Here is a 45,700-nt window from a genome sequence, read left to right as displayed (position 1 = left end):
AAGCCCAATAGCGCCGATGGTACTGCCACTGGTGGGAGAGTAGGTCGTCGCCTTTCTTTATAATGAAAACCTCATACATTATGTATGAGGTTTTTTGTTTTATCTAGGTTTAGATATTATCAGTAGTATTACGCATGAGGGATAGTAATGGAAAGCCCACAGCGAATAATTATGAGCGAGGACTTGCAATGGGTAGCCCGACAGCATTTAAATGCTGACATGCCATAAAAAATCATCAAAAAATACAGTGATTAATTTTTACTTAGGCGCTAAGTAAATTTCCTTCTCCTTTGGTGGGTAGGATATCTTTTTTTGAAAGATATATATTTACTTCTTTAGCTGCTTCTCTTCCTTCTGAAATAGCCCATACAATTAATGATTGTCCTCTGCGCATATCACCTGCTGTGAAAACATTAGAAATGTTTGTTTGGTAGGTATGAGAGGCAGTTTTATAATTTGAATGAGCATCTGTTTCTATTCCTAATTGATTTGCAAGAGTATTTTCTGGTCCTGTAAAGCCTAGAGCTAATAAAACTAAATCACAAGGCCATGTTTTTTCTGTGCCTTCAATTTCTATTAGTTTTGGACGTTCACCCGGAGTCATTTTCCATTCTACATTTATTGTTTTTAAAGCTATTAATTGCCCCACATCATTTGTTATAAATTCTTTAGTGTTGATGAGCCAATTTCTGTCACAACCTTCTTCATGTGAAGTGGTTGTTTTTAATTGTAAAGGCCAATAAGGCCAAGGTGTATTTTTGCTTCTTATTTGTGGCGGCTTGGGCATAATTTCAAAGTTTGTAACCGATTTTGCTCCTTGACGTATGGATGTACCAATACAATCTGATCCTGTATCGCCTCCGCCAATTACGATTACATGTTTGTGTTTAGCTGTATCAAGTTTTTTAGAAGGATTATCAAATAACTGCTTTGTTTGTTGCGTTAAAAAATCTATGGCTTGTAGAACACCTTTACTTTCGATTCCTTTAATAGGCAGACTTCTTGGTACAGTTGCACCGCCACATAAAACAATAGCATCGAAATACTTTAGATTATCTATTGGATAATCAATACCTACATTTGTATTTGTTTTAAAAATAATACCTTCATCTTCTAGAATTTTTAATCTTCTATCAATAATATTTTTATCAAGTTTAAAATTAGGAATACCATACCGTAATAGTCCACCTATTTTATCTTCTCTTTCAAAAACAGTAACTGTATGTCCAGCTCTGTTAAGTTGTTGAGCAGTTGCTAATCCTGCAGGACCTGATCCTATGACAGCAACGGTTTTATTTGTTCTAATTTTTGGTGGTTTTGGTACAATCCAACCTTCAGAAAAACCTTTCTCAACAATATGTTTTTCAATACTTTCTATAGAAACAGGATCATCAATTAAACCCAACACACATGATTTTTCACAAGGAGCAGGACAAAGTCTCCCTGTAAATTCAGGAAAATTATTAGTAGCATGTAAAATTTCGAGTGCTTTTTTCCATTCTCCTTTATACACCATATCATTAAAATCTGGAATTAAATTCCCCAATGGGCATCCACTATGACAAAATGGAACACCACAACTCATACAACGCGCTCCTTGATTTTTTAGAGATTCTTCATGTAAAGGAACGGTAAACTCTTCATAGTTTTCTATACGGTCCTTTACTGATAATGTTGCTTCGTTTTCTCTTTTATGTAATTGGAAACCTCCTGTTTGTCCCATAGCTTAAAATGTTAATTGTTGTACTTGATTTTTATTATTTAAAATTTCTAAAGCCTTTTTATAATCAGTTGGAAAGACTTTTACAAAATTTTGAGATTCTTCCTTCCAATTATTTAGAAATTTTTGAGCTAAAGAACTTTGTGTATAAGTAAAGTGTTTTTGAACAAGATTTTCAAGTTCTTTTAAATCATCATTATTTAACTTAACAAGCTCTACCATTTCTAGGTTACACAAGTCTTTAGTAAAGTTTTTATTTTTATCATATACATAAGCAATTCCACCACTCATACCTGCAGCAAAATTTTTACCTGTTTTACCTAATACGACTATTTTTCCTCCTGTCATGTATTCGCAAGCATGATCACCAACGCCCTCTACTACAGCAACTGCACCAGAATTACGAACAGCAAATCGCTCGCCAGCAATACCATTAATATAAGCTTCGCCAGTTACAGCTCCATAAAGAGATACATTACCCGTAATGATATTTTCTTTAGCAATAAAGTCTGCTTTTAAAGGTTTTTTGACAATTATTTTTCCTCCAGATAGTCCTTTTCCTAAATAATCATTGGTTTCTCCTTCAATTGTTAAGGTTAATCCTTTGGTAGCGAAAGCACCAAAACTTTGACCCGCAGAGCCTTTGAAATTTAATTTAATAGTGTCTTCTAAAAGACCTTTTGATCCATATAACTTAGAAATTTCGTTGGATATTATAGCACCTACAGCTCTATCAGTATTTTTTATTTTATAACTAAAACTGCTTGATCTTCTATTTTGAATGGCATTTTGAGCATCAGAACAAATTTTCATATCCAATACATTTACCAACTGATGATCTTGTGTTTCTGTATTGTGTAATATTTTATCATCTCCTGCTATTTGATGTAATATAGTAGACAAGTCTATAGATTTAGCTTTGTAATGTTCTATAGCTTTATTTGCACTAATTTTGTGAACCTGACCAACCATTTCTCTAACTGTTCTAAAACCTAGTTGTGCCATAATTTCACGGAGTTCTTCTGCAACGAAATACATGAAATTGATAACATTTTCAGGAGTACCTTTAAAGTTTTTACGCAATTCAGGATCTTGTGTAGCAATACCTACAGGACATGTGTTTAAATGGCAAGCACGCATCATAATACAACCTGATGCCACAAGCGGAGCAGTAGCGAAACCAAATTCTTCTGCTCCTAATAAAGCGGCTATTGCCACATCTCTTCCTGTTTTTAATTGTCCGTCACACTCCAAAACAACTCTACTTCTTAAATTATTAAGAACTAATGTTTGTTGTGCTTCTGCAAGCCCTAGTTCCCATGGTAAACCGGCGTGTTTTAAAGAGGTGAGAGGAGAAGCACCTGTACCGCCATCAAAACCAGAAATAAGAATAACATCTGCTTTGGCTTTAGCAACTCCCGCAGCTATGGTGCCCACACCTACTTTTGATACCAATTTAACATTGATACGAGCTTTGCGATTGGCATTTTTTAAATCGAAAATAAGTTGCGCTAAATCTTCAATGGAATAAATATCATGATGTGGCGGCGGAGAAATCAATCCAACGTATGGAGTGGAGTTTCTAACTTCAGCAATCCACGGTAGTACTTTTTCACCTGGTAAATGTCCACCTTCACCGGGTTTAGCACCTTGTGCCATTTTAATTTGTATTTCTTCAGCATTGGTTAAATAATTACTGGTTACTCCAAACCTCCCGGATGCTACTTGTTTAATAGCGCTATTTTTTGAATCTCCATTTGGTAATCTTTTAAATCGGTTAGCATCTTCACCACCTTCACCGGAATTACTTTTACCACCAATACGATTCATTGCAATTGCTAAATTTTCATGTGCTTCTTTACTAATTGAACCGTATGACATAGCTCCTGTTTTAAAACGCTTTACAATTTCTGTCCAAGGCTCAACTTCATCAATAGAAATAGGATCGAGATTGTTAAATTCAAATAAACCACGGATGGTCATTAAATTTTTGCTTTGTTCATTGATGAGTTTTGAATATGTATTATAAGTTTCTTTACTTTTTGAATTAACTGCTTGCTGTAGCTTTGCAATGCTATTTGGATTGAACATATGTTTTTCTCCATTTCTTCTCCATCTATAATCGCCTCCTATTGATAAAGGCATTGTTCCTTCTACTTTTATAGTTTGAAAAGCGCTGTTATGACGTTTAAAAATATCTTTTTCAATAACGTATAACCCAATTCCGCCTATACGAGAAGGTGTGTTTGGAAAATATTTTTCGGTGAATGATTTTTTTAATCCTAAAATTTCAAATATTTGAGAAGCTCTGTAAGAATGAAGTGTTGAAATTCCAATTTTATTCATAATCTTTAGAATTCCTTTGCCTATAGCTGTGTTAAAGTTTTGAATGGCTTCTTCTTCATTTATATTTTTAATATTTCCTTCTCTAACCTCCTTTCTAATTATTTCATTTACTAAATAAGGATTGATAGCACTGGCACCATATCCAAACAATGTTGCAAAATGATGTGGTTCTCTTGCTTCTGCAGTTTCTATAATAATTCCGAATTTAGAACGCTTCCCTTTTTTATTTAATGAATGATGTAAGTATGAACAAGCTAATAATGCCGGAATAGGAGCGTATTGCTTTTCAACTCCTCTGTCAGAAAGTATGATAATATTTGTATTGTTGTCTACCGCTTCTTCAGCTTTTATTAACATCTCATCTAAAGCTTTTTCTAAACCATTTACTCCTTTTTCAAATTCATAGAGAATAGGAATTGAAATTGCTTTAAAATCAGGATGATTTATATTTTTGATTTTATCAAGATCTTTATTTGAAATTACCGGATTTTGAATTCTTAATTTTTTAGCTTGTTCTGGAATGATATCAAAAATGTTTCTGTCTTCTCCAATAGCCAAACTTATATCTGTAATTATTTTTTCTCTAATTCCGTCTAAAGGTGGGTTGGTAACTTGTGCAAATAATTGCTTAAAATAATTATAGAGTAATTGAGGGTTGTTTGATAAAACTGCCAAAGGAGTATCTGTACCCATAGAACCAATTGCTTCTTTAGCTTTAACAGCCATGGGTGTAATGATAGATGTTATATCTTCTGAGGTATAGCCAAAAGCATTTAATCGTGTAATATAATCTGTTTTTTCAGTAGGAGCAGGATTCTTAGTGTATGGAACTTCAGCTAAGGGTAATGTGTTTTTTTGTACCCAATCTTTATAAGGATACTTTGATATAATTTTATTTTTTACTTCTTGATCTTCAATTATTCTACCTTCAATCATATCCACCAAGAAAATTTTACCAGGTTCTAATCTTCCATGTTTAACTACGTTTTCAGGAGCTACTTCTACCACACCAATTTCTGATGACATGATAACATAACCATCTTTTGTAACAGTATATCTTGAAGGACGCAAACCATTTCTATCTAACAAAGCTCCTATGTAATTACCATCTGTAAAAGGAATAGAGGCAGGTCCGTCCCAAGGTTCCATGATACAAGAATGATATTCATAAAAAGCTTTTTTATCTTCAGGCATGGTATGGTCTTTTTCCCAAGCTTCTGGTACCATAACCATTAACACTTCGGGTAATGATCTTCCTGTTAATAATAATAATTCTACAACCATATCCATAGAAGCTGAATCTGATTTTCCTTTTAATATAATGGGGAATAGTTTTTTTAGTGTATCCTCATCAAACAAATCCGTTTTTATTAACTCTTCTCTAGCTTTCATTCTGCTTATATTGCCTTTGAGGGTGTTGATTTCCCCGTTATGACACATGTAACGAAAGGGTTGGGCTAAATCCCAAGAAGGAAAAGTATTGGTAGAAAAACGTTGATGTACCAAAGCCAAACGTGTAACCACATCTTGCTGATGTAGATCAGAATAATATCTTCCGATATCTTCAGGTACTAAAAGACCTTTGTATATAATAGTAGTTGTAGAGAAGCTTGAAAAATAAAAATAACTTCTTTCAGATAATTTTGATTTTTCAATATGATGTTCAGTTATTTTTCTTGCTGCATAAAGTTTTGCGTTGAATTGTAAATCAGTTAAAGAGTCATCCTTTTTAGTAACAAATACCTGATATATACTAGGTTCAGATTTTGCTGCAATTTTACCTAAGTAAGAGGTGTTTACAGGAACTCTTCTCCAACCTAAAATTAATAAGTCTTGTTTTGTGAGTTCCTCTTCTAGTGTTTGTTTACAATATTCAAGCTGATTTCTACTTTTGGGTAAAAAAACCATTCCTACTGCATATTCAGATGGTTTTGGTAAATGAAATGAGCAAATTCGTTGAAAGTAATCATGTGGAATATCAATTAAAATACCTGCGCCATCTCCTGTTTTTCCATCAGCACTAACTGCGCCCCTATGTTCTAATTTTTCTAAAATTTCTAGAGCATTATGGATAATGTTATGCGATTTTTTTCCGTGTAGATTGCATATAAAACCTGCACCGCAATTTGCAGTTTCGAATTCTTTTAAGTAGAGACCTTGAGATTCCATCTATATTTAATTATTATTAATAAATAGATGAATAAGTTATTTAATTTTTATTAAAAATTAAAATATATTAAAATTAATGCATTAAAATTGATTTTTAGATGTATTTATTTAAAATATGATAAATTTAAAAATAAGAAATTGGAGATATGGTATTTTTCTTAATAGAAAGAAGCTGATTTTTAAGTGAATAAAGTTTGGAATTGAGTTAAAGAATAGTGATTAAATAGTCATTTTTAGTCAAATGAAATAGTAAAAAAATAAAGATGTGATTAAATATTATATTTAAATCGATAAAAAACCGAAGCTTATGCCTCGGCTTTTTGTTCATTTATCTATTTCTTTTTGATCTTCCTACTTGCTCAGGACTCACATTATAATCTCTTTTGTAGTCATTGTATTTTTTTACTTTTCTTTTTGCAGGTTTTTTACGCTTAATAATTTTTGCTTTTTTACCAATTTTAGCATTTGGAATCGTTTTGTAATAAAAGTAGTTGTTATCTTCTTTGAATTGACGGTAGTTGTTTCTAAAATCTCTTTTATAGAAATAAGCATCATCATACTCAAAAATTCCTCCAATATTTATATCAATATTTACATCTAACCCATCGTTGTAATAGTAATCATCATAATGTCTACCAGGTTTTACATATCCATTAAAGTTTGGATATCCCCAACGATCATAAACAATCTTTAAATTTCCTACTCTTGATAGATTTCCGAAACGATATTGCATAAATACATTACCAATTCTTTTTACATTACCTCTCGCATCATAATTGATAAAAACATTTCCTACTCTTCTAATTCTGCCTCTGTAATCTCTTTCAATACGTAATCCGTTGTTTACTCGAATTCCATTATAATCATAATAACGATTATTTCTTGCATGGATATTGAAATCAAAATCGCCGTTTAAAAATACATGGAATTGAACTCCACGTTCTACAAAGGTTACCGCGTCATTATAACGATAGTTAACCCCAATTTTGCTTGATGGTGTTTTGATAGTTGTTGCATTAACTGCTGTTATACTTACCAAACCTAATAATAATAGTATCCCTTTTTTCATAATTGCTAGTTTTAGGGTTATGCTTACTCTATATGCTTTTCAGCTTCCGCATTTGGTATGTAGTTTTCAAACAACGTGCCAAAAAAATATTAGTTATATACAATTTGTTTTAACTAATTGAAAAATAGTTATTTATGTTTGTTTTATTTTTTTAAACGTCGTTTTTTTAGTTGGTGGAGTAAAAATTTTTATATTTATACGACTGACCATGAAACGCATTTTTAATGATAGAAGCTATAGAGAAAAATCTACAGAGAGGAATTAAACTTTTAGAGAGCATTAATGATGAACAGTATAGTGATTGTACAATTCCGCCTTATTATTCTAGTATAGGAAACAATATGCGGCACGTATTAGATATATTTTCTTGTATTTTTCAAGGATTTGAAAGTGGTACTGTTGATTTTTCTGATAGAAATAGAAATGAATTAGCTCAAATTAAAACTGAACATGGAATAGCCTATTTTAATTCTATCATTGAAAAACTTCGTTCAATGAAACATTATGATTTTGATCAAATTATAACTGTTTGTGATGATTTGGGTACGGGTACTTTGTATGCAAATTATACTTTAGGAAGTGCTTTAATACAAGCACATAGTCATGCTATTCATCATTTTGCAAGTATAGGTTTTTTAGTATATCAATTAGGAGTGGAATTACCAGATTCAGATTTTGGGTACAATCCTACAACACCCAAAATATTGAAATAGAACAGAAAAATTATCTATTAATATATACCCAACCTTTTTTTAGAGAGGTGAAGTTGGTAGAGTTTCCTAGTTTTAAAGTATAAAAATATGTTCCAACAGGTAATTTACTTTCACTATCAAGAGTAATTCTTCCTGTTGAAATACCATTCCAATCATTTTTATAGTTTTCTTTTTTGTAGACTATATTTCCCCAACGATTAAAAATAGTAAGCACATTTTTTTCAAATCTTTCAACTTCTTCAATTACCAGAGTTTCATTTAAATTATCTCCATTAGGAGAAATTAAATAATTTTCATTTTTAGTTAAATCATTATTTATTGAAGATCCAATAGTTATTATTGTGTAATTATTAGGAATGAATGGGGCAGAGGTAATTTTACCTTGATTGAGATTACCTTGTGTATTGCTGTTTCCTAAATCTACCCATTGATTTTCAATTTTACTCCAACCTACTACTCTGAGTAAATCTAAATTTGTAGAAATAGAGGTAATGCTACTAAAGGAATCCCACGTAAGAGTAACTTGTGTAGCAGAATTACCATCTAGATCCCAAAACTCACGATTGCTAATATTTTCAATAGAAAGTTGTTTTTGAGAGGTTAAAAATTGATTTACAAAGGTTGATGGGGTTTCTGGATTTTCGTAAAAATAGGCACCTCGATAGTATTGATTGTTTTGTTGATTAGGAATAATCATAGGTCGTAAACGATCATCATCACCAATAGGAAAGATAAATTCTTCATTACCAAAAACGGATGCATATCCGTCTACATGCCTAAAATCATCTTCTCCTACATAAAAATCATGATTAATAAAATCTAACGAAATAGAATTATTGTTTTTAGGGGTGATTACTTTACCGTTAAAAAAAGTGAGTTCATTGGTTACACCTAATGAAACAAAGAGTTGTAAATTATTAGTTACATCTATTTCTAAATCATTGAAAACTGGTTTGTTAGTTCCTGAAACAGAAATTATTTCATTATCATGATAAAACCCTACCGAACCTAAGTTATTATTAAATGTACCATTATTTACCAAGTTAGTATGAAAACCTACTTGAGCATTATTATGCATTTGAATGTTCCCAAAGTTTTGGAAGGCTTGTTGGGAATAAATTTTTATACTTATAAAAAATAAAAATAATATAATTAACAGGTTCTTCATAAACCTATAATCCTAAATAAATAAAAGTATTAACTACTAAAAAAGGTTGATAGCGTTCAAACGATTGACTATTACCTCCACTATTAACTGTTACAGCATGACTATGATTGCCATTTGTTGATGTATTAGTTGAGCCTGCTATATCTTGAGTATAAACACTTACATTTGAATCACTATTATTTAGCATTCTTCCTGTTGCTATTACACCGGTGAAATTATGGTTATGATTACCTGTAGTAGAAGTATTTCCAAAAAAATTAACATTGGGTAAATTATTTTGAATAAGTACAGTAGATGCTTGACCACCAACATCACCTATTGATTGTGATGAATCAGGATGTTTTAAAACTCTATTATTGGCATTAGGAAGATTTGTTGAAAAACCTAATGATGAGGCTGCTGCTTGTGCTGAAGGAGATAAAGAACTTATGGGTCTACCATCTAATATATACCATCCACTATGATCAGCATTTTGAACCCCATGTTTAATATCTCCAGAACTTGAAGAAGTCCCAGAAGATGTTTTATTATTGTTTATTTGTTGCCAATTGCTACTATTACTCTGTATCCATAAAACTGATTCTTTAGGTACTAAATTTTTGTTAGTATTGTCAACTCCTACAAAAGAACTAATTGAAGTATCAACATTAAAAGGATTTTTTATAATATAAATTCTACCCTCACAAGTGTTTGCATTAGGCAATGTTATGGTGTGAGCACCTCCTAACATTATACTGTAATGGTCTTCTGTAAGTGTTAAATTTCCTGTGGTAGTTAAGATTGATTTAGATATTGAACCTTTTACTTGAAAGGTTGAATTTGCCATTTGGGTATTACTTGTACCCGTTGAGGCATCATTATAAGTATCATCTTTTGCTACAGGTGTTGGATTTATATTTATACCAAATCTAGTCTTTGCATTAATTCCATATTGATGGCCTTGCACTCGAAAGAACTCAGTTTGCATATCACCATCCCAAAAATGTCTTTTAAAAACTATAGGTTCTGTGTTATCATCTCCTACAATAAACTCTAGTCTACCATCGTTATTTGGACCAGCAGAACCAAATTCAAATAAATCATTAGTAGACATATTACCCCTTAATCTAAAAGCACCGTTTGTGGTGGTAAAAAACATGGGTTTGTATGCACCAGAAGCTGAAGCAAATTGTAAAGCTGCTGTTGTTCCATTACCATTTAAATGGACTAAAGGTTGATCAGGATTATTATAATCAGGGTTACCAGTTGTTAGTCCTAAAGTTTGTCTTCTTCCAAATTCAAGCATTGGCAAATTGTTAGATCTTATTTGCATTCTAACATCATTTGTTGTGCCCAAAAAGTTGGCAGCTGTTGCATTAGAATTTCCGGTAATTAACCAATTGTTGGCAGCTACATTATTTATCCAATTTGTTCCGGTAGCGGTTGAAGAAAGTATTTGTCCGTTAATTCCTACATCACCATCACTATCGGCATATGTACCTGTTATGCTAATATTACTAGAGTTAAGTGTAGAATTAGTATTGTTAAAATTTAAAGCAGTGTTATTTTCTGTGGGTGTACCATCAGTATTTGCAAAAAAAACAGAGCCTGTTGTTCCTGTATGAGAACTATTATTATTTATTTTTCTCCATTCAGAACCTTCCCAAATTTCAATTGTAGTCGGATTTGGGTATACATCAAAAAACATATCGCCAATTAAAGCATCTGCATTTAAAGGTTTTGTACCTGTAAAAACTCGGGTGTTTTTAACGGTTGTAAGAGTTCCTTTATTAGTTACTACATTAACTTCTTGTGCATTGGCTTTATAGGATAAAGCCAATGCTGAAGTTAATACTAAAATCTTTAATATGATATTAATGTTTTTAATCATTAATTATTATTTGATATACTGAATTTCTACTATATCACCAGCATACATTGGTAAATCTGTTGCACTATATGTTATAGTTACCGTGTCTGCAGTTACATTAAAATCTGTACCAAATCTTAGTTTTACACCATTTCTGTATACAAATAATTTAGCAGCTGTAGTAGCAGCGTTTAAGGTAGGTAAACCAGTAACAGTAATTGGAACATCAGCAGAAGCATTAGTACCTTGTGTATGTTCAACTCTAATTCCGTCTACTTTAAGTAAATCTGAAAGTTGCATTTTTTGTATTGCTCCGGTTGCTTCATCTCTTAATAAAACTGTAAAACCAGTACCTGTTCCTCCATGATTTTCACGATCTACAGAATTTGTAGAAGCTGTAGCAGCATCAGTTACTAATTGTAAACCATCTAAAGCAAATTCAGTTCCAGTACCAGCTGCAATATATGTGTTGCTAGTTAAAGTACCTCCTAATTGCCAAGTAGTTATAACCCCTCCATTAGGTGTAGTATTTGTTAAAGATGTTAAACCATTAGCTGCTTGTAAATACTTAATAGTTCCTTTATTATCTACTAATTTAACAGCTGTTCCTGTAGAACCTAAGGTAGCATTACCTTGTTGAGTGATATCACCCGTTGTTGTTTGAGCATTTATTGTTCCTACAGCTAATAAACCGAAAGCAATTAATGCAATTTTAAATTTGTTTGTAATTGTGTTCATAATCAGATATTTGTATTTATATTTATTTGGGGTTGTTTATTTATTGTTAATAATATTGTACTATTCTAATTTCATCTCCTTGGTAACATGTTGCCTCTGGCTCAATTTCTATAGTATTGGTGTTAATAATGGTAAAATCAATTCGAACACCATTTCTATACACATTTACCTTATCGGTTGATCGTAGATTTAGCCCGTTAAAAACTAATTGACCATCATTTGCTGTTAGCTCGGTAACTTCTTCTCGTAGTAAATTTGTAGAGGTTATTTTTTTTAAGACACCAGTAGCTTTATCAACAGTTATTATATCATCTTGCGTAATATCTCCATTTTGTAACCCTTGAATAGACAATGTATTTGTAGTATCTGTTGTAATTGTAGTGGGCATAATTAAAACTCCTCCTAATTGAATAGTATTATTTGCAGCTACAAAAACACCATTGTTAGCATTTACTGTTGTATTAGAGCTTATCCATGTTGTGCCATCATAAGCATAAATTATTGCAGTTGTTTGATCTACATATAAATCACCTGCAATTGGGTTTGGAGCAGAACTAGCTGTTGGGCTACCATTTCCTCTTCTAGGGTTGGTATCAATAGGAATCCATTGTGTACCATCCCAAATACTTACACTATTATTAGTTGAATTATTAATCCAAAAATCTCCTTGGTAATTATTAGTAGGAGCTGTAGGTGTTGTGGTTACATTAATACCTCGGGAAGCTGTTGAGTCACATAGACTTATCCATGAAGTTCCGTTGTAAGTATATACACAGCTATTATCAATATTGTAAACTAAAGCACCTGGTAAAGGTTGTATAGACTTCATTTGAGTATCAGACATTCTACTAATGACTAATACTTTATCAGAACTTTCAAGTTCAAGAATTGAATTGTTATGTATGATAGAAGGATTATCCCCAATTTTTACTTGGGAATATATAGGGATTACAGATATTATAAAAGTCAAAAAGATTAAAAACCTTTCCATTTTTGGGGATTGTTTCACTTTTTAGACTCGGGGGTAAATCTGACCGCAAATGTAGAAAAATTAATTAATTAAAAAATATTTTTTTATTTTTTTTCTTTACCCTGAATATTTTTTTATCTTTTTTATGTAGCTTTTTAACCATCTCATTTCGTTTATAAAAACTCTTGGTTTAACTAAAGTAATGTTGTTATAATAGTGATTAGTGGTCGCTATTTTAAATAAAGATTTCCAATGTTGCCTAATTGTTTTTAAGGCTTTGAAATAAGAATAATTTTCTGCATCGTAAATATGAGTAGGTTCAGAAATAACACCATTTATTTCAAGTACTTTAAAGTCGGTTCCGTTTTCTAATGCTGAAAAAGTATTGTATTTTACATCTACTCGTCCGTAATACCAACCATCAATTGAATTGCTTAAATTATCAAAAGTTTGGATTAGTTTTTCAGAAATTAAATGATTTCCGTTGATAAACTGTGTGCCTTTAGAATGATTTCCTATAGCAGTTAATTTGATTTTTTGTTCCTTCTTTAGAATTTCGTTTAATTTATGCTGATGAATCTCTTCAAATAAATCTATATATAATTTTGCCCTTTCATCGGCTAAAATGAGTTCTTTTAAAGTCGATTTTCCATCTCCAATCACACTTAAAAACCGTTTTAAAGTTAAAGAACTGATATGTCCTTTGTTGGTTCTAGGATTTTTATGATAGAACACTCCGCATTCATTTTCATAATCTAAAAATTCTTGTAGGATAATATTGACAGGATATTTTTCGAGATATTGTTTCAGTTCCGTTTCAGAATGAATTTTCTTCACTAACAAACCTCTGAAACCTACATCAGGTTTTGCAATTAATGGGTATAGGATTTTTTCTTTTTGCAACTGATTAAGTATGTCTTGAAAAGAATTTTTTTCAGTCACTAAAACCGATTTCGGTCTGTGTTTCTCAGGCACTAATTGAATGGTTTCATACTTACTTTCAGTACCATTTCCTGAACTTTTCAAAGCAGGATTTGCTGCTGTAAAAAAAGTGGTGTTTCCAGCTCTAAAAGCTAAATAAAAAGCATAGGGTAGGTTAGGGACATAAAACATAGATGATGGCCAATGCTCCCAGTTTAAAACTTTGTTTATAGAAGTTTTGCTTAGCATTTATTTGTCAAATAAAATATCTAAAAATGATTGAAAGGTCTTAAATCCGTAATAAACTGTAAATATCAATAAGACAAATCCTATAACTACTAATCCGTATCCGATAAACAATTTCGGACTTTCAGTGTATACTTTTAAAGCTTTGAAACCAATACTCAATACTAATGGAGATACAACGAGTAACCCTAGTAGAATCATTAATTTTTTCAACGGTTTTTCGTAGTTTTTCTGCATTATTTTTATTGATTAAAATTTTTGATGGCTTCACGAACGCTACCGTATTTTTTTAATAATTGGGTAGCTATTTTTTGGTCGATATTCAATTCAGAAATTAACATTTTCTCGCCTCTTTCTACTAATTTATTATTAGAAAGTTGCATGTCAACCATTTTGTTACCTTTAACTTTTCCTAACTGAATCATGGTAGCTGTAGAAATCATGTTTAATACCAATTTTTGGGCAGTTCCAGCTTTCATTCGTGAACTTCCAGTTACAAATTCTGGCCCCACAATAACTTCTACTGGGAATTGAGCAGTTAAAGCTAACGGACTTCCATTATTACAGGTAATACAGCCTGTTATTATATTATTTATATTACATTTTTCTAAAGCTGAAATTACATAGGGAGTTGTACCTGAAGCAGCAATACCAACTACTACATCTTTATCGGAAACCTGATATTGTTGTAGATCTTTCCATCCTTGATAAGTTGAGTCTTCAGCAAACTCCACAGCTTTTCTAATAGCGGTATCTCCACCAGCAATTAAACCGATTACTAAATCATGAGAAACACCAAAAGTAGGAGGGCACTCAGAAGCATCAACAATACCTAAACGACCACTAGTACCTGCACCTAGGTAAAATAATCGTCCGCCATTTTTTAGTTTTTCTACAATTTGTTCTGTTAACTTTTCAATTTGAGGAATGGCTCTTTCTATAGCCAAAGGAACTGTTTTATCTTCATTATTAATGTTTGTTAATAATTCGGAAACGCTCATCTTTTCCAGATGATTATAGTTTGATGATTGTTCGGTTGTTTTGGTAAAACTCATGTATCAAAAGTACGGATAAAAATTTTTGAATATAAATGTGACCTATTAAAAAGTATGGTGTCTCATTAAATGAATACTTCTAACAAGGGAAAAAGAAGTGAAGAAAAGAAAGAGAAATAAAAAAAGCGAGTAATTTTACTCGCTTTTTTACTATAAATTATTGTAATTAAATTTTATCTAATATGCTATTTAATATTGTATTTGGTCTCATAGCAGCATTGGCTAACTCATCTTTTGGTTCATAATATCCTCCTATATTTACAGGCTTACCTTGAATTTCATTAAGTTGACTAACTATACTTGTTTCATGAGTCTTCATTTCTTGAGCAATAGGAGTAAATTCCGCTTTTAATTCAGCGTTTTTATCTTGATTTGCTAATTCTTGTGCCCAATACATGGCTAAATAAAAATGACTTCCACGGTTGTCTAATTCTCCAGCTTTACGAGAAGGCCCTTTTTTATTGTCTAATAACTTTTCAATAGCGTCATCTAGTGTTTCAGCTAAAATTAATGCTTTAGAATTATTATTTGTTTCTCCTAAATGTTCTAAAGAAACTGCTAGAGCTAAAAATTCTCCTAAAGAATCCCAACGTAAGTGATTTTCTTCTACAAATTGCTGTACGTGCTTTGGAGCTGAACCACCTGCACCTGTTTCAAATAATCCTCCTCCATTCATTAATGGTACAATTGATAACATTTTAGCTGACGTGCCTAATTCTAAAATTGGAAATAAATCTGTTAGATAATCACGTAAAACATTACCTGTTACTGAAATGGTATCTTGTCCTTGTTTTACTCTTTTTAAAGTAAACAGGGTAGCTTCGGCAACCGACATAATATGGATTTCTAACCCTTTAGTGTCATGGTTTGGTAAGTATTTTTCCACTTTTTTAATTAACTCAGCATCGTGAGCTCTGTTTTTATCTAACCAGAAAACTGCTGGAGTTTGTGTTGCTTTAGCACGAGATACTGCTAATTTAACCCAATCTTGAATTGGAGCGTCTTTGGTTTGACACATTCTCCAAATATCTCCTTCTTCAACCGAATGCTCAATCAAGGTGTTTCCTTCTGCATCTACTACAGAAACCTTTCCATTAGCAGCAATTTCAAAAGTTTTGTCATGAGAACCATATTCTTCAGCTTTTTGAGCCATTAAACCTACGTTTGGAACTGTACCCATTGTAGTTGGATCAAATGCACCATTTTCTTTACAGAAATTGATTGTAGCTTGGTATAATGCAGCATAAGAACTATCAGGAATAACCGCTTTAGTGTCTTGTTGTTTTCCTTCTTTGTTCCACATTTGTCCTGAAGTACGAATCATTGCTGGCATAGAAGCATCAATAATTACATCAGAAGGAACGTGTAAGTTGGTAATTCCTTTATCAGAATTTACCATGGCAACATCTGGGTTTTTAGCATAGATAGCATCGATATCTGCTAAAATTTCAGCTTTCTTTTCTGCAGAAACTTCTTCAAGATTGCTTAATAAGTTTCCGAATCCGTTATTTACATCTACTCCAATTTCTTTGAAAGTATCAGCATACTTTTCAAATAAATCTTTAAAGAAAACACGAACGGCATGACCAAAAATAATTGGATCAGAAACTTTCATCATAGTTGCTTTCATATGTAATGAAAACAATACTCCTTTATCATTAGCATCTTTAACTTGCTCCTCTAAGAAAGCTAATAATGCTTTTTTATTCATTACAGAAGCGTCGATAACTTCATCTGCCAATAAAGAAACTTTTTCTTTTAAAACAGTTTTATTACCATTAGCGTCTGTATGTACTATTTGAACGTTCGTAGCTGCAGGAACAGTTACCGATTTTTCACTATGCGCAAAATCGTTAGCATTCATTGTAGCTACGTGAGTTTTAGAGTCAGCACTCCAAGCACCCATTGAGTGTGGGTTTTTTTTAGCGTAGTTTTTTACTGCTTTAGGAGCACGACGATCTGAGTTTCCTTCACGTAATACAGGATTTACAGCAGATCCTTTTACTTTGTTATAACGAGCTAAAATAGTTTTTTCTTCATCTGTAGTTGCTTCTTCTGGATAATCTGGTAAAGTATACCCTAACGCTTGCAATTCTTTAATAGCAGCTTTTAACTGCGGAACAGAAGCACTGATATTTGGCAACTTAATAATGTTGGCTTCTGGTTTAGTAGCTAAGTCACCTAAAAATGCTAACGCATCTTCAACACGTTGTTCTTCTGTTAAATAATCAGAAAAATTAGCAAGAATTCTACCTGCTAAAGAAATATCTTTTGTAACAATTTCTATGTTAGATGATTTTGTAAATGCTTTTACAATTGGCAAAAATGAACGAGTAGCTAACGCCGGAGCCTCATCCGTTTTTGTGTACATGATTTTAGCTTTTGTACTCATATATGGGTTTGTTGTTTTAATTTGAAGTGCAGCAAATTTAAGGATTACAATTTAATTTTTAAATGCTAAATTGTTATTAATAAGGGTGTTTTTTTGAATTTTTGATAAAAAAGAGTTGGTTGTGGTAGGTTGCATAGGTAAAATAAAAGCCATATTAAATAACGTATATTTAATATGGCTTCTTTGAAATAGCATAAAGAAAACTTATAATATTTCTACTTTTGAATAGAATTTTTTCTATTCTTTCTAAATAATTAAATGAAATTCCTTTAATTTATTTCAACAATTTGTGTTTTTAATTAATTATTAAATTAGTTAAAAAACACTTAACTGTTTTTCAAAATAGTCTTTACTTCAGTAAAATTAACTAATTATTAGTTATTACTTTAATAAAACATAAAAACCGAATATTAATAGTATTTTGAATAAACAGTAAAATATAAAGAACGTAACTTTTAAAAACTTTTGCTGATAGTAAATTTAATAAGTTTATTGTTAATAAGCAATTATTTTAACAAAATAATAATTAACAGTGTGATTTTATTAGTTATTAACAATTGTAAATAAAAAAACGATGCAATTTGCATCGTTTTTTATAATAATTTAAAAGTGTAAGAACTTTAGTCTCTTCTTTCTTTGATTCTTGCTTTTTTACCAGTAAGACCTCTAAAGTAAAAGATACGTGCTCTACGAACTTTACCTTTTTTATTTACTTCAATTTTTTGAATAGTTGGTAAGTTGATTGGGAAAATACGCTCCACACCAACAGTTCCAGACATTTTTCTAATTGTAAAAGTTTCTGAAGCACCAGAACCTCTTTTTTGAATAACTACTCCTTTAAAAAACTGGGTACGAGTTTTGTTCCCTTCTTTAATTTCATAGTAAACAGTAATTGTATCACCAGGAGTAAATTGTGGTAATTCATTTTTTGTTACAAATTCGTCTTGTACAAACTTAACTAAATCCATTGTTAAAAATATTATGGTTTAAACAAAGCAACATTCACGATTTTCGTCAGAGGTTGATTTTGCGACTGCAAATGTAGTAATTAATTTTATATAAGTAAATTAAATTTTTTAGTTTTTAAAGTGGTAGTTTTCACAGTAATACACCCAAAATTTACGAACTTCGTTATCGTTTATTTTAATAATAATTGGTTCTAACTCTACAACAGATGAAAAATAATCACTTAGTAAAGGCTCTTGTTTGTTCCTTTTCTCTTTGTTTTTAAAACGTTTATCAGAATCAATAAACAAAGCATTTTTACCGTTTAATGTTGATAAGTTGTCACCCAGATAATCAAAATGTAAGGCATGTTTACCGATAATGTTTTGAGCATACACTTTATCATCCATAAAAAAGTTTAAACAAGCAGAGGTTTTATATCCATCATCAGAAAATACAAATGTATCAGGATATTTTTTTTGCAACTGTTGAGTTTCTTGGGCTAATTCTTTCCAACCAATCCAAGTATCATCACTTTTAATAGGAACTACATAAAACAATATTTGCAGACTTAATAATAAATGAATAACCACAGAGATAATTATCTGAGTTCGTAACATTTTTTTATTGACAAACATGGATGCTATAATTACTCCGGTAATATAAGAAGGCATCATCCAATTTAATTTCACCCAATACACTGGTGTTAAAGAGAAAAAGCCAACAAATGTAGGAATGAAAAAAGCTAATAAAAATAATGTTTTAGCACTTGGTAATTTGAACTTTACGATTGCTCTTCTTATGTATTTAAAAGTAAAGGTTATAAAAACTATAAATAGAACAGGTAGTAAGAGAAATATTTGATGACCAATAGCTCCGAAAAAGTAATTAGGAGAAATTTTAAACTTTGAAATATCACCGGTTCTACTGGATGATTGGAATAAAAATGAAGCAAAATCATGCTGATAGTTCCAATACCAAACTGGAAAAGTAACCAAAGCTGAAATAATTAATGATATCCATAGCCATGGTGATAGTAGTAACTTTCTATATTGGTTAGAAAAAGCTAAAAATGCAAGTAAGCCAATTTGTAAAAGTAGTGCAGTATACTTGCTGTCAAAAGCAAGCCCCATGGTTATCCCTCCAATAATCCAAAACCATTTTTTTTCTTCAAAAATAGCTTTGTATAAACAGATGATGCTTAATGTCCAAAACAACATTAGAGGAACATCAGGTGTTGAATTAAATGAGAGTATTGAAATAAATAAGGTTGAAGCTAATAAAACAGTAGCTATTTGTAATTTAGAATTCGATAAAAAGTACGATGCTAGTTTATAAAAACTCATTAATGTTAATGAAGTAACTACAAAATCGGCAAATTTTACCACAAATACCGATTTACCGAAAACCTCTGTAAATAAACGTAAAATGTATCCAATCATTCCCGGATGATCAAAATACGAAAGTGATAAGTTTTCTCCGTAAAAATGATAATAAGCATCCTGAGGCATTAGCCCCATAAATGGAAGTAATACCAATCTAAAAAGCTGAAATCCTAAAACAATGCTAATTGCCGGATGTTTTTTTATAAATTCTTGCAGTTTATTCATCTAATAAATCGGGTCTAATTTCTTTAGTGCGTTTGTAAGCTTGTTCGCTTCGCCATTCTTCAATTTTAGGGAAATTTCCTGATAATAATACTTCTGGGACTTTCATTCCTTCGTACTCAGCAGGTCTTGTGTATACCGGAGGCGATAATAAATTATCTTGAAAAGAATCGGTTAGGGCAGAAGTTTCATCGCCTAAAACACCCGGAATTAAACGAATAACAGCATCACATAATACTGCTGCTGCTAATTCTCCTCCTGTTAATACATAATCGCCAATAGATATTTCTTTAGTTACAAATTTATCACGAACACGTTGATCCACTCCTTTGTAGTGACCTGTTAAAATGATAATATTTTCTTTTAATGATAGTTGATTAGCAGTAGATTGATTCAAGGTTTTAGCATCTGGAGTCATATAAATGATTTCATCATATTCTCTTTCTGACTGTAGTTTTTCAATGCATTTAGCAATAGGTTCAATCATTAAAACCATACCTGCGCCACCACCAAACTGGTAATCGTCAATTTGACGATAATTACCAAAACCATATTCACGTAAATTATGAAAATGTACTTCTGCAAGTCCTTTGTCAATGGCACGCTTCATCATTGAATTTTCAAACGGACTCTTAATTAAATCGGGTTCAACCGTAATAATATCTATTCGCATGCCGCAAATGTAGCAGTTTTATTGTTTATTGTTATGGTAATAGTTTAAAACGTGTTCAGGAATTTCGATTCCTTTTTCTAATTTTTCATCAGAAATAGGGAATTCTGCTATTTGTTTGATAGGAACAATACCTGCCCAAATGGGTAAATCGTAATCTTTGGGTTCATCATTTACGCCTTCATCTCTAATTTTTGCAGATGCTGTTTCAATAGTGAATTCAACTACTAAAGTTCGGTCTAATTCTTTTTGATGCATCGGTCGTAGCGAATCCCAACGATTTGGAACCATATTATTAATGATTTGTTCTAGAATAGCTGTTTTTTTAGTATCGTCTTCTATTTTAGAAACTTTTCCGAACAGAGTAACGGATCTGTAATTTACCGAATGATGCAAACCCGAACGAGCCAAAACCAACGCGTCTAAATGCATAATGGTGATAGATGTTTTTTCGGCTTCTAAAATAGCTTGTAGCATTCTATTTCCTGTTGATCCATGGAGATAGATTTTATCCTCTTTTCTTGCATAAGCCATTGGAATTGAAATAGGGTAACCATCATAAATATATCCCACATATCCTAAAAATCCAGCATCAATAATCTTGTTGATAGTTTCAATATCGTAGGTTGCTCTGTTTGCACCACGTTTTACTCTGTTTAGTTTATCAATTTCGTATTGTTTCATAACTATCGTTTTTCTGATGGTATATTCTTATACTTTTGTCTAAGTCCTTCAAATTTCTCTAAATCCTTAGGATTAAAAACTCGTTTTTCTGAAGCAGGATATTTACCTAATTTTTCAGAAGGTCTCACAGGACGTTTTTCAAAACCACCACCACAGCTAGGACAAATATTGTTAAACACTTTTGTAGCACAGTTTTTACAATATGTACATTCAAAAGAGCAAATCATTGCCTCAACTGAATTATAAGGTAAATCTTTACCACAATGCTCACAATTTGGTCTAATTTCTAACATTTTATAAAGATAAATCAATAAGTTAAAACCCAACTGCTGTATCATCACCACGATGATCTGCACCACCTTCTAATTTTCCGTTAGGTAACACTAAAATGGCGTCAACTTTTCCGATTACAGGAGAGTTGGTTTCATCTAATTCGTAACCCAATTCTTTTAGCTTATTTTTCACTTTAGGTGAAAATCCGTTAGGTTCCATTTTTATCACATCTGGCAACCATTGATGGTGAAAACGAGGTTGATTTACCGCTTCTTGCATTCCCATTTTATATTCATGAACATTTAAAATTGTTTGCAATACAGAAGTAATAATGGTAGAACCTCCAGGAGTACCTACAACCATATATAATTTTCCGTTTTTTTCAACAATAGTAGGCGTCATAGAACTTAACATACGCTTTTCAGGTTCTATTTTATTCGCTTCAGCACCAATTAAACCAAACATGTTTGGTACACCTGGTTTACTACTAAAATCGTCCATTTCATTGTTTAAAAAGAAACCAAGTTCAGAACAATAAAGTTTAGAACCGTATGCTCCGTTTAAAGTGGTGGTGACGGAAACTGCATTTCCAAATTGGTCAACAATAGAGTAGTGGGTGGTTTCATCACTTTCTACCATTTCAATGTTTCCATGAGAAATATCCTCAGAAGAAGTAGGTTTTTCAAAAGAAAAATCACTCATTCTACGATTTGAATATTGTTTGCTGATAAGTGTATCTAAAGGAATATTCACAAAATCAGGATCACCTAAAAAGTGACTTCTATCTGCGTACGCTCTTCGTTCGGCTTCTGTAATAACTTGTATTGATTTTACTGAATTATGTCCGTATTGGTCTAGATCATATGATTCAATAGTATTCATAATTTGCGCTAAACACACTCCTCCGCTTGATGGTGGCGACATAGAAATAATGCGTAAATCATCGTATTCAAATACAATAGGAGTTCGCCATTTAGCTTCATATTTAGCTAGATCTTCTTCGGTAATAATTCCGCCATTATTTTGAATAAATTCTGCTAGTTTTTTTGCTGTTTCACCTTTATAAAATTCATCACGACCCTTTTTTTGAATTCGAGTAAGAGTTTCCGCTAAAGCGGGATATTTTATGGTGTCGTTTTCTTTCCAAAGTTTATCAAAAAGGATGGAATCTTTATTGGCTTTTAAAAATTTAGGTTGGTATTCTCTGATTCGTTTTTCTTGTTTTTTTGTAACAATAACTCCGCGATTTGCCAAATCGATAACCGGTTGTAAGATTTCTTCAATAGGTAATGAACCAAATTTTTTATGCGTTTCAAAAACTCCAGCAACGGTACCAGGAACACCAACTGCCATAGCGCCTAATACACTTTTACCTTCAACTACATTGCCTAAAGAATCAAGATACATGTCTTTATGAGAAGCCAAAGGAGCCTTTTCACGGTAATCTAAAGCACCGATTTCACCATCATTTTTTCTGTACACCATAAATCCGCCACCACCTAAGTTACCTGCATACGGATACGCCACAGCCAAAGCCAATTCAGTTGCTACCATGGCATCAAAAGCATTTCCGCCTTTTTTTAAAATGTCAGAACCAATTTTGGAAGCTTCTTTACGTGCAGAAACTACCATTGCTTTTTCGGTAATAACTCCAATTTCAGGTTTCTTTTTACAATAAATTAATAGAAAGCTTAAGCTGATTATAAAAATTGAGCGGATTTTCATATTTAATCTGTTTTAAGTTTGCTAAGTTCTGATTTTACATACGCTAATAACTCAGCAAAAAAAGCAAAGAAATCTTCTTCTAATTCTTTGTTGAGTAATTGTAAATCTTCGGTAGCTAAGTGCATTTGCGATTTACCTTTGGTGCGACGATTCATTCCGTTTAAAACTTGTTGAATTCCATCTGTAAACTGATAATTATACAACCAATTGTATTCAATCATATACGGAAGTAAGTCTTGTGTTTTTTGCGGAAGAATTTCTTTATTTTCTAATAGAAGTCTATAAACACTGTTAACATAAATATCTAACGGAATTTGAGAATATTTTTCCCAGTTTTTAGCTAAAAAATGATCGTAAAAAATATCGATGATTACTCCATCATAATGTCCGTAACGTTCATGTAAACGACGCTTACTTTTTCTTACAATTTCGTGAGTATCGGTAAACGTATCAATTTTGCGGTGCAGTATTATTCCTTGTTGAATTTCCTCGGAAAAGTGTGAGAATTTATTCCCGCGAACATGATCTGCAAAAAAATTACCCAACATAATTTGGGTATTGTTACCAGACAAGTATAAGTGTGCGAGGAAATTCATTGGTTAAATGTAAATAAAAAACCACAACTAAAAGCTGTGGTTTGATTCATTTTAATTTTTACTCGGAATATTCTTCAAAATTTCTAATAAGAACTTCCAGAACTTTTGCATTGACGAGATTTGTGCTCGTTCATCTGGAGAGTGTGCTCCACGAATATTTGGTCCGAAAGAAATCATATCCATTTTTGGGTAATTCTGACCTAAAATACCACATTCTAAACCTGCGTGACAAGCAGCAACGTGTGGCTTTTCGTTATTCATATCTTCATATAAATTGGTTAATACTTTTAAAATATCAGAATTTACATTAGGTAACCAACCAGGGTAAGAACCTGAGAAATCAACGTCAAAACCTGCTAATTCAAACACAGAACGAAGTGAATTTGCTAAATCCCATTTATTAGTTTCTGATGAAGAACGTGTTAAACAACCAATTTTAATATTCCCGTCTTTCACTATAACACGGGCAATATTGTTTGAAGTTTCTACTAAATCTTCAATATCCGGACTCATACGATATACACCATTTAATGCTCCGTAAATTGTTTTTATCAATCCTATTTGAACACCTAAATCCATTACCGTTTTAGGAGTTTCAACTTCTTTTAATTCGATAGTTAAGTTTGGTTCTAACGAAGCAAATTCTTCTTTTATGTTGTTGATAAGCTCGTTTAATTCAAATAAGAAAGGTTCTTTTGAAACGGTGTCTATAACCACTGTAGCAAAACTTTCACGCGGAATTGCATTGCGTAAACTTCCGCCGTTAATTTCAGCAATACGTAAACCAAAATTTGTGAATCCGTCAAATAACAAACGGTTCATGATTTTGTTGGCGTTTCCTAAGCCTTTGTGAATATCCATTCCAGAGTGACCACCGTTTAAACCAGTTACAGAAAGTTCGTAAGCAGTTGTGTTGTCTGGAGTTTCTTCTAAAGAATACGTTCTGGTTGCAGTGATATCAACCCCACCAGCACATCCAATACCAATTTCATCATCTTCTTCGGTGTCTAAATTCAATAAGATTTCTCCTTCTAAAAGTCCGCCTTCTAATCCCATTGCACCAGTCATTCCTGTTTCTTCATCAATAGTAAACAAAGCTTCAATAGCAGGATGCGCAATATCAGTAGAAGCTAAAACGGCCATGATTGACGCCACACCTAAACCGTTGTCGGCACCTAATGTAGTTCCTTCAGCTTTTACCCAATCACCATCAACAAACATTTTAATTCCTTCAGTGTCAAAATCAAAATTAGTATCCGCATTTTTTTGGTGTACCATGTCTAAGTGACTTTGCATTACTACCATTTTACGGTTTTCCATTCCTGAAGTTGCCGGTTTTTTGATAATAACGTTACCAACTTTGTCAACAACAGTTTCAAGATTTAGGCTTTTTCCAAAATCGACCATAAACTGAATAACGCGTTCTTCTTTTTTAGACGGACGAGGAACCGCGTTTAAATCAGCAAAGTGATTCCAAACTGCTTTCGGTTCCAGGTTTCTTATTTCTGAATTCATTGAATTGATGTTTAATTTTTGATGATTCAAAGGTACGTTTTTTAAGGTTTTTAGAGCAAAGAATAAAGAACAAAGAATTGATGAAGTTTAGAAATCTTTTCTCTTTTCTCTTGATTCTTTTTTCTTATTAAAATTGTAATTTCGCCGTATGGATTTTTCTTCAAAACTTTTAGAAAACGCAGTAAATGAAGTGAGCAGATTACCGGGTATTGGTAAACGAACTGCATTGCGTTTGGTGTTACATTTACTAAAACAACCTACTGAAAATACAAAGTATTTGACTGAAGCTTTATCGTTGTTACGAAATGAAGTAAAATCATGCAAAAAGTGTCATAATATTTCGGATACTGAGTTGTGTGATATTTGTGCCAACCCGAATAGAAATGCTGAAGTTGTTTGTGTGGTTGAAGATATTAGAGATGTAATGGCGATTGAAAACACAGGTCAGTTTAGAGGGTTGTACCATGTGTTGAGAGGGAAAATTTCTCCGATTGAAGGTGTTGGTCCACAAAATTTACAAATAGAAAGTTTGGTAGAAAAAGTAAAAGAAGGAGAGGTAAAAGAATTGATTTTTGCCTTGAGTTCTACTATGGAAGGAGATACGACCAACTTTTATATTTACAAACAGATTGAGCAATATAAAATAACTACATCAACCATTGCACGAGGAATCTCGGTAGGAGATGAGTTAGAATACGCAGATGAGGTGACGTTAGGTAGGAGTATTGTGAATAGAATTCCTTTTGAGCAGTCTATTAAGGGCTAATAAAAAAAGCGAAGTTTAAACTTCGCTTTTTTAAAATATATAGTAAGGTTATTCTTCTAATTTTTCATCTTCCTCCATCAACTTCTTTTCAAACTTATCCCAACTTTTTTTAGCGCGTACTTTTTTATATAGGCGGATGCTCATCATTAATAGCACAGAAACCAATACAATTCCAACAACACCCCAAACCCAATTGATAGCACTTTTTAAAACCACTAAAAACACCACTGCAAAAAGAATAATAGTGGCAACTTCGTTCCATATTCTAAGTTTTAATGCAGAATATTTTACTTCATCTCGTTGTAATTGTTTGTAAATAACATGACACGCTCCGTGGTAAAAGTATAAAGCTAATACAAAGGCAAGTTTTACGTGCATCCATGGCATTTCTAAATACATCGGATTTTTATAAAGCATCCAAAAAGCAAAGAAACTGGCTAAAATTGCCGATGGCCATGTAATAATGTACCACAAACGTTTTTCCATCAATTTATACTGTGTTTGAAGAATTTCCTTAGCAGGTTCTTCTTTTTTTTCAGCTTCAGTATGATAAATAAACAAACGTACCATATAGAATAAACCAGCAAACCAGGTAACTACAAAGATGATGTGTAAAGCTTTTACGTATAAAAAATCCATTTTCGGTATTTTAATTTTGTCTCCTTGAGCGCAGTCGAAAGGTCTCGACTCCGCTCGACTTGACATTTAATTATTTTTTATCAAACTCATTAATCCAGCCTGCTAATACATCCACCCACTCATCATTATCATTGATGCATGGTACCATGTGGAATTCCTCTCCACCAGCTTCTAAAAATTCGTGTTTTCCTTCCATGGCTATTTCCTCTAAGGTTTCTAAACAATCGGAAACAAAAGCAGGAGTAACTACCGCTAGTTTTTTTACACCTTCTTGTTCTGCTTTTTTTACCAAAGTTCTGTCGGTGTAAGGCTGTAACCAAGGGTCAACTCCTAAACGTGATTGAAACGAAGTTGATACTTGGTTTTCTTTCAAACCAAGTTCATTCATCACATTTTTAGTAGTTTGATAACATTGATGGCGATAACAAAACTCGTGTGCTTTAGATGGCGTATTACAACAACTTCCATCTCCCGAAGATTCGGGATTACAATGCGATTTGGTAATGTCTGATTTACGAATATGACGCTCTGGAACTCCGTGATATGAGAATAAAATTTCATCAAACTCTTTATCAACTAAATAATCTTTAATAGAATTAGACAACGCTTTGATGTATTCTGGTTTGTTGTAAAACGCAGGAACATCGGTTATTTTCATATCCGCAAAATGTTTTTGCCTTAATTCTTCAGCTAACACCAAAATAGTTTCGGTGGTTGCCATGGCAAACTGTGGATACAACGGAATTAACAAAACGTCTTTTACACCTTTGTCATACAATTCTTGTAACCCTGTTTTGATAGATGGTTTTCCGTAGCGCATAGCTAAAGCCACAGGTAGCTCAGTTTTAGTTTGAACTTTGGCTTGCAACCTTTCAGACAACACAATTAATGGAGAACCTTCTTTCCACCATATTTTTTGATATGCTTCGGCAGATTTTTTTGGTCGGGTATTTAAAATGATACCTTTTACTATAAAGGCACGCAACCAATACGGAACGTCAATTACACGTTCGTCCATTAAAAATTCACCTAAATATTTTTTTACATCTTTTGGATCTGTACTGTCTGGAGATCCTAAGTTAACTAATAAAACTCCTTTCATAAAAGCCCACCCTAACCCTCCCAAAGGGAGGGGATAATCAGCGGTGGTAACTGATTTGTTATTTTATACTATATTTTTATTCTCATTGTCCACTCAACTCCCTTCCTTTGGAGGGGATGGGGGAGGCATTTAATTGATTCGTTACTTCATACAATGTAATAGCTAAACTATGTATAACATTCATACTTGAGTTTCGTCCGTACATAGGTATTGAAATGGTTGCATCTACTAAATTGATGTTTTCAATTCCGTTTCGTTCGCTACCCAAAAGTAACACGATTTTTTGATGATTTTTAAAATCAAAATCCTGAATATTTATACTTTCATCGGTAATTTCTATACCTATAATTGTATTGCCTTCTTCTTTTAATTGTTGAATAATTTCTGAAAAATCTTCGTACCGCTCATGTTCAATTTGTTGAATTGTATTACGCGCAGTTTTTTTTACAATTCTGTTATCAATTGCAGGAGAACTCTCATGCAAATATATTTTTTCAACTCCAAAACTTTCAGATACTCTAAAACACATACCAATGTTTTCTGGTGTACGAATAGCGTCACAAACTATAGTAACTGGAAACTTTTGTTGTTGATTTGTTATTTCTTCGTGGTGTAATTGTTTCATAAAGCCCATCTTAATCTTCCCGAAGGGAAGAAATTATTCTCTTGCTTAATTAGTTTGTGTTTTAGTCATTGAATTATTTTGGATTCAAAATTATTCCTCTTCTTTGGAGAGGTTAAGAGAGGCTTAAAACATATTGTTTTGGTGTTGTCCCAAATTTCTTTTTAAAGGCAGCAATAAAATGACTTGCGGTACTGTAACCAACTTTTAATCCGACTTCATTAACATTATGTTGGTTGCCTTCTAATAATTTACGAGCATGTTCCATTTTATAGTCAAACAAGAAACTATATACGGTATCACCATAAATTTGCTTAAATCCTTCTTTTAATTTCTTCAAATTTAAACCAACTTCATGAGCTAATTCTTGTAGAGTTGGAGGTTCTGCCATACGAGCAATAATAATGTCTTTGGCTTTTCTAATTTTTGCAACATCGCGCTCATCAACTAAAAACGGACAATATTCTCCTGTAGCGGCTTCATCTTTTTGAAAGTGAAGGCTTAATAATTCATAAATCTTTCCTTTAATGTATAAATCGCGAATAGAACTATTAATGTTAGCATTTAATAGTTGCTGTAAAACAATTAAAACTGTGGGTTTAATTACGCTATCATCATAATACTTTCTATTAATGTTTTCATCACTTAAAAACGGAATATAACCTGCTTCTTTTGAAAATAATGAGTGAAATTTTTTAATGGAAATCAATAAGGAAATTAAAGTGCTTTTAGGTCTGATCTCTAAATTTATGGGTAATTTTTGTTGAGGGTTGTATAATAAAATAGAGTGCTGATCTAAAACATCAAAGGTATATGCGCCATTATTAAAATGAAATTTAGCATTGCCATGTATACAAAAATGAAGCTGGATATAAGTGCTATCTATATCACGTTCAAAACGTTGAGGTTCAATGCTGTTGTTTTTGAATTCCAATAACAAAAAACCATTTTCAAGATTTGTTTCGTTAAAAGTACTTTCTGCGATATTTTCTGACATATATCATTGTAGTTTTAAAACTTATTTTATTTAGAATGATTCTATATAAAATAACAGCTAATAGTTGATTTTACTACAAAAATACACAAAATCAACGTTTTTAAGTTTAAAAACTTAAAAAAAACGTTAAGCGATATTAAAAGTTCTTTTAGCGACATTTTTATCTGGTATAAGTTTTTACTTTTGTCTGGTATTTTACGGAAAATTGAATGCAGACTGAAACTAAAAATTCAAACTTTTATTGTATAGGTGTAAGCTATGTAAAAGCTGATGCGCATACACGTGGAAAGTTTTCAATATCTAAAGAGAATCAAAAGTTACTTTTAAAAGAAGCAAAAACTACCGGTTTTGATGGAGTTTTTGTGCTGTCAACCTGTAATCGTACAGAAATTATGGGGTTTGCAGAGCATCCTTTTCAGTTAATTAGCATGATCTGTAAATTCTCAGGAGGTTCGGTTGAAGAGTTCGCTAAAATTTCTTACGTAAAAAAGAATCAAGAAGCAATTCAACATTTATTTAGAACCGGAACAGGGCTAGATAGCCAAATTTTAGGAGATTATGAAATTGTAGGTCAATTACGTCAATCTTTTAAAATGGCTAAAAAACTAGGAACAACCAATGCATATTTAGAGCGTTTATTAAATAGTGTAATGCAAGCTAGTAAACGTGTAAAGAATGAAACTAAATTAAGTTCAGGTACTACTTCCGTTTCTTATGCAGCGGTTCAGTACATCATCAATAATTTAGATGATTACAATCAAAAAAATATTTTAGTTTTTGGTTTGGGTAAAATGGGTAAACATACTTGTAAAAACCTTGCTGAATATACACATAATAAACAGGTTTCTTTAATTAACAGAACAGAAGAAAAGGTTGAGGAATTTGTAAAAGACCATCCATCAATTAAAAAAGCTAACTATGAAGATTTAACATCTGAAATAGCGAAAGCAGATGTGTTAATTGTTTCTACGGGAGCTGATTTCCCTACGGTACGAAAAGAACACATTTCCACAAATAAAAACTTGTTGATTTTAGATTTATCAATGCCAGAAAACGTTGCAGAGGAAGTTCAGGAAATGTCTAATATCATGTTGGTAAATGTTGATGAACTTTCAAAAGTAACCGATGAAACCTTAGCGCTGCGTCAACAAGAGGTTCCGTTTGCAGAAGCAATTATTGAGACACATAAAGAAGAATTCAACGAGTGGTTAAATCATCGTCGTTTTACTCCGGCTATAATGGCGTTAAAACAATCGTTAGAAATAATTCAACAAGACGAAATTAACTTTCATAAGAAAAAAATAAATAACTTTGATGAAGCTCAGGCACAAGCAATTACATCAAGGTTTATTCAGAAAATAACTACACAATTTGTAAAACACTTAAAAGAAGAAGAAACTTCGGTAAACCAAAGTATTCAAGTAATGGCAAAAGTGTTTGGAGCAAATTTAGAAACAATCAATGCAGAAGATAATTAGAATTGGAACCCGCGAAAGCGAATTGGCTCTTTGGCAAGCCAATAAGGTTCGCAGGCAATTAGAAGAGTTAGGGTATGAAACTACAATTGTACCTATTAAATCTACCGGAGATGTTGTATTAAACAAACCGTTATACGAACTCGGAATTACCGGAATTTTCACCAAGAATTTAGACATAGCAATGCTCAATAATGATATTGATATTGCGGTGCATTCTATGAAAGATGTTCCAACGGTTTTACCAAAAGGAATTGTACAGGCGGCAGTTTTAAAGCGTGCTAATTACAATGATATTTTAGTGTTAAAAGATAACGAAGAGTTTTTTGGGCAACCTAATGGAGTTGTGGCTACGGGAAGTCTTCGTAGAAAAGCACAATGGTTAAACCGTTATCCAACTCATAATGTTGTTGATTTACGCGGAAATGTAAATACACGTTTACAAAAGTTAGAAGATAATGATTGGAACGGAGCTATTTTTGCTGCTGCTGGATTAGAACGAGTAGGTTTACGACCAAAAGGAGCTTTAAATTTATCATGGATGATTCCTGCACCAGCTCAAGGTGCTATTATGATTACAGCTTTAGAAGAGGACGAGTTTATTTTAGAAGCGTGTAAACAACTAAATGATGCAGATACAGAGTTGTGTACTGGAATTGAACGTGAATTTTTAAATAAGTTAGAAGGAGGTTGTACAGCACCAATAGGAGCTTTAGCGTACATAAATGAAGTAGAAAAAGAAATTGTGTTTAAGGGAGTTTTATTAAGTAGGGATGGAAGTAAAAAACTTGAAATTTCTAGAAAAGTTCCTTTAGGAAAACATAAATACTTGGCAAGTGATTGCGCTAACTCTATTATAGAAAAAGGAGGTAAGCTGATAATGATGGAGGATGAGGGAATTGAAAAAGAATTCTCAATTTATTCAACAAAAAAATTATCTGAAGCTCAAAAGAAACTATTACCAACTACGGTAAAAGTAGAGGATAGCGATTTTATTAAGATCCGTTTTAATAGAATAGCTCCAAAAGTGATGAAAAACGAAATTGAAAACGTAATTATCACTAGTAAAAATGGAGTAGAATCACTTTTACATAGCTTTTCTAAACTAGAATTGCAGTTTAAAAATATTTATTGTGTTGGCCGTAGAACCAAAAAACTAATCGAGCAAAAAATAGGTAAAGTTGCGCATTCAGAAAATAATGCTGCAAAATTATCAGAATATCTTTCAGAAAATCTTAACGGAGGAGAAGTTACTTATTTTTGTAGCGATTTACGCTTAGATACCTTACCAAAAGCGTTATCAGAAAACGGTATTACAGTTCATGAAGTAGAGGCTTACAAAACGATGTATAGTCCAGTTAAAGTTGATGGAAAAGTAAACGGAGTGTTATTTTATAGCCCATCAACAGTAGAAAGCTATGTACAACAAAACAAAGCTGATAAAATCGCTTTTTGTATTGGAGAAAGTACAGCAAAAGAAGCGAGAAAACACTTTGAAAATGTACAAGTAGCAAAAGTACCTACGGTAGAAAGTGTTATTGAATTGGTGAATTTGCATTTTGTAAAAAAGTAATTAGACCTCAGGGTTATGAATCCTGCGACCTATAATTTAAATGTCATTCCTGCGAAGGCAGGAATCTCATGAAAAAAGAAATACATCATAAAAAGATTCCTGCCTTCGCAGGAATGACAATATAAGATGAATAGAACAAGAAGACTTAGAAAAACAGAAGGAATTCGCAGATTGGTTAGAGAAACCAAATTATCTGTAGATGATTTTATTTATCCGTTATTTATTGAAGAAGGAGAGAATATCGAAAAAGAAATTTCTTCAATGCCTGGAATAAAACGTTTTTCTTTAGATAGAATTTCAAAAGAATTAGATGAGGTTGTTGAGTTAAATATTCCAGCAGTTTTGTTATTCGGAATTCCTTCGGAAAAAGATGATGAAGGAACTGAAACTTGGAATGACAACGGAATTATGCAACAAGCAATCCGCTTCATCAAAAAGAATTATCCAAGTTTATATGTAATTACCGATGTGTGTTTTTGTGAATATACAAGTCATGGTCACTGCGGAATTATTCATGATAACGATGTAGACAATGACGCTACGTTGGTAAATATAGCTAAGCAAGTAATTTCTCATGCGAAAGCAGGAGTTGATATGGTTGCTCCGTCAGGAATGATGGATGGAACCATTGCCATGATTCGAGAAGCTTTAGATAATACAGGGTATCCTAACATACCAATTATGGGGTATTCTGTAAAATACGCTTCGGCTTTTTACGGTCCGTTCCGTGATGCGGCAGATTCTGCACCAACATTTGGAGACCGAAGAACCTATCAGATGGATCCGTCAAATCGTGATGAAGGAATGCGTGAAGCAACTTTTGATGACGAAGAAGGAGCCGATATTTTAATGGTAAAACCAGCTTTATCGTATTTAGATATTATTCGTGATTTAAAAAACAATTTTGATCGCCCAATTGCATGTTACAATGTAAGTGGTGAATATGCCATGGTAAAAGCAGCTGCTGAAAAAGGTTGGATTGATGGAGAAAAAGTAATGATGGAAAGCTTACTTTCTATGAAGCGTGCCGGAGCAGATATTATCATTACCTATTTTGCTAAGGAAGCTGCACGAATATTAAAAAAGTAAATTTCATTATGTTTAAAGTTAAAGTAATAGTCTTGTTTTTTGTTTTTCAAACAGTTATTGTTTTTTCACAGAACAGTTATAAAAATGAAAGAATACCTCATGAAATTTATGGAACAGCTATAGAGCAGAAAATATTTGATAAGGATAGTATTTTACTATATAAAAAAGTTTTTACATTAAATAAGGAATTTACGCAAGATAAATATGAGATAGGCACCTATTTCTATTATCACAAAAATGGAGTTTTAAAAGCTAAAGGAAATTACTATAAACCTAAAGATAGAATTGATCTTTTTGAACGAAGAAAAGAATATAAAGAAGGAGAATGGCTTTTCTATAGTAATGAAGGATCTATTTTATCATCTATATTTTTTGAGGAGAATATGGAGCATGGTCCCTTTAAAAACTACCATCTAAATGGTAAATTAGCTACTCAAGGTTTATATAAGAAAGGAGTGTTAGATGGAACTTATACTACTTTTTTTATGAATGAGCAGCCACATTCCAAAATAGAATATAAGGAAGGAAAAGTTTTTAATATAGTTGAGTTTTACAACGTAGAAGGTGAAAAAATAAATCATGGAACTTTAAAAAATGGTAATGGAACATTTAAACTCTATGATTTAGAAACAGGTAAGTTTAAAAAAATACTTAAATGTAAAAATGGTATTAAAGAAAAAGAGACTACACCAAAAAATATAAATTAAAAGAAGTCCAAGAGTTTTATAATTTTGAAAGGAAATTATCGAGATAAAACAAGAGTATAAATGAGTTTTAAAAAATCAGAAAAATTATATAAAAAAGGATTAGTTAATCTTGTAGGAGCTGTAAACTCACCAGTGAGAGCTTTTGCTTCTGTAGGAGGTAATCCTTTATTTATAAAAAAGGCCAAAGGAAGTACTATTACTGATGTTGACGATAATAAATATGTTGATTTTGTATTGTCTTACGGTCCAATGATTTTAGGGCATCGTCATAAAAAAGTTGAAAAAGCGGTTAGCAAAGCTTTAAAGAACGGATATTCTTTTGGTGCATCTACCGAAGCTGAGATCAAATTAGCAAAAATAGTTTGCAATGCTTTTCCTGGAATGGATAAAGTTCGTTTTGTAAATTCTGGTACCGAAGCGGTGTTAAGTGGAATCCGTTTAGCGCGTGCATATACAGGTAAAGATAAAATTATTAAGTTCTCAGGTTGTTATCATGGGCATCAAGATGCGTTATTGGTAGCAGCAGGTTCTGGTTTAGCAACATTGAGCTTACCAGGAAGTAAAGGAGTACCTGAAGGAGCGGTAAAAAACACGTTAATCGCTAATTATAATGATTTAGATAGCGTTAAAGCTCATTTTGAAAAGCATGATGATATTGCTGGTGTTATTTTAGAACCAGTTGCAGGAAACATGGGAGTAGTTACTCCAAAAGATAATTTCTTAAAAGAATTAAAAGAATACTTACATTCAAAAGGAGCCTTGTTAATTGTTGATGAGGTAATGACAGGTTTCCGTTCAAAATTTGGTGGAGCACAGGAGTTGTTTGGTGTTGAAGCAGATATTACTTGTTTAGGAAAAGTAATTGGTGGAGGATTTCCTGTTGGAGCTTACGGCGCTCGTAATGAAATAATGGAAATGGTAGCTCCGTTAGGAGGAATGTATCAAGCAGGAACTTTAAGTGGAAATCCGATAGCTATGGCTGCTGGAATTTCTACATTGACAGAGTTAAAGAAGCAAAATCCTTATGAAAAGTTTAACGAAATTGCTGCTATTTTAGAAGTAATTTTGTTGGAGAAAGCTAAAAAGCATAATGTTGATATAGTGGTAAACCGATTTGGTTCTATGATCAATCCGTTCTTTACAAATCAAGAAGTAACCAACTTTGCAGAAGCACAAAAATCAGATACCAATAAGTTTGCTGTTTTCTTCTGGGAGTTGATTAAAAACGGCGTATTTATTCCGCCAAGTCAATTTGAAGCATGGTTCTTATCATCAGCATTGACAGAAAAAGATATTGAAAAAACGACCAAAGCTATTGATAAAGCAATGGAGAAGGTAGCAGCTAGCTTCTAGCTAATGGCAATTAGTATTTTAATTTGCTATGAGAAATTTTAAGAATTTAGATATTTGGAAACAAGGAATAGAATTAGTTAAACTAATATATTTTGTTTCTGAGAAACTTCCTTCTGAAGAAAGGTTTGGTTTGAGAAGCCAAATTACTAGAGCGTCTGTTTCGATTCCGTCAAATATAGCGGAAGGAGCTAGCAGGAATAGTGAGGCTGAATTTAAAAGAGCTATTGGTTCTCTATTTGAAGTAGAAACACAACTAACAATAATAGAAGAATTAGGTTTTATAGAAAGTCAAGAATTAAAACCACTATTTGAATTGTTAGAGAAAGAAGCAAAAATGATAAATTCACTAATCAACAAGCTAAAAGCCAAAAGCTAATAGCTGTAAGCTAAGATATGATTAAAAACGACTTATTTTTAAGAGCCTTAAAAGGAGAAACTGTAGATCGTCCACCAGTATGGATGATGCGTCAAGCAGGAAGATATTTACCAGAATTTATGGCAATCCGTGAAAAGTATGATTTCTTTACACGCTGTCGTACTCCAGAGTTAGCATCAGAAATTACTGTGCAACCTATTCGAAGATATGGTATGGACGCAGCCATTTTATTTTCTGATATTTTGGTAATTCCACAAGCCATGAATGTTGAGGTGGAAATGAAGCCAAATTTTGGTCCGTATTTACCAAATCCAATTCGTGATAGAAAAAGTTTAGACCAAGTTATTATTCCTGATGTAGATGAAGAATTAGGATATGTAATGGATGCTATTAAAGCAACGAAAGAAAAGTTGAATGATGAAATTCCGTTAATTGGTTTTGCAGGTTCACCATGGACAATTTTATGTTATATGGTGCAAGGACAAGGAAGTAAGAATTTTGACAAAGCAAAAGAGTTTTGTTTTACACAACCAGTTTTAGCACACGAACTATTACAAAAGATTACTGATACCACAATTACCTATTTAAAAGCAAAGGTAAAAGCAGGTGTAAATGCAGTTCAGGTATTTGATTCTTGGGGAGGAATGTTATCTCCAACCGATTATCAAGAATTTTCATGGCAATACATTAACCAAATTATTGAAGCGTTAAAAGATGATGCTCCGGTAATTGCTTTTGGAAAAGGATGTTGGTTTGCATTGAGTGAAATGTCTAAGTCTAATGCTTCAGCTTTAGGAGTAGATTGGACGTGTTCTCCAAGAAATGCTCGTTATTTAACAGGAGGAAATATTACATTACAAGGTAATTTTGATCCGTCAAGATTACTATCTCCTCCAGCAGAAATCAAAAAAATGGTTACCCAAATGATAAATGAGTTTGGAAAAGATAAATATATTGTAAATTTGGGACATGGTATCTTGCCAAATATCCCATTAGATAATGCCAAGGCGTTTATTGATGCAGTAAAAGAGTATAAAAGCTAAAAATAATTAATTACCCCCATGAAAAAAACATTTTTGTTATTAACCTTTTTGTATACTTCCTTATCTTTTAGTCAAAAAGTATATTACAATCAGGCTGTTAATAGTTGTTCAGCTAAGAACGATAATGATTTAATTGATAAGTGTATTAAAAATAGTTACTTGTTAAATTACGACTTTACTACACTTAATAAAGAAACTGTTAGCACTAGTAAAATAAAAAAATCAATTATGTTAATTGCTACCGCAACATGGTCTGCACCTTGCTGGGGAGAAATACCAGCAATAAATGAAATGGTTGAAAAATATAGTGATAAGGTAGAGTTTATCATGATTTTTTGGGATAAAGAGTTAGATAAGATTAAAAAAATGGCTGAAAAGCTAGATAAGCGTATTAAATTAGTACCTGCAAGAGAAGAAGATAAAGTTGCTACGGGTAATTTAGATATAAGTGGCTTTGTTCATAAGTTAGATTATCCAACCATTTATTTAATTGATCAAGAAAAGAAGTTTGTAAATGTAAAAAGAGGAGCGGCTACACCTTCAAAAACTATGACTTGGGATCAAGTAAACGAAATTAATGGCAAAGAATTGGAAGCTTTTTTAGCTCCGGTTTTAAAATAAAATATAAAAGCTAATTAAAACCTCTTTCCATATAATGAAAGAGGTTTTTTTGTTTATAAGAATATGATTAAAAATATTTTAAAAGGTATACAAGCTTACACAAATTCATTCAGTTTAATTTCTAAACTTAAACTTTGGAAATACTTTGCTATTCCCATACTTATTAGCGTTTTGGTGGCAATTGTTATTGTAATAATTGCTTTTACATTATCAGATAATATTGGTCATTATATAGCCTCTATTTGGAAATGGGATTGGGGTAAGGAAACGTTTGAAGTGATTAGTACTTTTTTAAGTGGATTGATTATTGTAGCCATTGGTTTGATTCTTTATAAACACATTGTTATGGCGCTATCAGCACCATTTATGAGTCCGGTTTCAGAAAAAATTGAGAATCATTTAAGAGGAAAAACACATCAACATAGAAATACTTCTTTTTCAGAACAATTAATTAGAGGAATTAGAATCAACATAAGAAATCTTTTTAAAGAATTATTATTTACCATCCTTATTCTATTATTGAGTTTTATACCAGTGATAGGTATTTTATCTTCTGTTTTATTGCTTTTGGTGCAAGCCTATTATGCAGGTTTTGGTAATATGGATTATACTTTAGAACGTCATTACAAGTATAAAGAAAGTATTGAATTTGTTAGAAAAAATAGAGGATTGGCTATAGGAAATGGTATTGTATTCATATTAATGCTTTTAATTCCGGTAATAGGAGTAATTTTAGTTTTGCCACTATCGGTAACCGCTGCATCTACCCAAACAATTAAAGAAATTCAAGCAAAAGAACTTTCTAAATAATTATTTTTGCGATTCAATATATGAGATAATGAAAGATCAATTTTATAATTATATAGAGAGCTTACAAGATACCATTACTTCAAAATTAGAAGAAGTAGACGGAAAAGCTAAATTTAAAGAAGATATTTGGAAGCGTACCGAAGGTGGAGGAGGAAGAACTCGAGTAATTGAAAACGGAAACGTATTCGAAAAAGGAGGTGTAAATATTTCTGCAGTTCATGGCGAGTTGCCAGAAGTGTTACGCAAACAGTTTGGAGTAGCAACAGGAAACTTTTTTGCCTGTGGATTGAGTTTGGTAATTCACCCAAAAAACCCGTTTGTACCAACTGTACACGCTAATTGGCGTTATTTTGAAATGTATAATTCATCAGGTGAGATTGTCACCCAATGGTTTGGTGGCGGACAAGATTTAACTCCGTATTATCTATTTGAAGAAGATGCGGTTCACTTTCATACGGTATGTAGAGAAGCTTGTGATAAGCATCATGCTGAATTCTATCCGAAATTTAAAGAAACGTGCGATAACTATTTTTGGAATGCCCATAGAAATGAAGCAAGAGGAGTAGGCGGATTGTTCTTTGATTATTTAAAAGAAACAGAAGAGTTTTCGATACAAGATAGATATGATTTTGTGACCGAAGTAGGAAATAGCTTCTTAAATAGTTATGTGCCAATAGTTGAAAAAAGAAAAAATATAGAATACACACAAGAGCATAAAGATTGGCAAGAAGTACGTAGAGGTCGTTATGTAGAGTTTAATTTGGTTCACGACAGAGGAACGTTATTCGGATTAAAAACTAACGGACGTATAGAAAGTATTTTAATGAGTTTACCACCTGTAGTTCAGTGGAAATATGATCATCATCCAACAGAAGGATCCGAAGAAGCAAAATTATTAGAAGTATTGGCTAAACCAAAAAGTTGGGTGTAAATTATTAGAATTCAATGAATAAAATTTAAATTGATTAAAAATATCACAACCAAACAATCTTTTTGAGTTTATTTTTTGCATTATCAATAATTTAAACAAAGGTTAAATTTAAAAAATGTAAAGAAAAATCAACTGAATTTCTTACTTTTGTAAAGCTTTAAAAAAATCAAACATTACTATGGCAAGATTTGAGTTAAAACTCCCAAAAATGGGCGAAAGTGTTGCAGAAGCAACCATTACTTCATGGTTAAAAGAAGTAGGAGAAACTATTGAAATGGACGATGCAATTGTTGAAGTTGCTACCGACAAGGTTGATAGTGAGGTGCCTAGTGAAGTAGAAGGAACTCTTGTTGAAATTTTGTTTGACAAAGATGCAGTGGTTCAAGTAGGTCAAACAATTGCTATTATTGAAACCGAAGGAGCAGATGCTCCTGTAGCAGCAACTTCAACTCAAGAGGAAGTTAAAACAGAAGCTGTTCCAGCCGCTGTAGCTGAGGTAGAAAAGGCTGTTGAAGCTGCTAAAGAAACCGTTTCAGGTACTATGGATACTTCATCAAGTGATCGTTTTTATTCACCATTGGTAAAAAGTATTGCACAAACTGAAGGAATCTCAGTTACCGAATTAGATACTATTTCAGGGACTGGTAAAGAAGGTAGAGTAACCAAAAGTGATATTTTAAGTTATTTAGAAAATAGAGGTACTGCACAACCAGTTGCACCTTCACCAATAGAAAAATCAACAACCATTACTCCAACACAAGTTTCAAAACCACAAGCAGCACCAATTACTATGAGTGGTGCCGATGAGGTAATTGAAATGAGTCGTATGGGTAAATTGATTTCTAAACACATGACCGATTCTGTGCAAACTTCAGCACACGTGCAGTCGTTTATAGAAATTGATGTTACCAATATTGTAAACTGGAGAAATAAGGTAAAAAATGCATTTTTACAAAGAGAAGGAGAGAAGTTAACCTTTACTCCAATCTTTATGCAAGCAGTTGCACAAACTATTAAAAAGCACCCATTGATTAATATTTCTGTAGATGGAGATAAAATCATTAAAAGAGGAAATATAAATTTAGGTATGGCAGCAGCTTTACCAGACGGAAATTTAATTGTACCTGTAATTAAAAATGCAGATCAATTAAGTTTGGTAGGTATGACTAAGCAAGTAAATGATTTAGCGGGTAGAGCACGTGCTAATAAATTAAAGCCAGACGAAATTCAAGGAGGAACTTATACTGTTACTAACGTTGGTAGTTTTGGTAGTATTACTGGTACACCAATTATTAACCAGCCTCAAGTAGCTATTTTAGCATTAGGTGCTATTGTTAAAAAGCCAGCAGTAATTGAAACTCCTGAAGGAGATTTAATTGGAATCCGACATAAAATGATTGTTTCTCATTCATATGATCACCGTGTGGTGAATGGTGCCTTAGGTGGAATGTTCATTAAAACATTTAAAGATATTTTAGAAGCTTGGAATCCAAATCAGGATTTTTAACAAGTAAGTTATAAAATAAAAAAGCGCTCAGAGTTTTCTGAGCGCTTTTTTTATATCTTACACTTTCAAATATAATCTAACAAAAATGAAAAAATTAGTGATCGTTTTATTGTTGATAATATCAACAATAAGCACAGCTCAAGAAAAAGTATTACTACGTTTGCACTATGACAAAGGAGATTCCTATGTAATGGATATGAAAATGACCCAAAATATGGGAGCAGGAATAATGTCAATGAATATGGCAATAATTATGGATCAAAAAATAACAAGTGTTGCAGAAAATGAATATGAAAGTGATATAAAAATAAAAAAAATGAAAATGGACATGTCTCAAGGAGGTATTCAAATGTCATATGATTCTAGTAAAAAAGAAGAAGAATTGAATGAAACTGAAAAAATAATGCAAGCCAAAATGAGTCCAATGTTACAAGCAGTTATAACTACCAAAACCAATAACTTAGGAAAAGTTTTAGAAACAAAAGTTACACCTAATATACCAGAAACAGCTGATTTAGCAAACCAACCTAGTAGTGTTATATATCCAGAATATAAATTAGGTGTTGGAGATAGTTGGACAATGGAAAAAGAGAATAACGGAATGAAGTTTAATTTCATTTATAAAGTAACTTCAATTACAAATAAAAATGTATTACTTAACGTTTCAGGAAAGGTAAATGGTATAGCTGTAGGTAATATTAATGGAAATATGGATATAGATAAAAAATCTGGTGTTCCAATAACATCTAAAATAGCTATGGATATGAAAGTAGAAGAACAAGATTTTAAAACAGATATTATAATAAATATGATTAAGCAATAACCATATATATTTAATTTATAAGAGCTCAGGTTTTTCTGAGCTCTTTATTTTTTATGGTAATACCACCAGTTCATATCTCTTGTAACAGTATATCCTAATTTTTCATACAACTTAATAGCAGGGTTTCCTTTGGTAGTATGTAAGATAGGGTGTTTACCTTCTTTTATAATTTCTTGGGTTGTATGTATAGTTAATTGTTTTGCTAATCCACGTCTGGTATAATCTGGGTGTGTAACTACAGCGCTTACTTCAATAAAATCATCAGTTTGCATTCGTTGTCCGGTTATAGAAACCAGTTTATTATCTTTAAATATTCCGAAGTATTTACCCATATCAAAAGTTCTTTTTCGGTAATACCCAGGCATAACTAACCAAACTAAATTGTAAATTTCATCTATATAATCTTCTGTTAGCGGAACAATTTCTTCGGTAATTTCAGTTTCTGTTAAACTCTCTAAAACCATTTGGCAACCTTCTATTTTTTTGTGTAATTTCACTAAATCAGTTTCAGTTGCAGGATTCTTATCTTCACTTACTAAAAAGAATTTATCAGTAAGTTTAGCGTATTTATTCAACGCATTTGCTGTTTTAGAAACATCTTCAAAAGCGCCAAACGGACAAATTTTAGGATCGTAAAATTTGACACCATCAAAATCAATTACAAATTTCTTCTGAGCTTCTTCTAATGCAAACCACACAGGATTTTTAAGCTTAGTATACATTTTATCATTCATATTTTAATCAAAAATAGATAAAGATTTTTAAGGTAATTAACCAATCATTAAGTTTTTTTTTTAAAAATAAACATTAAAGAAATCAAGATATATAAGGGGTATGAGTGCCTTTTTAAATAAAAAACATAAAAAATAAAAAAAAATAAAAACCAACTGTAAAAAAATCTCGTAAGTAAAGATGAATAAGTAATTAACTAAAATTTAAAAAATGAAAACAACTAATTTATTTACAAGAATAATGGTAGTAACATTATTAGCATTTGTAATTTATGCAGCAGATCACATTGATGCTCCTAATGTACAAGGAGGAACGAGTGATATTACAGATTTTTATGCTTTTCAAGGTGAGAATACAGACAATATTGTGTTTGTAGCAAACCTTCAAGGTTTATTAAGTCCTAATTCAACAGCAGATGCTTCATTTGATGAAAATGTATTGATAGAATTTAATATTGATACAGATGGAGATGCTGTTGAAGATTTAATTATCCAAGCTATACCAAGAGATGGAAAAATGTACTTCTTTGGACCAGTAGCACCAAACACAACAGGCTTAAATAGTACAATTTATACCAGTCAAGTTGCGGGCGAAGTTGCTATTACACCTTATGGTGCTAGTGCAATAACAGCTAATAACGCAGGTATGTCATTTTTCGCAGGACCAAGAGATGATCCTTTTTTTATGGATTTTGCTAGATATGGTGAAATTATAGGTGGTAATGCTACATCTTTTAATAATCCTGGTACAGATACTTTTGCAGGAACCAATGTTTTATCAATTGTAGTTGAAGTACCAAAAGATATGATTGGCGGTTCAGGTACCATTAACACTTGGGTGGAGTCAAAGCAAAAACAATAATTAAAAATCTAAAAACAAATATTATGAACTTTAAAAATATAAAACTAGTACTATTAATTACTATCACATCAATTATTATAACTAGCTGTAGCGAGGATGGTAATACTCAAAAAGAAATGTATACTCCTGATTTTACAGGAACATATGTGCAAAAAGATCAAATGGGAAGACCTGCTGTAAATACTGTTTTTGTAAATGCAGAAAGTAAAGATTCTTTTAATGTAACTATACCATCAGAACAAGGAGCAGAATTTCAACAAATGTTTGAAGCTAATTTAACAACGTTAAGTCCTGCTTATGCAAACACAGGAGATAAAAATGCTCTAGGTTTAGATGCAGCAAGTTTTACAAGTGTTTTAGCTACAGATGTTTTGAGTGTTTCTTTAGACGGAGCAACCACTTTTTATGATGGAACAAACGTACTAACAGGAAGAGCTCTTACAGATGATGTAATTACTGTAGAGCTTTTATTAATATTCGGAGGGGAGGATTTTTCAGAGAATCCTAATTTATCTGATGACCATGTAGATGCAAATGATAAACAATTTTTATCATCATTTCCTTACTTAGCATCTCCGTGGTAGTTTTTTTCACAATAGAATGGCTGATTGATCCCCATCAATTAGTCATTCTTTAAACCCTTAAACTTTATTTAAATTATGAAAAGCTTACATATATTAATGGTTTTATGTTTTAAATTTCTGTTGTTAAGTTGTAACACTAGTAGTGAAGAAAAAATAACGAACCCTAAAGATTATAATTTATACTTAGTAGATCATTTAGATATTGATTATACAAAACTTAAAGTAGATTTATCTTTTTGGCAAGATAAATTATATAGAACCCCTAACCAATATCCTTATTTAGCTAAAATAGCCAATGCTAACACAGCTTTATTTACAACTACTGGAGAAGTTAAATACCTAATAGAAGCCGAACAAACAATAAAAGAACTAAATAAAAAAACAAACTATAATAATTGCTCAAACTTACGCTCATTAGCTAGAAATTACATTTCTCAGCACAAATTTAAACAGGCTTTAAGTTTATTATTAAAAGCAAATGAGATAGGTGAAAATATAAGCAGTACACATAAAATGTTATTTGATGTGTATCTAGAACTGGGAGCTTATGATAAAGCAGAAAATTATCTTCATAAAATACAAAATTTTTCAGATTTTGATTATCTAATTAGAGCATCAAAATGGAATGATCATTTAGGTGATCTTAAAAATGCTATTCGCTTAATGGAAAAAGCTACAGGCATTGCTGAAGCATCTAAAAATAAAAACTTAATGATATGGTCTTATACTAATTTAGCTGACTTTTATGGGCATAACAATAATGTTAAAAAATCATATCAATACTATTTAAAAGCATTAGAATTAGATTCTCAAAACGCCTATGCTAAAAAAGGTATTGCTTGGATAGTGTACTCTTATGAAAAAGATTCTAAAGAAGCATTAAGAATTTTAAATGAAGTTTTAAAAAGTCATAAATCTCCAGACTATTTTTTATTGAAGGCAGAAATAGAGGAGTATACAGGTAATTCTAAAAACAAAATAGATAACATACAAATATTTTTAGATGAAACCAATAACATGCTTTATGGTGATATGTATAACCAATATAATATTCAATTGTTTTTAGATGATTTGAATAAACATGATAAAGCCTTAGAAATTATAGAAAAAGAAATCAAAAACAGGCCAACACCAATTTCTTATGATCTATTAGCTTGGGCATACTATAAAGAAAAATCATATAATAAAGCACTACAGGTTGCTAAAAAATTTGTTATAGGTAAAACATCTGAACCCCAAGTAATATATCATCTTGCAAAGATTTATAAAGCAAATAAATTAAATGAAGAAGCTTTAAAACTTAAAGAAAACCTGTTAGAAAGTTCATATGAACTAGGACCTTTAATGGTTGAAAAAATTAAAACAATCTAATGAAATTAACAATTAAAATAGTACTATTTCTACCATGGATTTTTTTTTCGAATACATTATATAGTTATCAACAATCTATCTTAGAAGGTAGAGTTATAGAAAAGGAAGGTTTACCCATAGAAAATGTTTACATATATAATAAAACTCAAAATACACATACTCACTCCTTATTAAACGGAACTTTTAAATTAAAGAAAACAAATGTAGGAGATACTATACAAATTGGTTTATTAGGTTATGAAAAACGTATCATAACTCTAACACAAAAGCATTTTGATAATCCCCAAGATTATTTTTTGAGGACGAAACTGGTGATGTTAGATGAATTAGTTTTAACTAAAGAGCTA

Annotated in this window: 42 protein-coding genes (1 of these 42 running past the window's edge); 18 read left to right on the top strand and 24 right to left on the bottom strand. The window is 32.0% G+C overall.

The features are described 5' to 3' along the window. Positions 1-262 precede the first annotated feature (262 nt). From SLH33_RS03300 to SLH33_RS03290, 3 genes are all read right to left on the bottom strand, one after another. Entirely contained in the window at positions 263-1,723 is a 1,461-nt protein-coding gene (locus SLH33_RS03300; RefSeq protein ID WP_320417653.1) for a glutamate synthase subunit beta, read from the bottom strand. A 3-nt stretch (positions 1,724-1,726) separates the two neighbouring features. Beyond that, on the bottom strand, positions 1,727-6,235 hold the full coding sequence (gene gltB / locus SLH33_RS03295) for a glutamate synthase large subunit (RefSeq protein WP_320417652.1): 4,509 nt from the start codon (positions 6,233-6,235) through the stop codon (positions 1,727-1,729). A gap of 328 nt (positions 6,236-6,563) precedes the next feature. Continuing rightward, a complete protein-coding gene (locus tag SLH33_RS03290; protein WP_320417651.1) occupies positions 6,564-7,304 on the bottom strand; it encodes a hypothetical protein in 741 nt (246 codons plus the stop codon). A 224-nt stretch (positions 7,305-7,528) separates the two neighbouring features. Between SLH33_RS03290 and SLH33_RS03285 the strand changes: the two genes are divergently transcribed. After that, entirely contained in the window at positions 7,529-8,017 is a 489-nt protein-coding gene (locus tag SLH33_RS03285; protein ID WP_320417650.1) for a DinB family protein, read from the top strand. Positions 8,018-8,027: 10 nt separating this feature from the next. Here SLH33_RS03285 and SLH33_RS03280 read toward each other — a convergent pair whose 3' ends face one another. The 16 genes from SLH33_RS03280 to SLH33_RS03205 form a co-directional block, all read right to left on the bottom strand. Next, positions 8,028-9,095 (bottom strand): gliding motility-associated C-terminal domain-containing protein, encoded by a 1,068-nt coding sequence (locus SLH33_RS03280; protein WP_320417649.1) that lies wholly within the window; start codon positions 9,093-9,095, stop codon positions 8,028-8,030. Between the two features lie 94 nt (positions 9,096-9,189). Next, a complete protein-coding gene (locus tag SLH33_RS03275; RefSeq protein ID WP_320417648.1) occupies positions 9,190-11,055 on the bottom strand; it encodes a hypothetical protein in 1,866 nt (621 codons plus the stop codon). 6 nt (positions 11,056-11,061) lie between these two features. Then, on the bottom strand, positions 11,062-11,772 hold the full coding sequence (locus SLH33_RS03270) for a hypothetical protein (protein ID WP_320417647.1): 711 nt from the start codon (positions 11,770-11,772) through the stop codon (positions 11,062-11,064). A 46-nt stretch (positions 11,773-11,818) separates the two neighbouring features. Further along, positions 11,819-12,763, bottom strand: a complete 945-nt coding sequence (locus SLH33_RS03265; protein WP_320417646.1) for a hypothetical protein — start codon at positions 12,761-12,763, stop codon at positions 11,819-11,821. Between the two features lie 96 nt (positions 12,764-12,859). Next, the gene (locus SLH33_RS03260; RefSeq protein WP_320417645.1) at positions 12,860-13,912 is read right to left on the bottom strand and encodes a D-alanine--D-alanine ligase; all 1,053 of its coding nucleotides are present in this window, start codon (positions 13,910-13,912) and stop codon (positions 12,860-12,862) included. Then, a complete protein-coding gene (locus tag SLH33_RS03255) occupies positions 13,913-14,146 on the bottom strand; it encodes a hypothetical protein (protein ID WP_320417644.1) in 234 nt (77 codons plus the stop codon). Positions 14,147-14,151: 5 nt separating this feature from the next. Further along, positions 14,152-14,964 carry an N-acetylmuramic acid 6-phosphate etherase gene (gene murQ, locus SLH33_RS03250; RefSeq protein WP_320417643.1) on the bottom strand — a complete coding sequence of 271 codons (813 nt, stop codon included), beginning with the start codon at positions 14,962-14,964 and terminating at the stop codon, positions 14,152-14,154. A 166-nt stretch (positions 14,965-15,130) separates the two neighbouring features. After that, positions 15,131-17,356: an NADP-dependent isocitrate dehydrogenase gene (locus SLH33_RS03245; RefSeq protein WP_320417642.1), complete on the bottom strand. Its 2,226-nt coding sequence runs from the start codon at positions 17,354-17,356 to the stop codon at positions 15,131-15,133. Between the two features lie 620 nt (positions 17,357-17,976). Beyond that, positions 17,977-18,324, bottom strand: coding sequence for a 50S ribosomal protein L19 (gene rplS, locus SLH33_RS03240; RefSeq protein WP_320417641.1), 348 nt, complete (start codon positions 18,322-18,324; stop codon positions 17,977-17,979). A gap of 108 nt (positions 18,325-18,432) precedes the next feature. Then, positions 18,433-19,911, bottom strand: coding sequence for a glycosyltransferase family 39 protein (locus SLH33_RS03235; protein ID WP_320417640.1), 1,479 nt, complete (start codon positions 19,909-19,911; stop codon positions 18,433-18,435). Continuing rightward, the gene (gene trmD / locus SLH33_RS03230) at positions 19,904-20,581 is read right to left on the bottom strand and encodes a tRNA (guanosine(37)-N1)-methyltransferase TrmD (protein ID WP_320417639.1); all 678 of its coding nucleotides are present in this window, start codon (positions 20,579-20,581) and stop codon (positions 19,904-19,906) included. The genes SLH33_RS03235 and trmD overlap by 8 nt, the downstream gene beginning before the upstream one ends. A gap of 18 nt (positions 20,582-20,599) precedes the next feature. Beyond that, positions 20,600-21,262: a pyridoxamine 5'-phosphate oxidase family protein gene (locus SLH33_RS03225; protein ID WP_320417638.1), complete on the bottom strand. Its 663-nt coding sequence runs from the start codon at positions 21,260-21,262 to the stop codon at positions 20,600-20,602. A gap of 2 nt (positions 21,263-21,264) precedes the next feature. Next, the gene (locus SLH33_RS03220) at positions 21,265-21,555 is read right to left on the bottom strand and encodes a DUF1272 domain-containing protein (protein WP_320417637.1); all 291 of its coding nucleotides are present in this window, start codon (positions 21,553-21,555) and stop codon (positions 21,265-21,267) included. Between the two features lie 22 nt (positions 21,556-21,577). Further along, the gene (ggt, locus tag SLH33_RS03215; RefSeq protein WP_320417636.1) at positions 21,578-23,260 is read right to left on the bottom strand and encodes a gamma-glutamyltransferase; all 1,683 of its coding nucleotides are present in this window, start codon (positions 23,258-23,260) and stop codon (positions 21,578-21,580) included. Between the two features lie 2 nt (positions 23,261-23,262). Continuing rightward, on the bottom strand, positions 23,263-23,856 hold the full coding sequence (locus SLH33_RS03210; RefSeq protein ID WP_320417635.1) for an acyl carrier protein phosphodiesterase: 594 nt from the start codon (positions 23,854-23,856) through the stop codon (positions 23,263-23,265). A gap of 51 nt (positions 23,857-23,907) precedes the next feature. Next, positions 23,908-25,371, bottom strand: a complete 1,464-nt coding sequence (locus SLH33_RS03205; RefSeq protein WP_320417634.1) for an aminoacyl-histidine dipeptidase — start codon at positions 25,369-25,371, stop codon at positions 23,908-23,910. Positions 25,372-25,519: 148 nt separating this feature from the next. Here SLH33_RS03205 and recR point away from each other — a divergent pair, with 148 nt between their 5' ends. Next, positions 25,520-26,137: a recombination mediator RecR gene (recR, locus tag SLH33_RS03200; protein ID WP_320417633.1), complete on the top strand. Its 618-nt coding sequence runs from the start codon at positions 25,520-25,522 to the stop codon at positions 26,135-26,137. 48 nt (positions 26,138-26,185) lie between these two features. Here recR and SLH33_RS03195 read toward each other — a convergent pair whose 3' ends face one another. The 4 genes from SLH33_RS03195 to SLH33_RS03180 all read right to left on the bottom strand — a co-directional run bounded on the left by SLH33_RS03195 (position 26,186) and on the right by SLH33_RS03180 (position 29,497). After that, positions 26,186-26,776 (bottom strand): CopD family protein, encoded by a 591-nt coding sequence (locus SLH33_RS03195; RefSeq protein ID WP_320417632.1) that lies wholly within the window; start codon positions 26,774-26,776, stop codon positions 26,186-26,188. A 70-nt stretch (positions 26,777-26,846) separates the two neighbouring features. Further along, a complete protein-coding gene (gene hemH, locus SLH33_RS03190) occupies positions 26,847-27,878 on the bottom strand; it encodes a ferrochelatase (RefSeq protein WP_320417631.1) in 1,032 nt (343 codons plus the stop codon). A gap of 82 nt (positions 27,879-27,960) precedes the next feature. Then, entirely contained in the window at positions 27,961-28,503 is a 543-nt protein-coding gene (locus tag SLH33_RS03185) for a TrmH family RNA methyltransferase (protein ID WP_320417630.1), read from the bottom strand. Positions 28,504-28,615: 112 nt separating this feature from the next. After that, positions 28,616-29,497 (bottom strand): AraC family transcriptional regulator, encoded by an 882-nt coding sequence (locus SLH33_RS03180; RefSeq protein WP_320417629.1) that lies wholly within the window; start codon positions 29,495-29,497, stop codon positions 28,616-28,618. Between the two features lie 209 nt (positions 29,498-29,706). On the opposite strand from SLH33_RS03180, the gene hemA reads away from it, so the two are divergent. The 12 genes from hemA to SLH33_RS03120 all read left to right on the top strand — a co-directional run bounded on the left by hemA (position 29,707) and on the right by SLH33_RS03120 (position 41,805). After that, positions 29,707-30,975 carry a glutamyl-tRNA reductase gene (hemA, locus tag SLH33_RS03175; protein WP_320417628.1) on the top strand — a complete coding sequence of 423 codons (1,269 nt, stop codon included), beginning with the start codon at positions 29,707-29,709 and terminating at the stop codon, positions 30,973-30,975. Continuing rightward, entirely contained in the window at positions 30,959-32,545 is a 1,587-nt protein-coding gene (gene hemC, locus SLH33_RS03170; RefSeq protein ID WP_320417627.1) for a hydroxymethylbilane synthase, read from the top strand. The genes hemA and hemC overlap by 17 nt, the downstream gene beginning before the upstream one ends. A 126-nt stretch (positions 32,546-32,671) precedes the next feature. Continuing rightward, the gene (hemB, locus tag SLH33_RS03165; protein WP_320417626.1) at positions 32,672-33,634 is read left to right on the top strand and encodes a porphobilinogen synthase; all 963 of its coding nucleotides are present in this window, start codon (positions 32,672-32,674) and stop codon (positions 33,632-33,634) included. A gap of 8 nt (positions 33,635-33,642) precedes the next feature. Beyond that, complete coding sequence (locus SLH33_RS03160; protein WP_320417625.1) at positions 33,643-34,341, top strand: hypothetical protein; 699 nt, start codon at positions 33,643-33,645, stop codon at positions 34,339-34,341. A gap of 60 nt (positions 34,342-34,401) precedes the next feature. After that, positions 34,402-35,694, top strand: coding sequence for a glutamate-1-semialdehyde 2,1-aminomutase (hemL, locus tag SLH33_RS03155; protein WP_320417624.1), 1,293 nt, complete (start codon positions 34,402-34,404; stop codon positions 35,692-35,694). Between the two features lie 28 nt (positions 35,695-35,722). After that, positions 35,723-36,070, top strand: coding sequence for a four helix bundle protein (locus SLH33_RS03150; RefSeq protein ID WP_320417623.1), 348 nt, complete (start codon positions 35,723-35,725; stop codon positions 36,068-36,070). Positions 36,071-36,087: 17 nt separating this feature from the next. Then, positions 36,088-37,113, top strand: a complete 1,026-nt coding sequence (gene hemE / locus SLH33_RS03145; RefSeq protein WP_320417622.1) for a uroporphyrinogen decarboxylase — start codon at positions 36,088-36,090, stop codon at positions 37,111-37,113. Positions 37,114-37,131: 18 nt separating this feature from the next. Beyond that, positions 37,132-37,734: a TlpA family protein disulfide reductase gene (locus SLH33_RS03140; protein WP_320417621.1), complete on the top strand. Its 603-nt coding sequence runs from the start codon at positions 37,132-37,134 to the stop codon at positions 37,732-37,734. A 63-nt stretch (positions 37,735-37,797) separates the two neighbouring features. Beyond that, positions 37,798-38,544, top strand: a complete 747-nt coding sequence (locus SLH33_RS03135; RefSeq protein ID WP_320417620.1) for an EI24 domain-containing protein — start codon at positions 37,798-37,800, stop codon at positions 38,542-38,544. A gap of 28 nt (positions 38,545-38,572) precedes the next feature. Then, on the top strand, positions 38,573-39,475 hold the full coding sequence (gene hemF, locus SLH33_RS03130; protein WP_320417619.1) for an oxygen-dependent coproporphyrinogen oxidase: 903 nt from the start codon (positions 38,573-38,575) through the stop codon (positions 39,473-39,475). A gap of 178 nt (positions 39,476-39,653) precedes the next feature. Then, on the top strand, positions 39,654-40,982 hold the full coding sequence (locus SLH33_RS03125; RefSeq protein WP_320417618.1) for a dihydrolipoamide acetyltransferase family protein: 1,329 nt from the start codon (positions 39,654-39,656) through the stop codon (positions 40,980-40,982). A gap of 85 nt (positions 40,983-41,067) precedes the next feature. Beyond that, positions 41,068-41,805 carry a hypothetical protein gene (locus SLH33_RS03120; RefSeq protein WP_320417617.1) on the top strand — a complete coding sequence of 246 codons (738 nt, stop codon included), beginning with the start codon at positions 41,068-41,070 and terminating at the stop codon, positions 41,803-41,805. A gap of 44 nt (positions 41,806-41,849) precedes the next feature. Here the strand turns inward: SLH33_RS03120 and SLH33_RS03115 are convergent, their stop codons facing one another. Continuing rightward, the gene (locus tag SLH33_RS03115; RefSeq protein ID WP_320417616.1) at positions 41,850-42,539 is read right to left on the bottom strand and encodes a GNAT family N-acetyltransferase; all 690 of its coding nucleotides are present in this window, start codon (positions 42,537-42,539) and stop codon (positions 41,850-41,852) included. Positions 42,540-42,747: 208 nt separating this feature from the next. On the opposite strand from SLH33_RS03115, the gene SLH33_RS03110 reads away from it, so the two are divergent. The 4 genes from SLH33_RS03110 to SLH33_RS03095 form a co-directional block, all read left to right on the top strand. After that, positions 42,748-43,398, top strand: coding sequence for a DUF4331 family protein (locus tag SLH33_RS03110; protein ID WP_413818256.1), 651 nt, complete (start codon positions 42,748-42,750; stop codon positions 43,396-43,398). Positions 43,399-43,421: 23 nt separating this feature from the next. Beyond that, positions 43,422-43,982 (top strand): DUF4331 family protein, encoded by a 561-nt coding sequence (locus SLH33_RS03105; protein WP_320417615.1) that lies wholly within the window; start codon positions 43,422-43,424, stop codon positions 43,980-43,982. Positions 43,983-44,057: 75 nt separating this feature from the next. Beyond that, positions 44,058-45,353, top strand: coding sequence for a cell surface protein (locus tag SLH33_RS03100; RefSeq protein WP_320417614.1), 1,296 nt, complete (start codon positions 44,058-44,060; stop codon positions 45,351-45,353). Further along, positions 45,353-45,700: the 5' end (the start) of a TonB-dependent receptor gene (locus tag SLH33_RS03095; RefSeq protein WP_320417613.1), read on the top strand. Its footprint extends 1,890 nt past the window's final position; only the first 348 of its 2,238 coding nucleotides appear in the window; the start codon lies at positions 45,353-45,355; the stop codon falls past the right edge of the window. The genes SLH33_RS03100 and SLH33_RS03095 overlap by 1 nt, the downstream gene beginning before the upstream one ends.

The sequence above is a fragment of the Tenacibaculum sp. IB213877 genome, from assembly GCF_034043975.1.
Classification (GTDB): Bacteria; Bacteroidota; Bacteroidia; order Flavobacteriales; family Flavobacteriaceae; genus Polaribacter.
This window is presented reverse-complemented; position numbering and strand designations above follow the sequence as displayed.

Excerpts from the sequence above, each read along its gene's own strand:
- SLH33_RS03290 (WP_320417651.1), bottom strand. The coding sequence starts at position 7,304 with ATGAAAAAAGGGATACTATTATTATTAGGTTTGGTAAGTATAACAGCA.
- SLH33_RS03125 (WP_320417618.1), top strand. The coding sequence starts at position 39,654 with ATGGCAAGATTTGAGTTAAAACTCCCAAAAATGGGCGAAAGTGTTGCA.
- SLH33_RS03140 (WP_320417621.1), top strand. The coding sequence starts at position 37,132 with ATGAAAAAAACATTTTTGTTATTAACCTTTTTGTATACTTCCTTATCT.
- SLH33_RS03280 (WP_320417649.1), bottom strand. The coding sequence starts at position 9,095 with ATGCATAATAATGCTCAAGTAGGTTTTCATACTAACTTGGTAAATAAT.
- SLH33_RS03195 (WP_320417632.1), bottom strand. The coding sequence starts at position 26,776 with ATGGATTTTTTATACGTAAAAGCTTTACACATCATCTTTGTAGTTACC.
- SLH33_RS03100 (WP_320417614.1), top strand. The coding sequence starts at position 44,058 with ATGAAAAGCTTACATATATTAATGGTTTTATGTTTTAAATTTCTGTTG.
- gltB (WP_320417652.1), bottom strand. The coding sequence starts at position 6,235 with ATGGAATCTCAAGGTCTCTACTTAAAAGAATTCGAAACTGCAAATTGC.
- recR (WP_320417633.1), top strand. The coding sequence starts at position 25,520 with ATGGATTTTTCTTCAAAACTTTTAGAAAACGCAGTAAATGAAGTGAGC.
- hemB (WP_320417626.1), top strand. The coding sequence starts at position 32,672 with ATGAATAGAACAAGAAGACTTAGAAAAACAGAAGGAATTCGCAGATTG.
- SLH33_RS03210 (WP_320417635.1), bottom strand. The coding sequence starts at position 23,856 with ATGAATTTCCTCGCACACTTATACTTGTCTGGTAACAATACCCAAATT.
- SLH33_RS03255 (WP_320417644.1), bottom strand. The coding sequence starts at position 14,146 with ATGCAGAAAAACTACGAAAAACCGTTGAAAAAATTAATGATTCTACTA.
- SLH33_RS03185 (WP_320417630.1), bottom strand. The coding sequence starts at position 28,503 with ATGAAACAATTACACCACGAAGAAATAACAAATCAACAACAAAAGTTT.
- ggt (WP_320417636.1), bottom strand. The coding sequence starts at position 23,260 with ATGAAAATCCGCTCAATTTTTATAATCAGCTTAAGCTTTCTATTAATT.
- SLH33_RS03275 (WP_320417648.1), bottom strand. The coding sequence starts at position 11,055 with ATGATTAAAAACATTAATATCATATTAAAGATTTTAGTATTAACTTCA.
- hemF (WP_320417619.1), top strand. The coding sequence starts at position 38,573 with ATGAAAGATCAATTTTATAATTATATAGAGAGCTTACAAGATACCATT.
- SLH33_RS03105 (WP_320417615.1), top strand. The coding sequence starts at position 43,422 with ATGAACTTTAAAAATATAAAACTAGTACTATTAATTACTATCACATCA.
- SLH33_RS03265 (WP_320417646.1), bottom strand. The coding sequence starts at position 12,763 with ATGGAAAGGTTTTTAATCTTTTTGACTTTTATAATATCTGTAATCCCT.
- SLH33_RS03180 (WP_320417629.1), bottom strand. The coding sequence starts at position 29,497 with ATGTCAGAAAATATCGCAGAAAGTACTTTTAACGAAACAAATCTTGAA.
- SLH33_RS03120 (WP_320417617.1), top strand. The coding sequence starts at position 41,068 with ATGAAAAAATTAGTGATCGTTTTATTGTTGATAATATCAACAATAAGC.
- SLH33_RS03245 (WP_320417642.1), bottom strand. The coding sequence starts at position 17,356 with ATGAGTACAAAAGCTAAAATCATGTACACAAAAACGGATGAGGCTCCG.
- SLH33_RS03300 (WP_320417653.1), bottom strand. The coding sequence starts at position 1,723 with ATGGGACAAACAGGAGGTTTCCAATTACATAAAAGAGAAAACGAAGCA.
- SLH33_RS03260 (WP_320417645.1), bottom strand. The coding sequence starts at position 13,912 with ATGCTAAGCAAAACTTCTATAAACAAAGTTTTAAACTGGGAGCATTGG.
- SLH33_RS03270 (WP_320417647.1), bottom strand. The coding sequence starts at position 11,772 with ATGAACACAATTACAAACAAATTTAAAATTGCATTAATTGCTTTCGGT.
- hemH (WP_320417631.1), bottom strand. The coding sequence starts at position 27,878 with ATGAAAGGAGTTTTATTAGTTAACTTAGGATCTCCAGACAGTACAGAT.
- hemE (WP_320417622.1), top strand. The coding sequence starts at position 36,088 with ATGATTAAAAACGACTTATTTTTAAGAGCCTTAAAAGGAGAAACTGTA.
- SLH33_RS03135 (WP_320417620.1), top strand. The coding sequence starts at position 37,798 with ATGATTAAAAATATTTTAAAAGGTATACAAGCTTACACAAATTCATTC.
- SLH33_RS03205 (WP_320417634.1), bottom strand. The coding sequence starts at position 25,371 with ATGAATTCAGAAATAAGAAACCTGGAACCGAAAGCAGTTTGGAATCAC.
- hemC (WP_320417627.1), top strand. The coding sequence starts at position 30,959 with ATGCAGAAGATAATTAGAATTGGAACCCGCGAAAGCGAATTGGCTCTT.
- SLH33_RS03150 (WP_320417623.1), top strand. The coding sequence starts at position 35,723 with ATGAGAAATTTTAAGAATTTAGATATTTGGAAACAAGGAATAGAATTA.
- SLH33_RS03160 (WP_320417625.1), top strand. The coding sequence starts at position 33,643 with ATGTTTAAAGTTAAAGTAATAGTCTTGTTTTTTGTTTTTCAAACAGTT.
- SLH33_RS03225 (WP_320417638.1), bottom strand. The coding sequence starts at position 21,262 with ATGAAACAATACGAAATTGATAAACTAAACAGAGTAAAACGTGGTGCA.
- hemL (WP_320417624.1), top strand. The coding sequence starts at position 34,402 with ATGAGTTTTAAAAAATCAGAAAAATTATATAAAAAAGGATTAGTTAAT.
- trmD (WP_320417639.1), bottom strand. The coding sequence starts at position 20,581 with ATGCGAATAGATATTATTACGGTTGAACCCGATTTAATTAAGAGTCCG.
- SLH33_RS03235 (WP_320417640.1), bottom strand. The coding sequence starts at position 19,911 with ATGAATAAACTGCAAGAATTTATAAAAAAACATCCGGCAATTAGCATT.
- SLH33_RS03115 (WP_320417616.1), bottom strand. The coding sequence starts at position 42,539 with ATGAATGATAAAATGTATACTAAGCTTAAAAATCCTGTGTGGTTTGCA.
- SLH33_RS03220 (WP_320417637.1), bottom strand. The coding sequence starts at position 21,555 with ATGTTAGAAATTAGACCAAATTGTGAGCATTGTGGTAAAGATTTACCT.
- hemA (WP_320417628.1), top strand. The coding sequence starts at position 29,707 with ATGCAGACTGAAACTAAAAATTCAAACTTTTATTGTATAGGTGTAAGC.
- SLH33_RS03285 (WP_320417650.1), top strand. The coding sequence starts at position 7,529 with ATGATAGAAGCTATAGAGAAAAATCTACAGAGAGGAATTAAACTTTTA.
- SLH33_RS03110 (WP_413818256.1), top strand. The coding sequence starts at position 42,748 with ATGAAAACAACTAATTTATTTACAAGAATAATGGTAGTAACATTATTA.
- rplS (WP_320417641.1), bottom strand. The coding sequence starts at position 18,324 with ATGGATTTAGTTAAGTTTGTACAAGACGAATTTGTAACAAAAAATGAA.
- murQ (WP_320417643.1), bottom strand. The coding sequence starts at position 14,964 with ATGAGTTTTACCAAAACAACCGAACAATCATCAAACTATAATCATCTG.